This is a genomic window from Nostoc mirabile CHAB5784 (assembly GCF_020829645.1).
GTDB classification, from domain to species: Bacteria; Cyanobacteriota; Cyanobacteriia; order Cyanobacteriales; family Nostocaceae; genus Nostoc; species Nostoc mirabile.
In genome coordinates, this window is sequence record NZ_JAIVFS010000066.1 from 1 (window position 1) to 47,034 (window position 47,034).

57 protein-coding genes and 1 pseudogene are annotated in these 47,034 nt (G+C 41.3%); 34 read left to right on the forward strand and 24 right to left on the reverse strand.

The window, feature by feature from the left end; genetic code table 11:
• Positions 1-284 precede the first annotated feature (284 nt).
• From LC653_RS29745 to rbp, 3 genes are all read left to right on the forward strand, one after another.
• Positions 285-887, forward strand: a complete 603-nt coding sequence (locus tag LC653_RS29745) for a ParA family protein (RefSeq protein ID WP_229498241.1) — start codon at positions 285-287, stop codon at positions 885-887.
• Positions 884-1,528 carry a ribbon-helix-helix domain-containing protein gene (locus LC653_RS29750; protein WP_229498242.1) on the forward strand — a complete coding sequence of 215 codons (645 nt, stop codon included), beginning with the start codon at positions 884-886 and terminating at the stop codon, positions 1,526-1,528. The genes LC653_RS29745 and LC653_RS29750 overlap by 4 nt, the downstream gene beginning before the upstream one ends.
• A 210-nt stretch (positions 1,529-1,738) precedes the next feature.
• A complete protein-coding gene (gene rbp / locus LC653_RS29755; RefSeq protein WP_229498243.1) occupies positions 1,739-2,047 on the forward strand; it encodes an RNA-binding regulator in 309 nt (102 codons plus the stop codon).
• 103 nt (positions 2,048-2,150) lie between these two features.
• Here rbp and LC653_RS29760 read toward each other — a convergent pair whose 3' ends face one another.
• Positions 2,151-2,753 (reverse strand): GIY-YIG nuclease family protein, encoded by a 603-nt coding sequence (locus LC653_RS29760; RefSeq protein WP_229498244.1) that lies wholly within the window; start codon positions 2,751-2,753, stop codon positions 2,151-2,153.
• 332 nt (positions 2,754-3,085) lie between these two features.
• Here LC653_RS29760 and LC653_RS29765 point away from each other — a divergent pair, with 332 nt between their 5' ends.
• Positions 3,086-3,463, forward strand: coding sequence for a hypothetical protein (locus LC653_RS29765; protein ID WP_229498245.1), 378 nt, complete (start codon positions 3,086-3,088; stop codon positions 3,461-3,463).
• Between the two features lie 386 nt (positions 3,464-3,849).
• Here LC653_RS29765 and LC653_RS29770 read toward each other — a convergent pair whose 3' ends face one another.
• From LC653_RS29770 to LC653_RS29785, 4 genes are all read right to left on the reverse strand, one after another.
• Positions 3,850-4,539 carry a hypothetical protein gene (locus LC653_RS29770; RefSeq protein WP_229498246.1) on the reverse strand — a complete coding sequence of 230 codons (690 nt, stop codon included), beginning with the start codon at positions 4,537-4,539 and terminating at the stop codon, positions 3,850-3,852.
• An 83-nt stretch (positions 4,540-4,622) separates the two neighbouring features.
• Positions 4,623-5,276, reverse strand: a complete 654-nt coding sequence (gene patR / locus LC653_RS29775) for a heterocyst master regulator PatR (RefSeq protein WP_229498247.1) — start codon at positions 5,274-5,276, stop codon at positions 4,623-4,625.
• A gap of 195 nt (positions 5,277-5,471) precedes the next feature.
• Positions 5,472-5,795, reverse strand: coding sequence for a hypothetical protein (locus LC653_RS29780; RefSeq protein WP_229498248.1), 324 nt, complete (start codon positions 5,793-5,795; stop codon positions 5,472-5,474).
• A gap of 931 nt (positions 5,796-6,726) precedes the next feature.
• Positions 6,727-7,203 (reverse strand): hypothetical protein, encoded by a 477-nt coding sequence (locus tag LC653_RS29785; RefSeq protein ID WP_229498249.1) that lies wholly within the window; start codon positions 7,201-7,203, stop codon positions 6,727-6,729.
• Between the two features lie 94 nt (positions 7,204-7,297).
• On the opposite strand from LC653_RS29785, the gene LC653_RS29790 reads away from it, so the two are divergent.
• Positions 7,298-7,570 carry a hypothetical protein gene (locus LC653_RS29790; protein WP_229498250.1) on the forward strand — a complete coding sequence of 91 codons (273 nt, stop codon included), beginning with the start codon at positions 7,298-7,300 and terminating at the stop codon, positions 7,568-7,570.
• A 70-nt stretch (positions 7,571-7,640) separates the two neighbouring features.
• Complete coding sequence (mobV, locus tag LC653_RS29795; RefSeq protein WP_229498251.1) at positions 7,641-9,431, forward strand: MobV family relaxase; 1,791 nt, start codon at positions 7,641-7,643, stop codon at positions 9,429-9,431.
• Positions 9,432-9,949: 518 nt separating this feature from the next.
• Here the strand turns inward: mobV and LC653_RS29800 are convergent.
• From LC653_RS29800 to LC653_RS29810, 3 genes are read right to left on the reverse strand one after another with little or no spacing between them, the layout of a single operon-like run.
• Complete coding sequence (locus LC653_RS29800; protein WP_229498252.1) at positions 9,950-11,149, reverse strand: hypothetical protein; 1,200 nt, start codon at positions 11,147-11,149, stop codon at positions 9,950-9,952.
• Entirely contained in the window at positions 11,076-14,090 is a 3,015-nt protein-coding gene (locus tag LC653_RS29805; protein ID WP_229498253.1) for an NB-ARC domain-containing protein, read from the reverse strand. The genes LC653_RS29800 and LC653_RS29805 overlap by 74 nt, the downstream gene beginning before the upstream one ends.
• 17 nt (positions 14,091-14,107) lie before the next feature.
• Positions 14,108-14,536 carry a hypothetical protein gene (locus LC653_RS29810; protein WP_229498254.1) on the reverse strand — a complete coding sequence of 143 codons (429 nt, stop codon included), beginning with the start codon at positions 14,534-14,536 and terminating at the stop codon, positions 14,108-14,110.
• A 116-nt stretch (positions 14,537-14,652) separates the two neighbouring features.
• Between LC653_RS29810 and LC653_RS46435 the strand changes: the two genes are divergently transcribed.
• The 3 genes from LC653_RS46435 to LC653_RS29820 all read left to right on the forward strand — a co-directional run bounded on the left by LC653_RS46435 (position 14,653) and on the right by LC653_RS29820 (position 15,975).
• Positions 14,653-14,781: a hypothetical protein gene (locus LC653_RS46435; protein ID WP_267923234.1), complete on the forward strand. Its 129-nt coding sequence runs from the start codon at positions 14,653-14,655 to the stop codon at positions 14,779-14,781.
• Positions 14,782-15,601: 820 nt separating this feature from the next.
• Positions 15,602-15,778, forward strand: coding sequence for a hypothetical protein (locus LC653_RS29815; RefSeq protein WP_229498255.1), 177 nt, complete (start codon positions 15,602-15,604; stop codon positions 15,776-15,778).
• Complete coding sequence (locus tag LC653_RS29820) at positions 15,760-15,975, forward strand: hypothetical protein (RefSeq protein ID WP_229498256.1); 216 nt, start codon at positions 15,760-15,762, stop codon at positions 15,973-15,975. Before LC653_RS29815 ends, LC653_RS29820 begins: the two co-directional genes overlap by 19 nt.
• A gap of 100 nt (positions 15,976-16,075) precedes the next feature.
• Here LC653_RS29820 and LC653_RS29825 read toward each other — a convergent pair whose 3' ends face one another.
• The 4 genes from LC653_RS29825 to LC653_RS29840 form a co-directional block, all read right to left on the reverse strand.
• A complete protein-coding gene (locus LC653_RS29825; protein WP_229498257.1) occupies positions 16,076-19,237 on the reverse strand; it encodes a primase-like DNA-binding domain-containing protein in 3,162 nt (1,053 codons plus the stop codon).
• Positions 19,237-19,470 (reverse strand): hypothetical protein, encoded by a 234-nt coding sequence (locus LC653_RS29830; protein ID WP_229498258.1) that lies wholly within the window; start codon positions 19,468-19,470, stop codon positions 19,237-19,239. The genes LC653_RS29825 and LC653_RS29830 overlap by 1 nt, the downstream gene beginning before the upstream one ends.
• A 267-nt stretch (positions 19,471-19,737) precedes the next feature.
• Positions 19,738-20,460: a hypothetical protein gene (locus LC653_RS29835; RefSeq protein ID WP_229498295.1), complete on the reverse strand. Its 723-nt coding sequence runs from the start codon at positions 20,458-20,460 to the stop codon at positions 19,738-19,740.
• 134 nt (positions 20,461-20,594) lie between these two features.
• Complete coding sequence (locus LC653_RS29840; protein ID WP_138505373.1) at positions 20,595-20,804, reverse strand: ribbon-helix-helix domain-containing protein; 210 nt, start codon at positions 20,802-20,804, stop codon at positions 20,595-20,597.
• Between the two features lie 221 nt (positions 20,805-21,025).
• Between LC653_RS29840 and LC653_RS29845 the strand changes: the two genes are divergently transcribed.
• The 9 genes from LC653_RS29845 (at position 21,026) to LC653_RS29885 (ending at position 27,174) form a co-directional block, all read left to right on the forward strand.
• Positions 21,026-22,141 (forward strand): ParM/StbA family protein, encoded by a 1,116-nt coding sequence (locus tag LC653_RS29845; RefSeq protein WP_229498259.1) that lies wholly within the window; start codon positions 21,026-21,028, stop codon positions 22,139-22,141.
• A 3-nt stretch (positions 22,142-22,144) separates the two neighbouring features.
• Positions 22,145-22,378, forward strand: a complete 234-nt coding sequence (locus tag LC653_RS29850) for a hypothetical protein (protein ID WP_229498260.1) — start codon at positions 22,145-22,147, stop codon at positions 22,376-22,378.
• Positions 22,375-22,620: a hypothetical protein gene (locus LC653_RS29855; protein ID WP_229498261.1), complete on the forward strand. Its 246-nt coding sequence runs from the start codon at positions 22,375-22,377 to the stop codon at positions 22,618-22,620. The genes LC653_RS29850 and LC653_RS29855 overlap by 4 nt, the downstream gene beginning before the upstream one ends.
• Positions 22,617-22,892 (forward strand): hypothetical protein, encoded by a 276-nt coding sequence (locus LC653_RS29860; RefSeq protein ID WP_229498262.1) that lies wholly within the window; start codon positions 22,617-22,619, stop codon positions 22,890-22,892. Before LC653_RS29855 ends, LC653_RS29860 begins: the two co-directional genes overlap by 4 nt.
• Before the next feature lie 155 nt (positions 22,893-23,047).
• Positions 23,048-23,587: a hypothetical protein gene (locus LC653_RS29865; RefSeq protein WP_229498263.1), complete on the forward strand. Its 540-nt coding sequence runs from the start codon at positions 23,048-23,050 to the stop codon at positions 23,585-23,587.
• 11 nt (positions 23,588-23,598) lie between these two features.
• Entirely contained in the window at positions 23,599-24,315 is a 717-nt protein-coding gene (locus tag LC653_RS29870; RefSeq protein ID WP_229498264.1) for a hypothetical protein, read from the forward strand.
• Positions 24,316-24,337: 22 nt separating this feature from the next.
• Complete coding sequence (locus LC653_RS29875) at positions 24,338-24,883, forward strand: hypothetical protein (protein WP_229498265.1); 546 nt, start codon at positions 24,338-24,340, stop codon at positions 24,881-24,883.
• Positions 24,880-26,745 (forward strand): ATP-binding protein, encoded by a 1,866-nt coding sequence (locus tag LC653_RS29880; protein ID WP_229498266.1) that lies wholly within the window; start codon positions 24,880-24,882, stop codon positions 26,743-26,745. Before LC653_RS29875 ends, LC653_RS29880 begins: the two co-directional genes overlap by 4 nt.
• A 222-nt stretch (positions 26,746-26,967) precedes the next feature.
• Complete coding sequence (locus tag LC653_RS29885) at positions 26,968-27,174, forward strand: hypothetical protein (protein WP_229498267.1); 207 nt, start codon at positions 26,968-26,970, stop codon at positions 27,172-27,174.
• Positions 27,175-27,387: 213 nt separating this feature from the next.
• Here LC653_RS29885 and LC653_RS29890 read toward each other — a convergent pair whose 3' ends face one another.
• Together LC653_RS29890 and LC653_RS29895 are read right to left on the reverse strand one after the other, a co-directional pair.
• The gene (locus LC653_RS29890) at positions 27,388-27,666 is read right to left on the reverse strand and encodes a hypothetical protein (RefSeq protein WP_229498268.1); all 279 of its coding nucleotides are present in this window, start codon (positions 27,664-27,666) and stop codon (positions 27,388-27,390) included.
• Between the two features lie 181 nt (positions 27,667-27,847).
• Positions 27,848-28,051, reverse strand: a complete 204-nt coding sequence (locus LC653_RS29895) for a hypothetical protein (RefSeq protein WP_229498269.1) — start codon at positions 28,049-28,051, stop codon at positions 27,848-27,850.
• Positions 28,052-28,222: 171 nt separating this feature from the next.
• On the opposite strand from LC653_RS29895, the gene LC653_RS29900 reads away from it, so the two are divergent.
• Together LC653_RS29900 and LC653_RS29905 are read left to right on the forward strand one after the other, a co-directional pair.
• Positions 28,223-28,369, forward strand: coding sequence for a hypothetical protein (locus LC653_RS29900; protein ID WP_229498270.1), 147 nt, complete (start codon positions 28,223-28,225; stop codon positions 28,367-28,369).
• Positions 28,370-28,660: 291 nt separating this feature from the next.
• Positions 28,661-28,867 (forward strand): hypothetical protein, encoded by a 207-nt coding sequence (locus LC653_RS29905; protein WP_229498271.1) that lies wholly within the window; start codon positions 28,661-28,663, stop codon positions 28,865-28,867.
• Positions 28,868-28,880: 13 nt separating this feature from the next.
• On the opposite strand, the gene LC653_RS29910 is transcribed toward LC653_RS29905, so the two are convergent.
• Positions 28,881-29,567, reverse strand: coding sequence for a hypothetical protein (locus LC653_RS29910; RefSeq protein WP_229498272.1), 687 nt, complete (start codon positions 29,565-29,567; stop codon positions 28,881-28,883).
• Positions 29,568-29,705: 138 nt separating this feature from the next.
• Here LC653_RS29910 and LC653_RS29915 point away from each other — a divergent pair, with 138 nt between their 5' ends.
• A complete protein-coding gene (locus LC653_RS29915) occupies positions 29,706-29,930 on the forward strand; it encodes a hypothetical protein (protein ID WP_229498273.1) in 225 nt (74 codons plus the stop codon).
• 722 nt (positions 29,931-30,652) lie between these two features.
• Here LC653_RS29915 and LC653_RS29920 read toward each other — a convergent pair.
• Entirely contained in the window at positions 30,653-30,853 is a 201-nt protein-coding gene (locus LC653_RS29920) for a hypothetical protein (protein ID WP_229498274.1), read from the reverse strand.
• A gap of 313 nt (positions 30,854-31,166) precedes the next feature.
• Here LC653_RS29920 and LC653_RS29925 point away from each other — a divergent pair, with 313 nt between their 5' ends.
• The 3 genes from LC653_RS29925 to LC653_RS29935 are packed head-to-tail and all read left to right on the forward strand — an operon-like array spanning position 31,167 to position 32,585.
• A complete protein-coding gene (locus LC653_RS29925; protein ID WP_229498275.1) occupies positions 31,167-31,562 on the forward strand; it encodes a PadR family transcriptional regulator in 396 nt (131 codons plus the stop codon).
• A 1-nt stretch (position 31,563) separates the two neighbouring features.
• The gene (locus LC653_RS29930; protein WP_229498276.1) at positions 31,564-32,220 is read left to right on the forward strand and encodes a hypothetical protein; all 657 of its coding nucleotides are present in this window, start codon (positions 31,564-31,566) and stop codon (positions 32,218-32,220) included.
• A gap of 59 nt (positions 32,221-32,279) precedes the next feature.
• Positions 32,280-32,585 (forward strand): TRADD-N-associated membrane domain-containing protein, encoded by a 306-nt coding sequence (locus LC653_RS29935; RefSeq protein ID WP_229498277.1) that lies wholly within the window; start codon positions 32,280-32,282, stop codon positions 32,583-32,585.
• Between the two features lie 144 nt (positions 32,586-32,729).
• Here the strand turns inward: LC653_RS29935 and LC653_RS29940 are convergent, their stop codons facing one another.
• The 4 genes and pseudogenes from LC653_RS29940 to LC653_RS29955 all read right to left on the reverse strand — a co-directional run.
• A complete protein-coding gene (locus tag LC653_RS29940; RefSeq protein WP_229498278.1) occupies positions 32,730-33,182 on the reverse strand; it encodes a hypothetical protein in 453 nt (150 codons plus the stop codon).
• 66 nt (positions 33,183-33,248) lie between these two features.
• Positions 33,249-33,896, reverse strand: coding sequence for a hypothetical protein (locus LC653_RS29945; protein ID WP_229498279.1), 648 nt, complete (start codon positions 33,894-33,896; stop codon positions 33,249-33,251).
• A gap of 93 nt (positions 33,897-33,989) precedes the next feature.
• Positions 33,990-34,664: a hypothetical protein gene (locus LC653_RS29950; RefSeq protein WP_229498280.1), complete on the reverse strand. Its 675-nt coding sequence runs from the start codon at positions 34,662-34,664 to the stop codon at positions 33,990-33,992.
• Positions 34,665-34,874: 210 nt separating this feature from the next.
• Positions 34,875-35,096 (reverse strand): annotated as a pseudogene (locus tag LC653_RS29955) (tyrosine-type recombinase/integrase); the annotation flags it as partial.
• 216 nt (positions 35,097-35,312) lie between these two features.
• Between LC653_RS29955 and LC653_RS29960 the strand changes: the two are divergent.
• Together LC653_RS29960 and LC653_RS29965 are read left to right on the forward strand one after the other, a co-directional pair.
• Complete coding sequence (locus tag LC653_RS29960) at positions 35,313-38,081, forward strand: helicase-related protein (protein WP_229498282.1); 2,769 nt, start codon at positions 35,313-35,315, stop codon at positions 38,079-38,081.
• A 460-nt stretch (positions 38,082-38,541) separates the two neighbouring features.
• Complete coding sequence (locus tag LC653_RS29965; protein ID WP_229498283.1) at positions 38,542-39,534, forward strand: tyrosine-type recombinase/integrase; 993 nt, start codon at positions 38,542-38,544, stop codon at positions 39,532-39,534.
• A gap of 78 nt (positions 39,535-39,612) precedes the next feature.
• Here LC653_RS29965 and LC653_RS29970 read toward each other — a convergent pair whose 3' ends face one another.
• Positions 39,613-40,188 carry a hypothetical protein gene (locus LC653_RS29970; protein ID WP_229498284.1) on the reverse strand — a complete coding sequence of 192 codons (576 nt, stop codon included), beginning with the start codon at positions 40,186-40,188 and terminating at the stop codon, positions 39,613-39,615.
• 56 nt (positions 40,189-40,244) lie between these two features.
• Here LC653_RS29970 and LC653_RS29975 point away from each other — a divergent pair, with 56 nt between their 5' ends.
• The 4 genes from LC653_RS29975 (at position 40,245) to LC653_RS29990 (ending at position 43,603) form a co-directional block, all read left to right on the forward strand.
• Complete coding sequence (locus LC653_RS29975) at positions 40,245-40,412, forward strand: integrase (RefSeq protein ID WP_229498285.1); 168 nt, start codon at positions 40,245-40,247, stop codon at positions 40,410-40,412.
• Positions 40,413-40,553: 141 nt separating this feature from the next.
• Positions 40,554-40,892, forward strand: a complete 339-nt coding sequence (locus LC653_RS29980; RefSeq protein ID WP_229498286.1) for a hypothetical protein — start codon at positions 40,554-40,556, stop codon at positions 40,890-40,892.
• A gap of 326 nt (positions 40,893-41,218) precedes the next feature.
• The gene (locus LC653_RS29985; RefSeq protein WP_229498287.1) at positions 41,219-41,797 is read left to right on the forward strand and encodes a hypothetical protein; all 579 of its coding nucleotides are present in this window, start codon (positions 41,219-41,221) and stop codon (positions 41,795-41,797) included.
• A 3-nt stretch (positions 41,798-41,800) separates the two neighbouring features.
• The gene (locus LC653_RS29990) at positions 41,801-43,603 is read left to right on the forward strand and encodes a hypothetical protein (RefSeq protein ID WP_229498288.1); all 1,803 of its coding nucleotides are present in this window, start codon (positions 41,801-41,803) and stop codon (positions 43,601-43,603) included.
• Here LC653_RS29990 and LC653_RS47545 read toward each other — a convergent pair.
• Together LC653_RS47545 and LC653_RS29995 are read right to left on the reverse strand one after the other, a co-directional pair.
• Positions 43,600-43,728, reverse strand: coding sequence for a type I restriction enzyme endonuclease domain-containing protein (locus LC653_RS47545; protein ID WP_370684508.1), 129 nt, complete (start codon positions 43,726-43,728; stop codon positions 43,600-43,602). The genes LC653_RS29990 and LC653_RS47545 overlap by 4 nt on opposite strands.
• On the reverse strand, positions 43,729-44,709 hold the full coding sequence (locus LC653_RS29995) for a GIY-YIG nuclease family protein (protein ID WP_229498289.1): 981 nt from the start codon (positions 44,707-44,709) through the stop codon (positions 43,729-43,731).
• Positions 44,710-44,940: 231 nt separating this feature from the next.
• On the opposite strand from LC653_RS29995, the gene LC653_RS30000 reads away from it, so the two are divergent.
• From LC653_RS30000 to LC653_RS30015, 4 genes are all read left to right on the forward strand, one after another.
• Entirely contained in the window at positions 44,941-45,339 is a 399-nt protein-coding gene (locus tag LC653_RS30000; RefSeq protein ID WP_229498290.1) for a type II toxin-antitoxin system RelE/ParE family toxin, read from the forward strand.
• The gene (locus LC653_RS30005) at positions 45,326-45,637 is read left to right on the forward strand and encodes a helix-turn-helix domain-containing protein (protein ID WP_229498291.1); all 312 of its coding nucleotides are present in this window, start codon (positions 45,326-45,328) and stop codon (positions 45,635-45,637) included. Before LC653_RS30000 ends, LC653_RS30005 begins: the two co-directional genes overlap by 14 nt.
• A 230-nt stretch (positions 45,638-45,867) precedes the next feature.
• Positions 45,868-46,158, forward strand: coding sequence for a hypothetical protein (locus LC653_RS30010; protein ID WP_229498292.1), 291 nt, complete (start codon positions 45,868-45,870; stop codon positions 46,156-46,158).
• Positions 46,158-46,604 carry a type II toxin-antitoxin system VapC family toxin gene (locus LC653_RS30015; protein ID WP_229498293.1) on the forward strand — a complete coding sequence of 149 codons (447 nt, stop codon included), beginning with the start codon at positions 46,158-46,160 and terminating at the stop codon, positions 46,602-46,604. The genes LC653_RS30010 and LC653_RS30015 overlap by 1 nt, the downstream gene beginning before the upstream one ends.
• Before the next feature lie 46 nt (positions 46,605-46,650).
• Here the strand turns inward: LC653_RS30015 and LC653_RS30020 are convergent.
• A partial coding sequence (locus LC653_RS30020; protein WP_229498294.1) for an RNA-guided endonuclease InsQ/TnpB family protein occupies positions 46,651-47,034 on the reverse strand: 384 nt, incomplete at its 5' end.

The following is a 47,034-nucleotide window of genomic DNA, read 5'->3' on the forward strand; positions in this document are numbered from 1 at the left end:
TGTGACTTTAGACACTATTAAAATGTACATTCAAAATCAGAACGAAACTTGAAAGGCGAATAAATTCGCCTGCGGCTTACCCCCATAAATAAATTTAGGGGCTTGCACGCCCCGACTTATTTGGTCATTTCCGAAAAATAAGCTGAACAATGCATCAACACTCTACTTGAGTCGCAGATTCTCATTTGAGGCTGCATAAATACCTGGATACCCAAATATTCATACATCCACATTTTATGTGTGTAAGTGCGATATGATTTTTCCATCTTTTATAAGGGGAGATTATGCCAATCATCTCTCTTAGCTCATTTAAGGGCGGAGTGTCGAAAACAACTTCAGCTATCTGCCTCGCCTCACTGTTTTGTGATGATGGGGCAACCTTAGTTATTGATGCCGATCCGAACCGTTCAGCAACCACTTGGGCCAGACCTGGGGGACTACCATTTCAGGTCTGCGGAGAAAAGGAAGCAGCAAAGTTGATGCGTAAGCAGAAGTTTGAATTTATAATTTTTGACACTCCTGCCCGCCCTAATGATGTGGAAGTGGAGGATTTAGCAAGGGGCTGTGATCTACTTATCGTTCCAACTCCACCAGACCTGTTGAGCATGGATGCGATGGCACTCATGGCAAAATCCTTGCCCCAAGATACAAACTGGAAAGTCCTACTTACAATGATTCCGCCGCCGCCTCAAAGAGATGGACAGGAAGCAATGGAAGCACTCTTAACACAAGGTTATCCTGTTTTGAGTCGTGGGATTCGATTTTACAAAGCTTATAAGGATGCGGTGACTAGTGGAGTTCCTGTTTATAAGGTTCGAGGGGGCAAAGTAGCATGGCGGGATTGGACGGAAATAAAAAACGAAGTGATTCAAGCAATAAAAGGGTGAGCCGATTTAGTGAGGTCTTAGGGGCAGCCCAAGAAAATACCCAACTACCTGGATACCCAGAAAATCAGCCATCTGAACAGCTAGATACTCAACTAATCGAAGAATCATTAAGCCAGCCACTTAATGAGGTGAAAAATCAACCACCTGAAAATTTGACAACCCAACTACCTGGATACCCAGAAAATCAGCTATCTGAACAGCTAGATACTCAACCAACCGAAGAATCATTAAGCCAGTTACCTGAACAGGTGAAAAGTCAAATATCTGACAACCCAACTGCCCAAACACCTGGATACCCAGAAAATCAGCTATCTGAACAACTAAAAACCCAGTTACCTGAGAATTCAACCACCCAACAACCTCAACAGCCAGTAACCCGGTCATCTAAACACTTAAAGGATAAAGATAAATTAGCCAAGCGTGAGAATCCCGACTATACCCAAACCACTTTTCGCATTCCTAAAAAATTGAGCAGGCAGATCAATCGAGTGCTGATGGACTTGGCAGACGAGGGGGAATATGTGGATAGGAGCGACTTGTTAGAAGAATTAGCCAGTGCATTTATCCGACTAGCTGATGAAGTTGGTGTAGTAGAGGCGTTAGAAAAAGTCAAAAATCTGGGTACCCAGATGGATGAGTAGCTAAGTAAGGCAATCGCACCTAGTCTTACATCACTGGTTAATTAACCTTTTACTGGATGCAGAGAATTGGCTTCTATGTCATCCTAGAAAACGAGAGTTAATTTGGTGAGTATTTTTGTTGTTAGTATTGACAGGCTTTCCCCTTTTGGTATCTACAGACTTTTCTCCAAAATTTAAATCTCTACACACTAATATTTTTGGAGATAATCAATGTCAATTTATGTAGGCAACCTCTCTTACGAAGTTAAGGAAGATGATATTAAGGGTATTTTTGCAGAATATGGGACTGTAAAGCGTGTTCAACTACCTACTGACCGCGAAACAGGACAACTACGCGGTTTCGGATTTGTAGAAATGGGAACAGATGCAGAAGAAGCAGCTGCCATTGAGGGTCTTGATGGTGCTGAGTGGATGGGTCGTGACCTGAAAGTGAATAAGGCTAAACCCAGAGAAGACAGAGGTTCGTCTGGTGGGAACCGGGGAGGGTACGGTGGGGGCGGTGGACGTAACCGCTACTAAGAGTTGAAACGAAAAATTTAACTTAGGGATAAAACTGTATCAATTGAAGTTTCTGAAATTTAAGGGCTTCAAACCCTTGCTGTATCATCCCATTCACGCACTTTTAAATCAATCTACTCACAACATATAAAAATAAAATAATACAAATGACTATTGCTACTAAAAATAAAAAATTATTATTGAAAACTTTACCTAAAACAGTGGGTTCCCTTTTCTTAATTTTCTTCTTCTTGTTTTTCTCCCCGACTATGCCTTGTCTCAACCGATTGTGAGGTTCATATCGTCTGGATATTAAATATTTTGGGATTTCCTCTCTCTCTTGACTTGCACGTTCAATATCTCTAGGAATTATAGGCAAAGAAACATTTAGTTTTTTCTGATGTTGACCGTAATCCTGATAATTATTTGGTATTGGCGCTACATTACTACGCTCCATTAACTGAATAACTTGTTGCAAATATGCGTTCTTTGTAAATTCAAACCACTCCCTATAAACATTAAATGACTTACAAGCTTGATGAATCTCTTTCTCTACTTTGTAAACGTCAGTAACAAACACATAATGAATGAGTTTCAACGGGTAGGGACTTTGACGGCTATTCAGTTCTTTTAATCTTTCCTCTGGTGTCCGTGGTGCTACAGTTAGCCCTATTTTGTATCTATATGTGCCTACACTATGAATTAAATAAATGTACCCTGGTTTCATTATTGTATCTCTGTTCGTAGTTATTCTAAAGCTGCAATCGCGTCTGCAACTGTAAAATCTGGTGAATATTTTACCTTTTTGTAGTCGGGATGCTGTTTGATTTGCTTTAAAATTAATTATGATTGATTAAGTAAATCAGTTAGCTTAATGAAATCTCTAGCCATAATTAATTCTTAAAAATAATAGGTTTACCATTGAAGTCTTTGTAAATATCTCTGGTCTTAGCTAACTTGGTAAACTTACCTTGTATTCCTCTAGTTCGTTACCATCTGCATCTACTAGACTAAGGAATATGCTTATACTGAAAATTTATTTAATATGAATATAAATATATGGTTCAACGTCTTGAAGAAATTTTAGGGAACTCAATTACTGAATATACTCCCAACGCGGTCAAATTTCAGAGTTTATCTTTAGAATCATTAGAGCAAGTTATTCAATCAGGCTATACTACACTAGATACTCATTTTAATGCTGCTCCATCAGTCGGTTCATTTATTGAATTTGGACAACGTTGCAAAATATTAGAAGCGACAGCGATTTTTGATGGTGTAGTCATCAATGATACAGACGGCCCGAATTTGGTGATTGATGCAATTACAGTTAAAGGGGTGAAAGACTTAGACTTTGCAGGTGAATTTGTAAAATTTGTGTGGGGTTGCGATGAATTAGAGATTAATTCTCAACAGTTATATGCTTGGTGGGATTAACTGTTTCCTCTACTGAAATCAGGTTTGTAGTAAAGAGCTTAATGAATTGCGTTCTTCCAATGTAAAGAACCTGACCTTTGCTATCACATACAAAGTAAATAGCTGCCAAATTAGGTAACTGCTCTTTTTCTAATAAGTAAACTGATGGCAGGGTAGACAGGTCAATATCTTCAATTAACATCTCTCAATAATAATTGGTTTACTTATACTAATTAGTATAAGTAAAAAATAACCCCATTTAGTGGGGTAAATGATGTCCTTCATTTTCTCAAAAGGGCATAAGAGATTAATTGTAGTTCAGCATAAGGCTTTCTGTATATATGACCATCTTACAATCAGCAAGTCTTGATGTCTTGAGTGATCACTAAATCTTCAAGATTACTTCATTACAACTGCTCAATCAGAACGCTATTTACTCCCATTGGCAGCTTTTTCAAATCCTCAATCCGACAGCACCCCCGCTTCCATAGCTGTCTTTGGTTTTTATCTACAGGATGGTAATAAGCCCAAATACTTCTATCTGGTGCTGAATATAAGGATATAATAAAAACCGTTTGTGTACCAAAGTTACCTGTACTTACCTCAATTTTTTCTTTGACAGTAAACGTCTGTCCTGAACTATTAGTTGCTGTTGATAATTTTTTATAGGCTGGTTTTTTCACTAATTGCGGTTGCTCTGTTTCTATCTCTGATTGCTCATGTTCACCAGAGGTATTTTCAATATTTGCAGTTGATTCTGATGAATTAACTAGTGCTGTCTCTAAGATTTGGGGTACATCTGACTGTTCATTATCTACTTTTATTGTTTGAGATATAGCATCATCAGTCAGGACAGGACTACTGTTTAATTCTGAAACTTCAATGCTTTGACTCTGGTTATTATTTACTTCTAACTCAGCCTCAACTGGTTGATTTTCTGTTGGTACACTAGTTGATGCTGAGTCAGTTTGTGCAGAATTATTATCGTCTGTGGCAGTAGATTTTTGCTTGACGACACGTAAAATAGCTGGCTTGGTTGGCGTGGCTTCTTCTTTTGATAGTGAACTATTCGTCTTAGGAGATTTACGTTTAGGCATAATAATTTATTGGCAGCAATGCACTCTTAAACGTTGATTAAATCAGCAATTGAGCAGGAAATGACTGCACTTTTTCTGTAGGATTAGCCCTCAGTAGTATCTTCAGTTGTGCTGGTTGAGATATCTTCAGTTGAAGATTGCTCACGACCGGGAAATTTAATGCACTCCCCTGATTGAATTACTAAGCTAGCCCCGACACGTCGCACATTAAAATTCCAGAATTTCTTAATCGAATTTGATGGTAAAAATCCGATTAGTCTTAGTTGGAAATCTTTGGGTGGTTCAAAGTCTCTCTGAGGTTTTTGGTGAATTTTAACGAGTACTATCCCTTGTTCTAAGTCTTGATATACAACTAATCCTTGTACAGAAAAGTTATCAGCTACTAACTGCAATTCGCTTTTTACTGAGTCGGTATATTCTTTTTCGTTGCGAACATTTATCAAAGTCACCCGAAGTTTAGTCGGAGAATCTTTGAATGGTGTTCTGGGGTAAACAGTCCAGAGGTATTCAAGTGATAAATCAAGTTGAGATTGTTGAACTAATTTCGATGCTCTCTTAGCAAGGTTTGTCTCAAGCATTACACCGTCAGCAGTTATTAGTTGTCCTTGATAAATAAGCGACTCACTGGGTACATACTTTCCCCAAAGCCGACCAATTGCACGATATTCTAGTGGCTCTGTCGGTCTTAACTGGTGATTATTAACTAATAACTGCTGTGTATCGTTCGTAATTGTCATGCGGACAAAGTTAAAATCTGTAATTTTTTGAATTGCTTTTATGATTGTAAACTGCGGCTCCCACTAAGATATTCTTCTTTCAATCTACTCCAAAAGCCTTAAGTATCTTTAATGGGAGCTTATACCCAAAGATGAACAACTGCCTTAGCATCCACGCTCTCCATAAATTGAACATGAATGCTTGAGACACGTATATTAACTTGAGCCAGCATCAGCTACAGCAACCCCTACATCTGGTTTGACTTCCTTTGCTTTTTTCTCGAAAATTTGAATTCCTGCGTCAATGATCTCAAAACCGTTAGAAGTTCGTTGGCCAAGCTTGCCCGATACAGCCCCAGCCCAGTCTGCGAATTCCGAGGCGCTAGTTTCAGCCTTGCGCCAACTTTTGGCATTAACTTGAGCAGTAAAGACTATACCATTCTGATCAGTCAACTCGATTGCAACTTTTTTATTCTCGGCTGGTGTAGCTGTTGGCAGTGAGCCGCTAAATTTTATTGTCACTTCGCTTTTGGCTTCCATACCTTACCCCTAGCTCATCATCAATTTCATTTTTCCCGCTCCTGATTTTATCTTGGATTAGGTTGACCACAAGATGCGCGATCGCTTGGCTATCGTAGTTGATCACTTTCAAAGTAAACGTTGAGCATTCGGCTTGAAACAGAACCAAGACTCAACATTAAAAAAACAAAATCCACAAAAAAAATTTACCCCTGTTTTTGACCCTTTTTTTGTCTAGCTAATTGATAATTACTCTCAAGATGAACCGCCCAAACCGTGATTATTGACACATTTATCAAGAAATATTACAGTTTTGGCACTAGTTTATTGATTTGACTAAATTCGTGAATCTAAGATAAAACCTCCAAATTCCCAATTCTTACCAACTACATTCAACATCTCCCAATATCTATCCAACATCTCCCAAATCTCCAATTTTTTCTTACCTTTTTACACCTTTTACATCATCCAGTCACAAAATTCTCATTAGCTCAAAAATTCCCAATAAATCCGAACAGTTCCCAAGACTTGTTAGAAGTCTCCCATTATTTCCCAATAATTGGTCAATTATTGAGAAAATCGCTTAAAAGCTTTTAAGCTCTGTAATCCATCTTTTTCTGACGCACAGTACGCCATATTTGGCGGAAAGTTTTTGAGGGTCAAAATTGAAAAGCAGAAGCCGAAGCAACAGTCATCAACAAATACTACTGAAAAACTACACAATCACGACAAAAGCCACCGATGAATTCACCCCTCTTTTCACAAACGTATTACGGGGGGTAATACCAATTCACAATTCACAATTCGCTTTTTCGCCCATTCGCAATTAAAAAACTTAGATGCAGCAAAGCTTTCAGGGGTTACATCTGTATCAGATTTTTCGTGAAATGGTATAAGAGGGGTGTTTGAGGAAATGCCTTGGCAATTGAAGAAATGAGCTTTTTCTCAACTACTACTCGACACCAAACAGCTTGTTGATCTGTTTCATTTCCGGTGACAGTTCTAGTTCCATCAAATCGTCAGTGTCTTCATCTAAGGTTTGGTCATCGTCATCCGAGGTGGACACCCGGATTTGCTGTGAATTCAAGTTTTCATTATTTTTAGTGGGATTCACAGTTTCAGGAGAAGTACTAAAAAGTGTTGTGTCGGATGAAGGTAATTTTTCTATCGCTCCAATCCTTCTAATGGTGGCAAGTTTTCCCTCTAGTTTCTCAATCGCAGACCAACAAGCTTTGACTAACTCATCATTTGTGACTTTACCTTCTAACGCTTCAGGCAACCAAAAAGCAGTTAGAGCTTCCATTGAAAATTCAGTCGCGGCTTTATTAGAGGGATGGTTCAACAAATATTCAATGACCTTGCCCTCCCAAGAATTAGATTTGCGTTTTATTCTCGGCAACTCAACATCTTTGTAGCGTGGTGCGCTCATGTGTCTCCTAAGTAATAGACGGATTATCGTAGCACAAAACACCAGTATGTTTTTGAGGTTTATAGTGGTGTTAATGAGCATTATAGTGGTGTTAATGAGTTTAAAAGAGGTGCAAAAAATTGCTAAAAATTCCAGCCCGGAAAATAATAACGAGTATTATAGTGGTATAAATGAGTTTTTTAGTGGTATTAGGGGAGAAAACCGATTTATTGCGCCAAATCTGCCTGCAAAGCTTACACAGCAAGGTTTTCGTCGGTTGGAGGGGACTACCACCAAAAATTTTCGGCAGGGTGTACCAAGTTGTTACCATACTCACTATGGTTTCATGCCCTACGGGTGGCTGCGCCATCTCTCGCTGCGCTCATGACATGAAACCGCCGTTCGCTTGGAGGGTTTTTGAGTACTACAACGCACTGCATTTGTAGCATAAAACTTTTATGTCGCCACTAACAATTCTCAGAATTGAGAAACTAAAAACATTCGGCAACGTTGCGGGAAGTGATGACCATGTTACCAGAAACAGAGAAACACCCAACGCAGATCCAACTAGAGAGAATGTCCGGTTGATTGGGGGAGAAGACGAACGCGCACTCGAAGAGATAGTTAAAGAAAAAATCTCTACGCTCAAGCATCGCCCTCGGCATGATGCGGTGTTATGCACCGAGATGTTTCTCTCGACATCACCTGAATATTTCCGTCCTGGTGATCCATCTCTGTCGGGGCAGTGGTCTGATTCACTGATGCAGCAGTGGGCGATCGCATCTCGTGACTGGCTGGCTCAAAACTATGGGTCAAAGTGCGTCAGGGCAGAACTTCACCTAGATGAAAGTACCCCACACATTCACGCTTACATCGTGCCACTGAATGAAAAAACCAGGAGAGTCAGTCATGATGCGATGTTTGGCGGTAGAGGTGGGCAGGGAAGGATTAAGTTATCCAAACTCCAAGATAGTTATGCTGCTGCACTCGCTCCTTTGGGCATTGAACGGGGGGTCAAGGGCAGTAAGGCAACCCACACCAAAGTAAAGGAATATTACCAAGCGGTTAACAGTGAACCGTTGACAGCCATCTGGTCAAATAACCAATTAGCACCGACACCGTTTGAATCAGCTAGGAGTTATGTAGCCAGGATTCAGTCTGATGAACACTTTCAAGCGATTAACCACCAACTCGCTGACCGGGCTTTCATGCAAGAGCGACTATCCCGTGCAGAACAACGGGCAAGAGCCAGCGAGAAGGAACGACAACGGCTAGAAGAAATTGTGCGATCGCTGGAATTGAAAACCCAACAACTGCGCGACTTGGCCTTAGAGGATGTCGCCTGGGAGTTGGGGCTACACCACGAGGAAGGAAAATGGAAGGGTCACGGACACATCATTAATATAGATGGGCCCAAATTCTACGACTTTGCCCCCGATCAGCAAAAGGGATCAGGTGGTGCAATTGACTTGGTGATGCACGTTAACAATTGCAATCTACGGCAGGCGGTCGTCTGGTTACATGAGCGATTTGGGGAAGCAGGGGCAGAACGAGCAGCGATCGCAAAAACTAAAACAGTGGCTGCTGAGATTATCCAGTTAGAACCACGAACCCCGTTTCAGCTACCAGTTGAGGATAGAAACAATTGGTCTGCCGTTGAACATTACCTCAATCAATTTCGGGGCATCCGCTCTGACTGTATTCAAATGCTTCATAACCAGGGGCTAGTTTACGCTGATCAGCAACAAAATGCTGTTTTTGTCATGCGAAATCAACAAGGTCAACGTAACGGTGCATTCTTACGGGGAACTAGGGGCGAGAACAACAGCTTTTTGGGGTACTCTAAAGGAACCAAACGCCGTGATAGCTGGTTTTACTTCCACTTGGGGGGTAAGGCTAATGATAAAACCTCAACAGCGATTCTATGTAAGTCTCCCATTGATGCTATTTCAAGAGCCATGCTGGAATATCTTATCAGGGGCGATGTTCCACCCGAACGAACACTCTATATGGCTATTGATGACATCAAGAGCTTACCTCTTGAGCGATTGCGAGATATCAATAATGTAGTGGTGGCGTTTGGTAACGATAAAAGTACTGATGCGGTGGCACAGTGTGTATTAGAACTTCTGCCACAGTCCCAAATCAAAAAATCTCAGGCACATGATTGGAATCAGCAGCTACTCGATTATGGACGGCAGTTAAGGCAACAGCAACAGCAGCAAAGAGAAGATGATTTGAGTCTTTAAATATTTTTTATGATGTAGAAGTTTTAGTAATAATTGTAGCAGATAAAAGGTTTTTTACTTAATTTAGGCTGTGAGCATGAAAATATATTGAAGGAAGGTTTGAGATATTAAATTGCTGCACCAAATAGCCTATAAGCTATTTGGTACATTGAGAATTACAAAAAAATCGATTGACATAATGCTTATCCAGTAAGGGTTACAGCCTTAGAGTAACTATCTGTACGATTACTTATTTAGCCCCTAGACCATGTAATCTACAGCCTACAAAGTTTAGATACCTAATTAACCTCCTTTCATCGCTCTATGAAGTATTTTTGAACCTATATGGGAGGTTTAGAATTAAAGTTAATTCTTTGAAACTATGTTGTAGGAGGAAGATGAAGATTAATAATTAGTGCCTGATTATAATCTATAATTGCTCCTTCATTATTTCCTATTTCATAATCAAAAATACTCCGATTATAGTAAACCTTTTCAGACCATATTGCCGAAAATTACGCCTATCTCGGCTCTGATCTTTATCGCCACCATTTAACAACGTCACAAATAGCAAGAGCAACTTCATCTATTGTTGCTGAACCACCTAAAGCGAAGATAATTGGAATCAGTGCTGCCAGGTCTTGCAACAAGTCACGGCGCGTGCGGAAAGATAGCTTGTGAAGTATATTTGGCAATAAGGTAAAAAGTTTATTCACTGGCATCCTTGCTAAAACAAGAGCTAAACTACTCAATGCATCAGTACAATATTTTTCATTCGCAATTTCCCTAATAATGTTAAGGGCTTCTGGTAAAAGTTCTGGCAGCCTGTCGGCTAACACACTTAAGGCTTGGGCGCGAGATGGCTCATCTGCAATTGAGCGAGCTGCTGCTAGTGCTTCCGGTAAAAGTTCTGGCAGCCTGTCGGCTAATGCACTTAAGACTTTGGCGCGAGATAAATTATCCTGAAAATCCCTAGCAGTCGTGAGAGTATCTGATAACAACTGTGGTGGTAGTTTATCTACCAAGGCGCTCAGAGCTTCGGCGCGATACCTCTCAGTAGCAATAGAACAAGCAGCAGTAAAGGCTTCCGATAATACTTCTGGTAGTTTGTGAGCTAGGGCACTCAAGGCTTCGGCACGAGACTTTTCATCCTGAATTTTCCTGGCAGTAGCAAGTGCTTCTGTTAATAACTCTGGCAGTTTATCGGCTAAAAGAATTAAGGCTTGGACACGATCACTCTCAAGTTCAATTGCCTGGGCGGCAGCCAGTGCTTCTGTTAATAATTCTGGCAGTTTATCGGCTAAAGCATTAAGAACTTGAACGCGATACCTGTTATCCACAATGGAGCGAGCGGTAATCAAAGCTTCCGGTATTAATGCCTCTGGTAGTTTATTCGCTAAAGCACTCAGAACTTGGGCGCGGTACTTCTCTAATTCAATCAACTGAGCGGCAGTCAATGCTTCTGGCATTAACGTCTCTGGCAGTTTGTTTGCTAAAGCACTCAGAGCTTGGGCGCGATATTTCTCTAATTCAATCAACTGAGCGGCAATCAAAGCTCCCGGTATTAATTCCTCTGGTAGTTTGTCCCCTAGAGCATTTAGGGCTTTGAGGCAATACTCTTGATCTAGAATAGCCCGAGCAGTAGAGAGAGTTTTTAACAACAATTCAGCTGGCAGTTTGTGAGCTAAGGCACTCAGAGCTTGAGGCGCGATACTTCTCATCCCTAATAGAATGAGCAACAGTCAATGCTTCTGGCATTAACGCCTCTGGTAGTTTATTCGCTAAAGCACTCAGAGCTTGAGCGCGATACTTCTCATCCCTAATAGAATGAGCAACAGTCAATGCTTCTGGCATTAACGCCTCTGGTAGTTTATTCGCTAAAGCACTCAGAGCTTGAGCGCGATACTTCTCATCCCTAATAGAATGAGCGACAGTCAATGCTTCTGGCATTAACGCCTCTGGCAGTTTGTGAGCTAAGGCACTCAGAGCTTGAGCGCGATACTTCTCATCCCTAATAGAATGAGCAACAGTCAATGCTTCTGGCATTAACGCCTCTGGCAGTTTATTCGCTAAGGCACTCAGAGCTTGAGCGCGATATTCTTCATTTGCAATGGAGCGAGCAGTGGTCAGTGTTTCCCATATTAACGCCTTAGGCAATTTGCCGATTAGCTTACTCAAGGCTTTACCGCGCTGCTCTATATCCACAATGGAGCGAGTGACATCCAGTGCTTCCAGCAACGCCTTTGGCTGTTTGTAGGCTAAGGCACTCAGGGCATTGGCACGATACAACTTATTCTTAATGGAGCGAGCGGTAATCAAAGCTTTCGGTATTAATGCTTCTGGCAGTACGCGGGCTAAGGCACTCAGGGCATTGGCACGATATTCTTCATTTGTAATGGAGCAAGCGGTAATCAAAGCTTCCGGCATTAACGCCTCTGGCAGTACGCGGGCTAAGGCACTCAGAGCTTGGCTACGAGAAAACTCATCTGCAATGGAGCAAGCGGCAGCTAATGCTTCCGGCATTAACACCTCCGATAACTCACTTGCTAAGGCACTTAGAGTTTGAGCACGATACCTCTCATTTGTAATAGAACAAGCAGCAGCCAGCGCTTCTGGCAACACCTCTGGCATTTTGCCTGCTAAGATTCTTAGGGCATTGGCACGATATTCTTCATTGGCAATGGAGGAAATGGCAGCCAGCGCTTCTGGCAACACCTCTGGCATTTTGCCTGCTAAGATTCTTAGGGCATTGGCACGATATTCTTTATTGGCAATGGAGTGAATGGCAGCCAAAGCTGATTGCAATGCCTGCGCTCTTAGAAACGGTGGTAGATGTTCAGCTATATTTATAAGTGAGTATATTTGCCTCTGCTGGTCTGGAATCTGCCTTGCATAAACCAGTCCTTGTTCCGGCATCCACACTCCTTTTGTGACCAGTCCAATCAGCAAATATTCTGGTAGGTTGGCAGCTAGACTATTTAATGACGTTGTAATTAAAGCATAGCGGCACTGCAAGCCAATAACTTGGGACAGTGTTGCATCACTATCAGTCCAACTTACCTCTGCCAATTGCCAAGCACGCGCAACATCAGTAACAAAATTGGCAGTTTGTCCCAAGCGTTCGCAAGCTTCATACCAACCATTTCGTCCTGCCTCTGTTTCCTCTCGAAAAAGCTGATGCAATTCACTAAGTTGGTTCGCCTGCTGAAAATGCCAAGTCAGATGAGCATGAATATAGCCATCATCCGCCAAAGTATGCCAAAGTCCATTTAGCGTTTTGGCTTTATAACTTTCTAATAATAAGGCGTGAGCAGATGGTATAGTTAGTCCTACCCCTGGCAAATCCTGTGCCTGTGTGTCAGTGGTCAGCAACCACTTTGCCATATCGTGCATCAAATCATGTATGCGGTAAGTCTGCTGCTGATTGTGATGCTGCGATCCCAGCGATAATAGTGCCTTTGACCGAAAGATACGTAAAATTTCACCTGCTTCTCGTAGAGTAACTTCCCAAAGTGTTACCGCCATTGCCTGGGTAATAGAGACATCCTCGGGTAAGATTCCTAGCCATGCAAACTGGCAAAGCTGCTTAAAAGACAATCGTCGCAGACTGAGATTAAAAGAAGCACGAAGACTATAATGTTTTCGTTTCTCTTCACTACTCACACTTTCTGCTATAGGTAAATCAAGGGCTTCCAGCCGAGCTACCTCAGCCCTCAAATCTGCCAATAATTCTTCCCATAGTACCCCCTCAGCTACTTGAGCTGCTGCCAATTCCAAAGCCAAAGGCAAGTAACCAACTTCTTTAGCAAGATACTGTGCCTGCTGTTTCTCTTCTTCAGTGCGTAAGTTTTTAAACCTACTAAGTAGTTCCAAAGATTGCTCTGGTGTCATCACATCCAAATCGTAGCGCACTGCCTCTGGAATTCTGGCTTCGCGAGTTGTAACCAACACTTGGCAGCCTGTACCACCGACACGGAACAGTTCCACATGGTCACAATTCCAGGCATCGTCTACAACCAGCAATGTCTTTTTGTCATACAGTAGTGTTCCCAAATGTCTTGACGCTGCTTCTGTGGTTGTAGTTTTGTAGTCGTAATCTCCTAGTGCCTGAATCCAGTTACTCAGGCATGACAGCAAGTCAGGTTGTTGACCTAAATCTGCCCACAGTACGCCATCAGGAAAACGAGCTTTTACTTCTGGATCGTGAGCTATGGCAGTAGCTAGTATGGTTTTACCAATGCCACCTAAACCGTATACAGCACTGACGACCAGAGTAGCTAATATATTGGTCTCTTTAGTAAGCAAAAGGTCTTTGACTATTTCTAGTGCTTTAGGGCGTTTGACGTAGGAACTGGGTAAAGAACGTACTTGGAAGGGAACAACAGTTTTATGAGGCTTAGAACCTATATATACATTCCCTTCAACCCTACTGAATGCATGACCACCACTCATCCGCCCGATAGTTTGGTTTCCACCACCCCTAACAGTCTGCTGAATCTGAGTTTCTGTTTGGTGTTGCTGTAGTTGCAGCGTTGGATCAGCCGAACTACTAGGAACTGTTTCGACCAGCATTTGTTTGGAATAGCTTTGCTGATTTTGTGTTGTGAAAATAAAAATATTTAATTTATTGAGGAATCGCTTTAGCCAGAACTTAAATAGACGTAAGATGCGATTTGGCATACTAGGGGAGTTCCTGCTTACATGTTCGCATTTCCGTGCACCTGACCTATTGCCTTAGCATTACCCTGCATCTGTCCAATCGCTTGGTTATCACTACCTGTGACGGATTGGGTAATACTAACAGTACTAGGTTCTATTGCAGATTTTTCTAAAATCTTTGTAATTTCCACCACCAATGCCGAATCACTCTCCAGAATTTTTTTTAACTGCACTCGCAAGGCTGTTTGTAAATCTTCATTTTCAGGATTCTTCGCTACATCAGTCGCAGCTTCTTTTGCAGCTTCCTTCGCCTCTACTTTAAGATGTAGTTTTTCCCAGATAGCTTTCGCCTTGTTCCAAACATCCTCACCTACTTTCTGAGATGCTCCTTCCACTGCCTTATTTCCTACACTCATTAGAAATGGCAGGCATGGTGCTAAAACTTTAACCAGTAAAGCAATATCCATTAATTTATGAGATTTATTTAATAAATTTACCTTTTTACTAGGTATATTAACGTATTTTCCCCTTCAGATATGGGAGCAATGCGATTTTGTTAGATGAACCCAAAAGGAAATGATCGGTGATCGCTTCTTTTTGGCAAGAGGTAGACAAGCGATTGGGGAAATTCGCCACCTCTCTAGAGCAAGGTGAATCTAAGTCAGGCTATGAGACAATTCGCGATCGCACATTATTTGTAGCGACCCAGTAATTACCCCAACAGCTTGAAATATTGCTGCTATCGATTCAATATCTGTTTTTGAAGACAGACGTATCAACATTTACTTCCTCCTCATCCGATGGGGTTTCAAGTGTCGGTACTACTTGAGTTGACTCATTAAAGGTAAATTCGGCAGATGCCATGATTATTGTTTTTGTTTGAAATCGCTGTCTAATTCAATCTTAATTGTCTATCGAGTGTCTACATGACTGGCGGCATTCTTGTGAGTGATCCCTATGACTGAGGTCAAAGGGAGCATATCGGTTCGCAGTCGCTAGTCTTGCTCCACTAAAGCAACAGCGCAATTTTGATCTGGATTTGAGTATTTATTTGTCAGCATCCTAGTAGTGACTGTACACTCCCTTTTGTAGCACTAATGTAGTTGTTTAGTAGTTTTTTTTGATTCAAGTGATTTGAAATTTACTGAAATCATCACTTTTCGCTCAAAAAAACTTTCCGCCAAAGATGGCGTACTGTGCGTCAGAAATTAAAATTAAAGTTAGGTTATGATGCCGTGAAAGTGCCGCACGTATGCCATATATACTCCATGAGTTAACATACTTTTATCATAAAAATCGGTTCCAGGAACTTCCAGGAAGCGGTAAGAAGTGACTGGAAAATGACTACTAGTTGCCCCATATTGCCATGAGTTTTATGTTATTTTGACTGAGAATTGCCACAGAAATGACATACTCTCAATTTGGCTATGCTGATTTGTTTTGATACCAAGAAAATAGCGACGAAAATTTTCTAATATGGATGCTTTTGATCAGCTTGCTCCCAGTTAGGAATAGATCCATCTGGTTCATCAATGACTGGGATTTTAGACTTGGATTCCTTCAATCCAGAATTAATTTTGATGGAGCCGGAGGTAGCCACAGTCCCGCAAGAAAGTTTAGAAATTTATGAACAAATTTTGATAGGTGAGTCAAATCCTGAGAATAGTGCTTGGATTGAATATCTTGATAAATGTATTGCTGTAGGGTAGAAGCCAAAAAGCGCTTCAATGCTGACAAGGAACTGCAAAAGCGGAAATTTGAGTTAGAAACGTTGGCGATGGTGGGAGCGATCGCACCGTGTCATCTAGCAAAAAGGTTATCGGCATTAGCGCGGATGCTGGGACACCCCACGATCGCCCTTTCCTTCTTACAAACGATCGCGCTACAAGAACGGCAATCGCACTAGAGTACCGCGCCAAGCTTCATGTTCAACACGGTTGGCGGTTGCGGGCCCATGAACTGTTCCACCACGACCGAAACCTTCGCGCCGTCGCGCTGGATTGTTTTTACCTCAATTTGATCCAATCACTCCTGAAGATTTCTAATTGACATACTTTACCTTTAAAGCCTCGATAGTCAATTGTTGCGCTACAAAAATATGTATCCATTAGTTGAACGCTCTTAATGATTCCGACTTGCCACTTGCGAACACTGTCGTTGAAAAACTCAATTTTATCCCCAACTTTCAATTCCGGGCAAGATAATTCGCTTTCTCGTGTATTTATCAATTCACTATCTTGTCGAGGAGAAAACCCAGTTACAGCAGCCCTGGACTGGCTGTCCACCCCGTTTTCGGCAAGATTTACTTCTTGGACAGCCTCAAACCCAGTCACAGTAGGGCTGTCCAGGTTGGACACAAAGTCTAGGGGGACTGAAGGGTTATCAATTACATCAACGAATTGATTAACTCCACAATCAAAATTTTCTTCATCTTTTTTTTGCAATGCTAATTCTTGGGGGTGGACAATTGGACAGGGTGGACAGCCCTGCTGTGTAAGGCTTTCAGGCTGTCCAGGGTCAAATCGAGGAGTATTTAGTGGGTGGACAGGGTGGACAGGTAAGCTGTGTAAGGGTTCTGGGGTTTTGGTCGGGTGAAAAAACTCATAAAATTCTTCTATTCCCCCTTCAAGGCATTTATCTTTAAAGCAATACCAAAATTCCGCCCTGGATTGTGAAGAATCCGGTGGCCCCTCCGGTACTTTCATCTCAAAGACCCCAGCCAGTGGTTCAATGAATGCAAAGTGGGACTGAATTCTTTCACGCTTTCCGTTGACCGTGGGTGTCCAGCTACGTTCCTTGAAGTTTTGGGGCAAGACTGTTTTTAAATGGCTAATAAATTTGGACATCCCCAAAGGAGCATAACCATGTTCCCGGCAGTAAAGTACATACCAACTGTGTAAACGACTTTGTGGGATAAATGTTGGTGTCGATGAGGGGCGTAAGCACAAGTCTACAAAGGATTTGGTCGAGTCCCCGTACAAAGATGCCTCTAGCGCCAGATTCTTCGCTCGTTCCGAACTTGGAGGCGATAACAAAATGCGATCGCGTTCTGCTCGTGGCATTGCTAAAGCCCAAGAAATTATGTCCGACTTCACCTCTTGTAGCTTCAACCACAAGGTTGGGTCAGGAGTGACATCTCGGTTTTTTACTGGAATTGGGTAAGCTCGACGCATCCAGCCGTCGCCAGCATTTTCGATCTGTAGATGACTTACAGAGGCAACCCAAAACCGAATGTACCACTGGATTGAATAAGCTACTGGGTTGAATAAAGCGCGTCCGCTCATTGCCCCATTGTCAACTAATTCGTAAAAAGCTCGGACTCCTTCGGCATAACCTCCAACGTCAGGGAATCCAAATATCCGCTTTCCACTTAAATATTGATGCCGTCCTTCAGGTGTAGAAATATCCGCAAATTGTGAAGCGCTACTAGAGCCGGATTCGCCAAATAAACTACTCCAAAACCGTCCTAGCGTCCCCTTGCCCCCACCACTTAAGCCAATTAAGTGGGGAAATCGACCATAGGGGGCAGTTGGGTCTAAAAACATACTCGTGAATGCCCGAATCACTTCAACCAATTCTGATCCAAAGCTTTCATTTAGAAATTTGAGAAAAACTTCTGGGCATGGTTTGTTGGCCTCGTAATCGTGGGGAATGATATTAGTGAGGTAAAAATCTTTGCGATGAGGCATTTGTTCACCAGTTCGCAAATCAACAACACAATTGTTAAACCCTAATAAATGAGTATTGGTTGGCAGTGCTTCTGCTGGTTCTAAGCGACTGCGGCAATATTTAAAGGCAGATTCCTTGTGTGCGTTAGTTTCGTAAGGCTTGGTTATTCTCCAACCAAATGTTTTTGTGTAAGAGAGCTTGTAAGCAGATTCTCCAGCGTCAGCGAGGAGCTTGTAAGCTTTATTATCATCTTGGTGTTGCCATTGCTTATTCTCTTGTGACCACTTGTAAAAGGATGAATTCAGTACCATCCATTCAGTTTGAGGAAAGATTTTTCGGTAAGCCCAGCCATCAAAAGTACCCGCCGTCACGCAGTTAGAGTAGGGTAAATTCATGGCAGTGCATACAGGCAAGTAAAATGCCTCTGGGTCTGCTGGATCAATATCTATTTTGGAATTAGATAAATCCGTAACTTCTTTTTCAATACTTTCAGATTCTACCTGTTGCGATCGCTCTGCTACAGCTGCGTGAATCTCCTGCTCTAACCGACGGATAAATTCTGGTGTTTCCATCTGCCCCAAGATTTCTTTGATGTCACTTGATTTATATGGTAAATCGGGGCAGATGTCGTGAGGGTTAATTCCAATAAATCCAATCCCAACCTCGGCTGCACAGTCCTGGCAGGTCTGGAGTTTTTTCAAGCCAGTGTCATCGGGGTCATGCAGAAAAACGATTAATCCTATGCCTGCTTCAATTGCGCGTTGATATTCGGGCGTGATAGTCTTTTTATCCCATCCACTGCCCTGAAACGTAATTCCAGCAAGACCATGCTCCCGACCAACTTCTACGCATCCCTCGCCTTCATGCTGGAGTAGTGCCGGGGTTCCTGTCACAGATTTAGCAGCAGCTAGAGCTTCATCAATGCGATATGCTCCCCAAGGCTTATCGCCTTTTTTCATTTGGGGTGTGCCATCTGCAAGCCTATGCCATTGCCGAAAGGTCTTGCTGTAACCTTTCTCCTTATTGGCATCTGGCCACTGGTAGCGAACCACCCATTGCGACTCTGAGTAAGGATAAATTGTTTCGGTGGCACTGCCCTCAACATCTTTTGGTGGTCTACTCGTTAATTTTTTCGGTTGGGGAATATCTGTTGCAGTATCCGTCAACATCACCAAACCTAATTCACCATCTTGAATTGGCGCACTTTTGGGCAAGATGCTCTTGGGCTTGGGTATTCTCGCTTTTGGGGAAGCCGTGTAATTAGCCCCTGCCCTTTCTGCCACCACTTCAGCCCAGGGTTTAATCGCCTCTCTGACGTGTTTACACTCACAGCCGTTAAAGCATCTGTACTTCCCGGTTTCTGGGACAATAGATAAGTCATTCCCGCCACAAACTGGACAAATAAACTTATCTTTAGCTTTGGACGGTTCTAGCTGATGAAGAAAATTTCGGATGTCGAAGGAGGCGAACGCCTGTTGATTGGGGAATTGTGCAACCATTACGCGATACCTCGAAGAACATTATTTAATTTTTGACAATTGCTGAATACATAAGTTGGCGATTGTTTCGGTTGAGCCAGTGCATAGTTAGGCTGATGAAAGCGATCGCAGACTGTAAATTCTCCTATTGAGTAGCACCAGTCTGGTTTACCGCAGTGGGGGCAAGGGTTCGCAATAGTTGCGAATAGCAGCTTGTTGCTAGTATCGGTATGAAATAGCTGTTTTTGTGACACTTTACAAATCCTCCAGTATGTGTAGTGGAGGAATTGGAGCTATCCCGAAAGTAATCTTCTACAACTTCCAGAAATTTAATCTGGTAAAATTCCTGAGTTGCCGTTTTTTGTGTAGCCAGTGTTACAATTGCTTAACACTCCAAAAGGTTTGATAAGATTACTATTAGGGATATTAATTAGGCGTGACACCCAATCCCCCAATTCCAATGGAATCAATTTTGAAAACTCCTTCGTCCAGTGTGGACAACGGAGTTTTCAAGTTTTAGCCTATTTGTATTGGGCTAACCAAGCCCTAACAAACTCGATTACTTCCTCCTCTTGAATCACAAACATAGTGCCTTTTCTCCTGAGAGCCAGAATTCTCATGCTTCCCACGGAGGAATATAAATGTTCATTGAGATTTGAAGCCGCTCTAGTAGGAGGCCATAAGGCTAAAACTTTTGCTGTTGGGGTTTTTGTAGCTTCACGGGATGACATTGCGAACAAGTCTCTGTTTTTGTTAAGCCACTTTTCGTAATCAGCCAACTCAAGCAGTGGACAAGGTTTCCAGGTTGTCAAACCATTCTTATCCTTCTTTCTGAGTTGTAAAGCTTCCCTGGCTTCGTTGTAGACTACCTCCCTATCTCCTATCGAACGAATGGAGATAAACAGGTGAGTTGTTCGTGGAAATCTAATAAACAAGTCAATAGGGTTTTTCTCTCCTCCCGGAAATGGAAAGATTTCTATATCAACGCTTTTAAACTCTTGTAAAAGTAGATCGGTTAATTTTTCCAACCGCGCAAGTTTTTGAGTGATCACCAACGGTTTGTAAGCCAATGCAAAAGCAGCCCAGGCAGCCGGATTAATGAAGCTGCCAGATACCAGCGCAGCACCACCAACTGCTAGAGCAACAGTGGATAGGTAATCTTTCGTCTCCCTAATCCACTTTAATGCTGCTTCGTTATGCAGTGGGAGTTGAAAATCGGTAGGTGGGTCTTTCACGGCTAACATTGGCGAACTCAAAATTAATAATGTGAAATTAGCACGAACTTTACTGATACTAATACTTGACACTGTATTTTTGAATCAATAGCAATTTATTAGACTCTTTATCCAGTGTTAGTAGGACACGGAAGTTAAAAACCTCATGCCTCTGGTTTTTCCTGCTTCTGAGATTCTGATTTTTTAGCACGTCTAGCCGCGATCGCTTCACCAAGCAGAATAGCTGCCATCTGGCTTTTAGTCCTCATCTCTCCATTAGCAATTTGCTCTAGCGCCTCCCAAGTTTCATCTGGAATAATTGCATTTAACTTTTTGCTCATTAAGTCAGAACTCGTTTGCTCACCTGACATCATGATATGCTCTCTTGTCCGATCACATACGATCTTATCATCTAAAATCACATCATGATGTGATATGATGTGATTGTCAGCCAAAAACAGCCACCCAACAAAGGCAACAGAAGCCAGAAAGTGATGCTTTGGCTAACCCCTAACTGGATATCTGGATTTGTCTAGATTTGACTAAAAATCAACGCCTTGCCAGAAAAATCAAGACTTTAACAATTATCTGAACCATGACAGCTATATATTCCAATGCCAAAAATTGGCTCGTCCAAGCTGACTTGTTAGCCAAATCAGGGCTAACTGACCTTATCGCCGGAAAAGACTCAGGTGCAGGGTATGGGAAGGCAATCATCGGTGATTTTTCTATCATGATGCCTGCCGTATACTCACTTGTTCGCAACCGCAACATCATGCACCACGAAACCATCTCAAAAGATGGGGCATGGGTTCGATATGTAGAAGGAACGCGGCTTGACTTGAAAGACGTTCAATTCTTCTGGGGCAGTGCTGCTCTAGCTCAAAGTGACCATACCTTGCTGCACGACGACAAAGCCAAAAAAGCAGAACTGGCATTAGAAAGCATCCTTGCAGACTTAGCAGTTCTGAATATTCCCGATGGGGTCAAACTTTCGATTAGTTTGAGCAATCACAACCCAGAACGCTGGGCAGATGAAATTAAACGCCGAGTAGAAGGGACTCACACCTTTGAACATCTGCACCCTGTAACCCGTTCCATTGTCACCAAGACAGTTGAGATTGTTGTTACAGGCATTTACCCTGAAGGATTCGGCAGCATTGCCCACTGCTTATTCGGTGAAGCATCCCTGGTACTAGACCCGTCAGAATTAGCGATCGCACTCGATATCGGTTCATCAACTTGGTTGATTACCGTGTTTAACGGCAGTGGTGCAGTGATTGATCGACACCTGATAGAGGGTGGTTGCGGTGAACTGCACACCATGATTGCAGAAGCGCTCGACAAGCGAAACGACCGAGTAAGTCTGCTGTCCAAGGATGTGAAGCACTCACCCAGCTTGGTGAACCAGGGAATTATTGAAGGCACTTTCACTTATGGAGGCAACCACCTCACAGGCAAGAAGTTTGAAACAGAGTACAGCCAGTGCCTAGATGAGTGGTGGAGTACCAGGATTGAGAAATTCGCCAACTTTGTGACTGCTGGCAATTATCTAGACCGCGCTAAATACCTTGTCGCCTGGGGTGGGGGTGTTTCGCTGCCAGTGGTGGATCAAAACTTAGCCGGTTTAGGCTTTGTGGTCTTGAATAATCCCCAATTCATCAATGCTTTGGGGTTGAAGCTATTAACTCAAATTGCAAAGGGAGCTTAATTAATGAATTACGAATCTCGGCGTATAACCATTTCCTACCTAGCAGTAATTGAATTGTGCAAGATGTTTGATTTACCCCAAGATGCACCAACACAAGCATTATCAGCAGGTGTAGAAAAGCTGATTTTTCAACACGCTTTTGTGCAACCATCGCCCAAACCCGAAACAGTGCAATCTACGCAGCCCAATAAATCGGCACTTAGCGCAATGGTCACTAATTTCAAAGGGGCAGCATGACCAAATCCAGATTTAGAAACACGGTTTTAGGCATTGGAGCAACAGCAGCAGCGATCGCTTTTGGCTATTTCGGAGTGCAGCAGCTTGGCAGAAACAATATGTTTACCATCGCCGCAGCTGTCGGGGGTGCAGGGGTCATCAGCTATGTACTTCAGAAGCCGAGTCAGCCACAAGCGCCAAGTAATCAGCCAGAACCCCAACCCACACCGATGAAAACCCAAAGGAAAGGAAAGAAGTTATGAGCGACCAAGAAACCATGCAGACACAACCATCGCTAACAACAACCGAAATCATGACCATTATCCTCGGTTGCGAACAGATTCTTCGGTTCGTGCAAGCATCCCCAAATTACAAGCAGATTGAAGCGTCCGAACGGTTCAGTACATCAAACGACCTAAAAATGGGTGATGCAGTGCAAGCCTTGATGGAGATTCACGAAGCCATCCTAAATATCGAGTTTTATTCCCAAGTTGAGGGACAAACTTATGCTTTCAACGACAGCCTTAGTGCGTAACCACCTCTATGAATTCCGTGGTCAACAACTCCGCTACAGCCATCGGTCTAATTGTGGAGTCAATGCGCCTTTTATATTCAACGACTCGAAAGGCAGAAGAAAAGAATTAAGCCAAAACCAAGTGCAGAGAGAGGTTTTTGAACTTGTTGAGTTTTGTGAAAACTGATGATGAAGCGATTGCATCGACCGACCAAAGTAAGTGCAATCGCCCATCTGTGCATCGATTGTATACACTATTGGATTTTAGCAGCATGGCACTAGACTACAGAAATCCTAACGATTGGGGCAAATCACCTCTGACCGACTCCGCCCTAAGAAAGCAGCAATTCAAAGTAGAAAATCCTGAACAATGGTCAGCAATGATTGAGGCTGATATTGAGGCACTTTCCACACCAATATTCGAGAGTGAAGATTACCCACCCTTTACCGGGACGGAATTTCTAGCAACTCATGAAACCATCGATGACCATCCATACTCTGCTGCATTTGGTCAATTCTTGGGTAATGGGATTGACCCTGATATTGCAAATACTTTGGCATTTGGTGAGAACCGATTTGATTTAATTTCTGATGATTTTGACGACCCCATAAGGCAATTAGCAACGAGAATTTATAGCCGATTTGAAGACATGGGCTATTGGGATGAAGTGCCCCAAGGGTCGAGCGATATCGACTACGACAACATACCTTATTAGGAGGATCGGAGATGGACTTTGCAATACGTAATCCGGTACTTGGTCATGCAAGCCACATTGACGAGAAGGCACAATCTTGGGGAGGGTTTGAGTCTGATATTCTGGGCTATCTTTCGGATATAAACAAGCTTGAACAGTTTGCCGATTATGCGAATAATGCCCAAGAATTATCTGACCGATTAGAACCATTTCTGGACAACGCCAAGGTCGTCTTTGAGGCGATGGAGAAGCTGACCAAAGGACAAGTAACTTGGACAGAACTTCGTAAACAATACGGCTCTCATGTTGCGGGTGCAATTGGTAAAATCCGTAAACTTAACGCTGAATTTGACAGCGAGATGAGTAAAATAGATGCCCAAGATAGAGCCGACTTGCTGCGAATTGACCAAAAGCGTAAACACGCACTAACCGAAGTTGCAGCCCAATTACATCAAGATTTACAAGCTGAATTGTGGCGGCATGAGAACAAAGTTAGCGGTATCGAAAATAGGCAAGTTGTGCAAGCCGAAAGGCAAGCAATTACTACGGGATTGAGAGAGAAACGCCAACAACTTTTAGCCCGTGCGAGGTATGGCTCAAGGGCGCTGGAGCCGAATCAAACACCCCCAGAAGTGATACCAATTCAACACACTAGTTCTGCACCAGCATCAAGTGTTTCTGCAACAGGAACAGTTCGCGGTTGGGGTGCAATGTTGGGTAACTTGTGGAACAAATTGGGCGACCGATAAGTAATTAATAAGGACTTGGCTGATGCTAGTAAGGAAACGAAATGAAGATCCTCACAGCGTCAGCCCTTTTTCATTTGAAGGGCTGGCACAAACACCACAGCAACAGAAACAAGAGCAACCATCACAACCGCAACCATTACCAGAAAATAACAGAGGTAGAACATTTAGACGTGCTGGGAATGCTTGTGAGATTGTCGCTGGCAGTTGTTTAAACAGTGCAGTTATTTTCACTTTTCATTTATTACAAGTTCACCCAGTTGGAATGTTTCTTGCTGTTGGCACTGCACATCTGTATTTTACTGCCACTGCAACAGGTGAAGGATTTAATAATTTCGTTACTAATTTAATGACTGGTTGCAGTGCATCACTGGCGTTATTGTGTGCGCTATCTGAACCGATTAGTGAGTGGAATGAAGCGAGAACTTCTACTGATACAGCTAATAATTCAATTCAGTCAATGTATCAGCCCAAAACTGCGGATTATTCAAGTTGGGGCAGTGGTGCAGGTGTGGCGATAGTTATAGCGATATTAATGGTTTTTCTATTTGGTGGTAGTCAGAGGAAATGAATTATTTAACCGACAAACATAAACAGTTATCCGAGTCGCAACAATCGGGTTTAATGTTGTGGTTTGGTCGCTTATCAATGGACAAGAAAGCTGTTGCAATTGGGCTGAGTTTGACTGTGGGCATTAGCTCGGCGGCGATGGCGTGGCAAGGAACTAGCAGCGATCGGATCTACTTCTGCATCAAAACCCCTTTGAAAACATTGACCTGCTCTGATTTGAATGGCAGACCTTTCAGGATGACCCCATTTTATTGGCAACAGTGGCAGTTAGATGGAATGCCACGCCAAGTTGTCAGAGATGCAGCAACCGGAGTTAACGGCTTAGTCAAAGCAACCAACCCATACAAACCGTTTTGGGCTTTTGGTGGATTCCTGGGGTTTGCTCTTGCTGGGTGGATGCTTCGCCATTGCCAGGATGAGGAGAAGCAGAGGGCAGTTTTTGAAGACATAGCCCAAAAACGGGATGCTGCAAAAGCAGAGATGGCCGCACGTTCCGAGCTACTAGAGAGTTACCGAGACGTTGCGATCGCAGAAGTTCAACTGCAAGCTGACCTGGATCTAGTCGCCAACGATCGCACCGTTGATATCCAAAAAGCAGAGATTTACGCCCACACGGAAATTGAAGTTACCCAGATGGAAGCATCTGACGCAATCTTTGAAGCGCAAACGGCGGGGATGAGTGAAGAACAGAAGGCGGAGTATATTAAGCAGTTGCGCGAGATGAAAACCCCTTATCTACAAGGGAGTCAGACTTTACAAGGGACGATTGACCCCAACGATAAGGTTACTGGGGGAGAACAGCCGGCGATTGCAGACAGTGACAAATATCGCTGGATCAAAAACACCATCGGCTACCCCACTTTGATATTTGGTGGTATGGGTGCTGGTAAATCCTGGACTACTAGAGAGATTATTTGGAAGAAAGTACAAGCTGGCTGGAACATCGTAGCGCTTGACCCGCACGGCACACAGGTCGAGTGGCGAGGTGTGCGGCTGATTACCGGCTACAAAGAAATAGCTCTCTTCATGCAATGGTACATGAATGAAATGCGCCAGCGCTATGAAGATTACCGCAAGAGCGGCATGACTGAAGAACAGTGGACGGAGAACCTAAGAGCGTCAGGCAAGATGCTATCAGTTATCTGTGAAGAATTTACGACCTGGACAGATAACATAGTTGAGCCAATGCCTCTGGATTGTGACCTCGATAAGTGGAAGCCAGATCCAGATTTTATTGGTAAATGGTTTCGCTGTGCTATGACTGAATCTCGCAAACAATTAATGATTCCTTTGTTCGTGGCTCACGACCGCACAATGGAAATCCTAGCCAAAGCCAAAGGACTATCAAAACTTCGGGATGCTGCACTGTTAGAAGTAGAACTAATCGCAACTATTGACCCAATCACCACAGAGGCGAAAGCTAGCGGTCAGGGCAAGATTAAATTACCTGGGCATGGGCAATGGATTGATATTGAATTGCCTAAACTCAAAGCCAAGCGAATTGACTTTAGGCTTGATGAATCTGGTTCAAGCGATGCTCAAAGCAACACCCAAAAGTCAGATCAAAAACTTTCAACAGACTCAGAAATAGCCGAGCGGATCTGGCAACTGGAATTTAATTTAGAGAAGCCCCACACAGAGTCTAGCCCTACCCCATCACTAACACCCAATGCCCAATCACTGCTGCAATTCCTCCACCGTACAAAAAGAACATCGGCAACAATACAGGAGGTACAGCCCAATTTCAAAGTAAAGGGTGAAAGATTCAATTCAGAGGAATTAAAGCGACTATTTAATGAGTTAGTTGAAAATAGTCTGTCCGTCTGGCTGGATGCAAATACCATCGAAATCAGCCAAAATTAGCCTTACAGACAGAGCAGACAGGATTAGACAGAATCCTTGTACAGTCAGGGACAGAGCAGACAGAGCGCTAGACAGACAAAGGACAGACCTCTTTCAGCAGACAGATAGTTTTGCACGCGGCTAGCACTGAAAAACCTTAATTATATTATCACCACCAGGATTAAAGCATTAATTCAAATTTAACCTTTTGAGTCGTAAATATTCTTTACTGGAGAGTGAATAATGGATGCTGAAGCTTTACTCGCAACATTCGCCGACGCGCTCGATATTCTTGAAATCATCAAAGACCATCCACAGCTTAAAGTTTTGCAAGAGTCTCAATTTTACCACTCTCCGAACGGGTTAGTTTTCAACGATGTTTTGTTAGCAGGCAACGATGTTTTAGAAGCTTTAGAGAAGGCAAAAAAAGGTGAGGACTTACGCCAATAAAAATAGTCTCACTGCTGTAATTTAGAATCGCTTGAGGATGTAATCGAAATGCTACAATAGTCCAAAAAGATTTTCCCAAATTGGGAATACTCCACCAGCCATCTTGGGCAATCCTGGGTGCTTTTCTGTTTTACTGAAAGATAAGCTTATGGGTGTTCACCATGATTGATTTACTGTCCAAGGATTTAAAGCACTCCGAGAAATATTTTGGCTTCAGCCAAGCTTATCAAACCAGTTCAAGTTAGGAACTTCCCCATTTTTTCGTCGGTCAGCCTCAGCACAAGCCTTTTCATAAACCTCATTCCAGCCACGAAGAAAGTCCTTTTCATAAGATGCTAAATCTTTATATAGGATAGCGCTTTCAAGCGAGACAGCCTGCACTATCTCTTCAAAGCTTTGAAAATATCCAGGCTCAATTGCGATTGCTAACAAAAACTTCGCGGAATTGTTTCTAAACTCTTGACTTAATAGCTCTAATGCATCTGATTTCATCCTACTAACCTTAAGAATTTATTTGGACTGAGTTTCGTTTCTTAGTCCCCAAAGCTGGAAAATCAATATATATTATAAAACAGATTAATAACCAAAAAATAAAATAAAGTTATTAACGTGCCATAATTCGATACATAGGTAATGTCATTTTAAAGTTAATATTAATAATTAACAATAATTTCTATTTTGCCTTTTGCAGATTGATGGCTGCATCAGCAGCTTGTTGGGGTGTTAACCTCTCAAACAGATGGCAGTTGTCTAAATTTACCAATAAAGGATTTTCATCGCGCTTAATCAACTCTTTCTGAATTTCTACTAGCCAGCTAGCTCGGATCATGCGTTCAAGCCGCTCCATAGAAGATTTAGGTTTGCTTAATTCAGACATAGTTTCCTCTTCGTCACGTCTCTACTAAAATTAATCTATCAGACTCAACCAAAACTTTTAGAATACATGAAATTCTCAGATTTACAGCGCGGCGATTTGTTTTGTTTCCCGAACGGCGAAGACACGTACAAAAAAATAGGGGATAGACTTGCGATGCCGATGTGCAGTCGAATGAATCACCTTGCAGATGTGCGTGTAGAAACTGAAGTTATCGGCATAAAACCAAGCGCTTACTCGCGCCATAGGGAGGAAAATATGCCTGACTTTGAAGGGCTAACCTGGGAGCTTCAATGCCAACTGGCAGAAATGGGCGAGTAAATTACCTGTAGTGATCTGTTTGATAAGCGAGTTAGTGCAAGCGAACTGTGGTCAAAATTATGCAAGCGGTATTACCTGAAACGGAACTGATTTTAATTCAAATTGCAGAAAAACACTATCCGCACACACACTTTAGGATAATCCCCGAATTTAATTTTAAAGTAGATAATTGGATAGAAATTGATTTTTTGGCATACCAAGCGTGAATCTACTTCTGGGGATAGGCCACACAGTAATCCATTTCACAAATATTATCGAAGAGATAGATTTGATTTTAATCTAGCTTTTGCATTGAAAGATACTCGTTTATTTTTATCCGGTGATTGGCACGAAGTCACTCTTACGCTGCATTATAGTTTGGCTGGCGGCAGTTCGTGGTGGGATGAAGGGATTCGGATCGCTCGTCCTCATCCTCATGGTGATAAGTTAGAAGCGATCGCGCAAGAGATGTATCCTTTATTGAGACAAGGTGATAAATTTGCGCGTTTGCAAGAGTAGGAGGTAAATAACCTTAATCAGGTTTGGGCGCATTTACATCAGGGTAAAAGGTAAGATATTGTGACCACTGCTGGCGGTAAAACTCTATCCCAGCCTGAGTAATAACTAACTTGGTTGAGTGCTTACCGTCTTTGTTCCAGTAGCCAACTTCTTTCACTAAGCCGTTGTCTGTTCCGTAATAATCTCGCAGTCTTAACCAAGTCCACTGCCAACTAAACCCAGCGTAATCCCCAAAGGTTAAGCCACTATCTATCCCTGGTTCACTTGCTTGATAGGCTGTAGCTAGTGCCTCCCACTGCCTTGGTTTTAACTGTCCCTTGGGTGGCTTTTTAGGTGCTGATTCACCCCTGCCTGCACGAGCTACAGCACGTCCAGTTGTGGTGAGCTTGATGGAAATTAGTTCGCTATTAAAATAATTACATTCAATTAACTTGTGTCGTTCCAAAAGAGAAAGAGTTGAACCTAATCCCTGGTCAACTACACCAGCTTCAAATAGCAACTTGTGCAATAAAGTTTCATAGCTTGTTGGCTCAAAATAATATTGCAGATTACGCCATACAGATGCTTTCTCTCTGATTGAACTATCGCGCCAACCTGACTTTTGTGCTGCCTCCACCGACTGGTCAGCGCGGTAAATGGCGGTGAGGGTTAGTTGTTGTCGTTGGTTAAGTTTTTCCCACAGATAAAGGTGTTTGCTCATTACTCATATCCTTGAGCATTCTTAAAGATCCATCGCCTTACCCCCTGCCGACCCATTTTCAGTCCAATATCAAGTTACCCTTTTAATGTCCGTGTGCAAAAATTTCTACGCCTTATGTGCCATTCGGGAGAAATGCCCATGCTCCACAAAGTTTTCATGCCTAATGGAAAACAGTTAGCCAGTCACGACGCTTGGATGATGATGCATCCGGCAATGGATGCTGATTGTCAATTTTCAGTGGGTGATTTGGTTGAATTAGAAGAAGGGATTTTTGTTCTTAATGAAGATATTAACCCAATGGAATTAGCAACCGACCAGCAGATTCAACAGGCTCTATTACAACCAAGTAGTTCAGATTTGTAATCTGATACGTTGATGGGAGCTAAAAAGAGATACGCTCATCTCAGCAATGGCTAGGGCTACACCAGCTATCAAGTTATGTTTTCACCTAAATTGACCGTTGAGTTTGTTCTAACAGATCAGGTATTCTATGAAGTTTTTTGTTGCAAGTAAGTAAGTAACTAGCTGCTGATATCACTCACTGATAGCAACGATTTATCAAGCAGGGGTATAGAAGCGAGTATAGACAAGTCAGGCAAGCCGCAACATGAGCAGATCCTATTGGTGCGTATTATACCTGCAAGTGGTCAGAGCGCTCTTCGCATAAGCAGGTTTTATCAGCCAACGAGATAATGCGGGTTGTAGCGTTCGTGCTGTCGTGCTGATTCATAAGTCTGGGTTAACCCCCTGGATTCGTTCACGAAACATTAGGCTTTTCGCTCCCTTACATTGCTTAATTGCGAGAATACAGCCTCAGAAGGTATTTGAACTCTAAAAGTGGATGCAACGCACCGGATTTCGGATAGGGATTTGACTGGAAAAAGCGGGGCTTTCTGTTCTTCTGTCCACTGGATTTTAGGGAATATTCTTCCCCGGCGCACTGTACGAGTAGACTTGTTGGCTTCAGTCATGGTTGGTTGTGCCTTAGTGCAATATCTATATTTTCCTGCATTTTCCACCACTCCGAAGTGACTGGCCAGATGCCACAATCGGGCCGGGGGTTTTGGCTTGTCGTGACTAAATGTTTAGTGTGCCTTCCACGCAATTTCTAAAAGCTTCAAAGCCACTTCTACGCGCTCAAACTCGCCCTTGCCAATACCAAGGTTTGCATCTGCATCTTTGTTGATTATTGCAGCTTTTACAACATTAGCAGCTTCAATGGCTGCTAAGTACAGCGCCGCCCGTGCTTCATCCTGAATTGCTTTGTGTGATTTATCTTGTGTCATAAATGTCACTACTCTACATTCAGGTCATTTTACTGCCCCTTTTTAATAGATTGTCGGTTTGCAGACTAATTGTTCAGGTTGAAGTTGCTGTAGACACAGGTATAAATCCGGGTGCAGACCTAGCTTATAGTTAACCCAATTTTTTCTAAAAATTTTACTCAGTAAAGTTTTTGAGAGTTGCTTGGCAGCGAGTGCATAACAGCCTCGCCAGTTTTCCCTAAGTAACTCTCTACAAAAATACACTTGTCAATCTCTATATCAAATTAATATAATACATTTATAAAGTCAACATCATCCAATTTGCAAAGCATCCATGAATAAGAAAAACGATGATGAATTAATCACCCTCTCAGCGCTTGAAGAAGACCTGCTGACAGCGTTGTGTGGCAAAGAGCTATACGGACTGCAAATTATGAACGCTATTAACGAAGCTAGCCTTGGCAAGCGCCAGATAGGATTTGGTAGCCTCTACCCCACTCTCCATCGAATGGAAAAAAAAGGTTTGGTTAAACCCCGTTGGGGCGAGGAAACAGATCCTGAATCTGGTGGTGCGCGGCGTAAGTATTACGTAATCACTGGGTTGGGGGAGCAGGTGCTTAGAGAAACTCAGGAATACCGCGCCCATCTTGCTGGATGGAAACCAATGTTTATCGAACAATTAAGTTTCGTGCAACCAGTACTTGGTCAATTGGGAGTAGAGGGGGTGTAGAATGAAATCTTTTGATAAGTTTTTAAAACTCGTACCTAAACTACCAATAATATTGCAGATTGCGCTATTGCCAGTGTTAGCACTGCTATGGCTATTGCCAACATTAGTAGTAGTAATATCGTTTCTAGTTTTGTTTTGTGGCAGACACAGAATTAAAACATTTATGGAACAGTTTTTAGAGCAGAAAGACCAGGAGATAAGCAGAGTTATTAGCAAAATTGAAATGATGGACTCATCCATCAAATTTACCCTGAAATCTGAGAATCAGTGCAACGATGGCGACAGAGATAATCTCTTGCAAGCTCAACGTGAGATAGAAGATACAATTAAAATATTGCAGACTTCGAGGAAAAATTTTCAGAACGCCAACGTAGAATTTAATGAAGCAATCAAGGATTTTTTTAGTGACTCTCAAAAATCTAAACGCCGACCAAAATTCCCAGCATGGCTTGTAAAAAAACTTCCCGTAGACTGGCGTAGTGACCTAGAAGAGTTACAACGTGATTGGATTGATTCTGGATGTTCGAGACTAGTTTTCAAACTACGAACTACTCAATGCTTGCTGTCAATGGGTTGGGCTAAATTAATGATTCGGTGGTCAGATTACCGGGATAGTAATACCACAAAGCAAGTTGGTGATAAACGTACAACCAATTAGGTTTGTGAATTCATACAACCAGTTGATTCCTCAGAATTTCAAAAGTTATTGATAATCAAATGAAAAACTCCTCTTCATCTTCAAATCCTGAGCCTGCCCATAATCCTTATTCAGAAATCAAACTGAGCATCGCTAAAGAACGCTTGCGCCAAGCTCATCAAAGTTTCAACTTGGCTTGGTTTACAACTTTATTGTGTAGCATGATTACTGTAGGAGGAGCAGTACTTTTACTAATTGGTACTGTTAAAGAAGGCTCTATCACTGCTGCTGCGGGGGCCATTTCGAGCGTGTGTTGCCTGAAATTTGCCAAAGATGCCAATGACAGGTTAGATAAGATTCCAAAGGAGTGGAAAGAAGAAAGTTAAGCCATACCGTTCACAAAACGGTTACGTATTCCTTTTTCGGTTTGTTGAATGTGCGATTGCGCTTTCTTCGGACTGCAATCATGCAATCGCGCCGAGCCTCATAGTCTGGCTTTAATTCCTGCCCAAGAGATTCACCTTGCTCTCTCAGGCTACACAGTCAGGCAAGCCAATATTTTGGTTGACATTAGCCGTGTTACCTTGCCCCCCTTGTTGAACTATCCCGACAGGAGCATTAAAGTGATTGATACTAAGAGGAGAGTTGTGGGTATATGTTCTGTCAATAGGCAGTTCATCCCTTAATACTAAATGCCCTTCAGGAGTAATTTCAGTCACGACATGAACCCTACCAGCATCAAAAGTATAGGATATTATCTGTTTAATAAAACCTGAAGTATCTAATTCATTTAGACAAGCTCTAACTCGATGTATATCAAGTGCTAATTTTTCAGCAATTGTACAATCTTGAACAGCAAGCTCGGCTGCAAAACAGTCAGTAATGTTTGTCAATATTCGCCTTTTATCTGCGTTCATTTTTTCGCGCATATTTACCTTTTTGGCTTTTTGAATCGTTTTTTTAAATTTACTTAGTTTAAACATTGTTCCGATATTTTTACTGATCACAGTGGTTGAGTTGAGGTCTGGGTATAGACAGTGGTGTAGACATTACTCTGCTTCCTGCCAACCTTCCAACACTGCTAGTAGGACGTTTATAAGAGGATTATCAACTAGTTCTTTTATGGCTTCAATACCACCTGCTTTCATCGCTCCCATAACCCGCGCTTTCAGTGTTGGATTCTTTTCAAGCTCCTCAACAGCCTTAGAGACAACCGCCATCTTTTCAGCACTAGTTTTAGTAGGATAATTCTGTTCTAATTGATTGAGAAGTTGTTGAATTTCTGCTGCGGCTTCTGCAAGATTTTGCTTTTGCTCAAATGTATTAAAGTTTTGAGTTACTGTAGAGATATTACCTTGTCCACCTTGCTGAACTGTACCTATGGGAGAGAGAAATGTGTTGTTAAAAATTTGAGGACTAACTTGGTTATTTGGTTGATTAGATTGTTGTTGGCTATTCTCTATCTCATCTATTCCTTGAGCAGTAATTATATAATAAGGTTTCAGACCATCATCATAAGCAAACTCTATAAATTGCTTTGAACAAAGATAATTTAGTATACTTATCAAGTTTTCCCATTCTATACCTGTTTGTTGCAAAATTTCATTTCTACTTATGCCATTACTTATGTCTCTTTGCTGAGTTTTTTGATAAACTAAAGTTAGCACTTTAAATCTTTTTTGGTATTCATTTTCCATAAAAATCATATTTACATGAATTTTGAAATCATCATAATCAAATAGTTAGTATTTTCATCATACCTTTATGAGGTGTTTAGATTACATCAATACTTAGACTCCATGATGGATTTTAAAATATGTAGAAAGTGCCAATAAAATTGGTTTGGCTTTATCATATAATTCTTGGGCTGGCTTGAAAGTATTATTAATTAGTTCAAGCCTTTGTTTCACTCGCTCAATTAGTCCTGGTGACTCTTGCTTTTTCGCTAATTCAGATAGTCTATTGGCAGCTTCAATCGTATCTTCTTTATCAAGGTCAGATAAAGACGAAGACTGAATTAATTCTAATAATTTGACAACTAATTCATCACAGTTAGGCAAGCCAATATTTTGGTTAACATTAGCCGTATTACCCTGCCCTCCTTGTTGAATTACCCCCACAGGAGCATTAAAAGTATTTTGAAAAACTTGGGCAGGGAAATGTGCCGTAGATTCTTGTGGTTTTTTGATGGCAGCTTCCACTTCACGCATACCTTGATGCGTAATTGAGACAAAAGCTGAACCACCATACATTGCTACTAGCGAACCCATTGGCTTGATTAAACCTTCACTTTCTAAATATTCTAAAATATGCAATAATTCTTCACCGCATATACTTGTTTTTTCGCAAATATCATGAGTACTGGACACCTGATCTTTATCTCCGTCACTATCTCTATAGATAGTATTTAAAACTAAAAATCTATTTTTATCTTTTTCCAGAACATAGTGATAATCAGCTTCCATCTCGCTCTCTCTATTATTCACCTGAGCCAGCCTTCAATATAATTGCTATCTTGAGAAAACTCAAATACCTTTAAAAGTACGGTTAACCGTCAATCCAAGTAGGGATTGTATGGTAGTTGTAGCGGTTTTTTTGAAAATCATGACTATATTCTCTATCTTTTTTATACTGTGAGTCTGTCTAGATTCGTCAAGTTGGTATTTGAATTACTGTTATTCATCCGCATTCTTCAACATACCCGTCAACAACTCCGACATTTCCCACAAATCTTTATTCCGGTTATCGTCATAAATCATCAGCGTTCTGGGGTCAGCATGGCGGCTCAACTTCTGCACCTTTCTAATATTCCCATCAGTCGCATCGAGGGCCGCCGTAATTGCCGAATGTCTGACCCTGTGAGGTGACATCGGTTTCTTCACCCCCGCCTTTTTAAAAGCCGTGGCACACTTGACCGCATAATCGCTTCAAAGTACTATTGTACTACTGAGACATACCTCCTTAGCTGACCATTATCCCCACCAATTCTGTGGGGTTATTTTTGATTTTAAATTCCATGTTTTCTAGTAATACTACGGGAATTATTAAAGTTGAAAATTTATAAAATGGTACGTTGACCTCGAAACTGAATCTACCACAAGCAATCCCAACTCATGAATGAAGAAATAGAAAATGACGAAAATGGTGAAATAAATACTTCACGAGAAAGCTGGTTTGAGAGAAGAAAGGCTTTGGAGTATATAAGCCATTACTTCCAGACAGCTAAAAAAGAGATTAGGATTGCTTCTGGATTCTTCACCATCAGAGGTTGGGGGCTAGTTCGACGATACACAAAAGGCAAGCGCGTTTATATTTTAGTTGGTCTTGATGACCCCGGAGAGGAACGAGCGCGGCAAGCTCTAATTGATGAAATATTACGCGACCTGCGAACAGGTCTGGACAGGGAGCGGCGACAGACAGTACTGGATTTAATAGAAAAAATGCAACAAGGTAGATTACACCTTGTAGATGCTAGAGCTACAGACCATCATGCCAAGCTATATATTGTTGATCGCAAAGTCGCAATTATGGCTTCGTCAAATCTTACCCAACGTGGTTTGAGGGAGCAAGTTGAGGCAGGGAATATAATAACTAAACACCGCGAGGTTGTGGCACTGGTAAACGAGTTTGATACATATTTTGCTGAAGCGAAAGACATTACCCAAGAATTATTAGAAGTCTTGCAGCGCTGGCTTAACTTTGTGCCACCGTGGGATGTATACCTAAAGACTATGTTAGCGCTGGAAGACATACAACCAATCAAAAGTAATTATAATAAACAACCTGTTTCATACCAAGTGGATATGATTGCTCAAACACTGCGGCAGATAAAAGAGTTTGGCGGTTCAATGCTAGTAGCTTCTACTGGACTTGGCAAAACAGTCGTAGCAGTTCACGTAGCTTTACACCTTCGCAATGATGACCTAATTGATAATATTATGGTTATTGGGCCAAAGGCAGTCCGCAGTAGTTGGACAGACGAAATGCGTGATGCTGGTCTACCTTGCGAGTATTTTGTTTATCAGGCTTTAGATAAGAGTGGTTCGGAGCAGGATGGGAGCTTAGAATTGTTTGAAAAAATTCAAAAAAATCTTCATGAGCAACGATGGTTAATTATTTTTGATGAAAGTCATTATTTGAGAAACCGTTTCAAACAAGATTTATTTAATATGAAGAAAAACCCAGCAGAGCGTCGGGCTTTTCTCCGTTTAAAACAATTCTTGAAAAAGAGCAGCAATACGAAGGTCTTATTGTTGACTGGTTCCCCTTATGCTAGAGATGAAAGCAATTTAAATAATCAGTTATATTTATTACCACATACTGCCGAACTTCATACTTTGCTGGATGAAGATTACGACGATAACGCCCGTGCATGGCATATTGAGCAAACCGAAGATTTTGTTAATCTATCCGTAGCTTCTCAACTAACTACACCTCACGTAGCTAAATATTACAGTCAATCAGAAAATCAAGAGAATTATATTCTTTTTGGAACAGAGAAGAGATATATTCCCAAAATTGTACTATACAGTGTCAATTTTCCTCTCTTACTAGATAAGGAACTGATAGATGCAATTAAAAAAAGATATTTTGATTTAGATTCACGTAATCCCATGTTTAGAGAATGTATCAGGAGATTGGTAAAAATTGCTTGGGCAAGTTCTCCATTGGCTCTTCGTGGAGTTCTTGAAAGCGTTGTTGATACTCCTGGAGGAAAGAACGAGTACAAACTTGGGAAATTAAAGTTTGTGTCGGAGCAACAAGAAAGACAATCTCTTTTAAATCCTCTAATTGAAACGTTGACTAATTTGGATTTTGAAAGTGACTTGAAGCTCAAAGCACTTTACATAATTATTCAAGAACTTAAGCAGAATTCCGAAAAAGCAATTATATTTTGCGAACGTCGCGCTACTGTTGTTTACTTGGCACAGGCATTCAAACAAATGTTCCCTGCATTAAAAGTAGTTGCAACTATCGAAGCGAGTGAGAATGAAGATAAATATCAGATGAAAGAAACCAATGAAATAGAAAAACTTATCAAAAAGTTTGCACCGATTTCTAATAATGCTGAAACCATTTCTGAAGAAAGCTATGATGTATTTATTTCCACAGATGCTCATGGAGTTGGGGTTAATATGCAAGATGCATCTGCTGTTATAAATTATGATATTGATTGGACTCCTATTGGCCCTGTTCAACGGGCTGGACGCATATTGCGTTTTTGGCATTCTCCACGAACAGTCAAAGTATATACATTTGTTCCTAACCTGACACAAGAGACAGACCTGAAATATGATTTAATCAGAATTAGACAACGTTGGGAAAATCTCATGTTGCGTCATGGAGAATCTAGAAAGCTGACGGACTTGCCCGTTTTAACAATTGCCAATTCCCAAGAAATTAATCTGCCTGAGCTTGCGTCTCAAGTAATAATAAAATCAGGTCAATTAAACTTAGACGCTTTAGCAGATTTGGATATTTCTCCCTTCTATCAACATACAGCAAAATTACAAATGCATCGTGATTATGCTAAGACTATTCTTAGTGATATTGTCAGTGCAAAGATAACTCAGGACTCGGAACCATCAATTTATGTTTTACTAAATCACAATAAAAAGTATCATGCTCTTGTATACACTCCCAAAAATCAACAAGTACGTGAGCCGGATATTATCAAACTTCTCAATTTAATTGCGTGTAATGAAGATACTGAAATTGCTGTAGTTGATTATGGCTTGGTTGAAGAATTGAGCGATGCTTGCATCAAAGCTTGGTGCAACAAGCAGAGTATATCACCAGAAGAAGTGGAAAGAATTTGTACTTTGTATCTCAAGCCAGAAAGTGAACCTGATGAACTTGAAAGTTTGTTGAATGCACAATAAATAAAAACATCAGTGGCATCGAGCGCCGCCTTCGGGAGCCGAATGCCTGACCCTGTGCGGTGACATTTGACTGCATAGGGAAGGATTGATATCAATACTGATATCAATGCCCCACAAAGAGCGATGGCGCAACCGCCCGCCAAGAGAGATCGCTTCACCACAGCGATCGGGACTCTCCTGAGTGAGCTTAGGGCAAAACCACAATATCCAGACTCATACAGCATTATTACTTAGTCAAATCGTCAGCGCTTACACTTTCATCTAATTTAATTTCTCTTCATCGCCCTCCTTAATTGTCAATTAGCTGACAAGAACTCGCCCATTCCCCACTCCCAGCTGCTTTGACAGATAGTGCGACAATAGACTTTTTCGCACCACTTAGAGTAATAAACACGCTCTTAACAACTAAGATGTTGAAATAGCGTTAAACTGACGCTGCCCCTGTGCTGCTGACTAACCAATGACACAGATCCACCCGGAAAATCTTAGCGTTCTAGAAAACTCCTTGGCGTTAGCGATCGGTGAGGATTTTTCTTTAGAGAATGACCCCGATGTTATCCAGCAGCTGATTGGTGATAAGCGATCGCCCAACACCAAGCGCGAATACCAAAAAGATTTGAAAGATTTCTTTCTGTTTGTCGTTAAGAAAGAACCCAGTCGGGATTTGGTTCTAGAGTTTCTTCACCTGGAACAGCGTCACGCCGTTGCTGTGGTTCTCAAGTACAAAGCGCACCTGATTAAGAAAAAATTGGCTGAAGCTACGGTGAATCGTCGCCTTAGTGCTATCAAGTCAATGGTTGAGATGGGGCGACGGTTAGGGGTCTGCAATTTCTCCCTAGATGATGTCAAAGGTGAAAAGGTCGAAACCTACCGTGACACAATGGGCATTCCAGCCGAGGACTATGCTTTAGTTATAGCGTTGGTTGACCGCAGTACCCTTAAGGGCAAGCGCGATTATGCCATTATGCGGTTACTCTGGGATAATGCCTTGCGTCGGAATGAGATAGTTAATTTGAATGTGCGTGACTTTAACGCCAAAGATAAAACGCTTGAAATCCTGGGTAAAGGCAAAGGTAGCCAGAAGGAAGTTATTGACCTATCGGACAAAACCGCCGATGCAATCGCAGGTTGGATAAAAGCAAGTAAGAAGAAACGTAGTAATGAACCGCTTTTCACCGTCCTGGCTTACCACAAGAATGGAGCGAGATTAACCGGGGAGGCAATCAGGCGACTGGTGGATGGGCTATGCAAGCAAGCCGGAATTACTAAGAAGATGTCACCGCATCGTGTTCGCCATAGTGCGATTACTACAGTATTGGATCTGAACAATGGCAACTACCGTGCTACCCAGCGCTTTAGCAGACACGCCCAAGTGCAGACGGTGTTGAAATATGATGACAACCGCCAGCGCTTGCAAAAGCAGATGAGTGACTCAATATCAGAATTGATTTAAAAAAGACCTAAAGATGAGGTTGAAAGTATGGTGTTAACTTCAGATTAATTACCTTTTCTTGCCCTTAGATTTCTTGCCTTAGTCCTGTGAATCAAATCCTTTTGTGTTGGTTTTTGGTTTTTCTCTTAGGATTTGCTGGTTATAAGCTTTTTGAAAGGCTGCTATCCCTTCAGAGCAAGTCATGTCAAACCCGGCTTGCATCCCACTCATAACAAAACTTTTTGCCATACCCCCTTTCGCCGGATCAAACATCCAGTCTGTGAACTTGCCTTCGATTCTGGCAAGATAGGTTGCGATCGCCCCGGCACTACGAAAGTTATACTCCCGCTTCAAGAAGTTCCAAAAGGCGACTAGTTCTGAGATGGCATCCTCTGCTTCTGATCTGTGCATCAGCGTGAGCTTGCGCGGAAGAATATGTTCCATAACGATTTGTGCATCTCCCTTAGTCATCTTGGGCAGGGTGAATCCTTCGTAGATGTAGGACATTTCTGTGAAAGTGGCAATCCATCCACCGAAGTCAGGGTGTTCTTGGGCATAAGCTTCTCCTTCAGGAGACTTGGCAAACTGCTCGACTACACCATCTATGTAGTCGGGTAAAAGGGGTTCAGCTTCGTCGTAGTCGAGATTATTGAGTTGATTGATGTCAAATGGCATGGTTTTGCTCCTTGAGGTTGAGCAGACATACGCTCAATTTAGCAAGAAAGGCACTTATGCTGAGACATACTGTTCCCGTTTATTTATCCCTTCCTCGGAATGCCGGGATACCGTTGTGCCACATTCAGGAGATATCGGGGCATCGGACTTTGGCAGCTAGGGAGCGGTATCTGGGTGTCACCGAAAAGCAGAAGCAAAACGCTATCTCTGCTTTAGATTTTTGAACTATGTAGGGAAAAAGAGTTTCGACCGAGGGTAAGCAGCACCATGTATATCTCTACTTTGTAAGTTCGAGATGTTTTAATACACTTAGTACCTGTTGCAATGGGAGCATCTCGTTCAATGTTCTTTAAACTAAGTCAAATATGAATCATGAAGAAGACAATTCCCCTTGGGGGCAAAAGGGAGCTACTCTGAGCGATAAAACAGCCCAAAAAGAATTTAACCTTGATCTAGCAGAAATTCTTGAGGCTATCAAATCAGGAAAATTGCAATATCGGCACAATACTTTATATGGAAATCCCTGCTTCAAACTCTTAAGGAATGAGGTAGAAGATTTTGTCATTGAAAAATATGGGTCGGATTATTTAAAAACTCAAAAGTGCAAAGCTGAATTATCAAAAATCAATACAGAAATCCGAAGTTTGAACCGAAAAATCTCGGAATTAGAAAAAAGAAAAGAAGAACTTTTAGCAACCGACTAAAAGTGATGAAAGCTTGGTTTTCTCCTGCAAAATTCTGATTCGTCTAATATCATTTTTGGGCAAGTTAGTAAATCAATCAAGCGTAGTCTGCAATATTCATTTACACGCATCTCAATTTACACATATCCCGGCGGACACCCTGTTACGGGTGATCGCCTCGCCTATGAGTCGTGTTATGGTTATTATTCGTGATTGTACTGACGACAGTGCTAAAAATTATATATATTATACGGAAAGTTATTAAATAGCTCTGTTTTAAAAAAACAATTTTCAAAGCAGAATTAATTATCTTTTCTCATAATTAAATTGAGAAGGTCAAAGTATTTATGAGTCAGCTTTCAACAGTACAACTACTTTATTTGTTTTACGCTCACGCTTATTCAAATGGGGATACAGTAACTAAAAGTGTTGTTAAGTCTTATCTTTCTAAAGAACTACAACAAGAAGCAGAACAGAGCTATGAAGCTCTAATTGAGCAGAAATTAATTGAATCGCCTAAAAAAAATCGGCTTTCACTTACTACTTTAGGTAAGAAAATATTAGCTTTAAACCTTCAAAATACTAAGTATCGATTTGACTCTGTAAAAGGCCCTAAAGTTATAAATATTCTTCTAGAGTATCTTCAACAAGTATCTTATGATTCTCATAATTCCTCCTCCCAGAGCGAAGATATGGACTTTGATACTTATGTAGAAAAATTTAAGGCACTCTATTTTGAAGAAAGAAAACGTCAAGAATTGCTTGGTGTTGTAGCTATTTATAGTCGAGTCATTCGTCAGAAATTTTCTGAAAATAACCCAATCTCTCAATCCTTGTTAGATAAGTATTTTGAGAAACTAAAATCAAACGGTAAAGTTTTCACTGTTACCGAAAAGGATGAAGAATTAATCCAATGGGCTGAATAATCAATGCCAGAAGATGCAGGAAAAAAAAGATATATAAAAAGCTTTCTTCAACAAGTTAAGTCAGGAACTGGATTCATTGACGATATTAGAATTGAACGTGTTATTAGACAACCAGGAAGTGACGGAGAAGGTTCAACAGCTCGAAGTTTATCTGGACGGCAAATAGCTAACATAACTCAGCTACTTGAAGACGATCTCAGACATACATTCGATGATGGTTTTTTTACTTTTAGATTTGTTGCTGCCTTAGTTGGTAGTGGTAAAACTTCACTTTTAACTTATCTAAATGAATTAACTAAAACTAAACCAACTTTTTTAAATCATTCAATAGTTGTTCAGTTTCAGCTTTCTGACATACCACTTGGCCCTAATTTTGGTGTCAAATTTTATTGTCATATTCTGGCTGATACCTTTTGGGAGTTGTTACACAATCAAAATTTATCTAATTCAGTTAGAGTTATAGCTGAAAATATTCTCGGTGATTACTTGGAAAGTAATCAAGTTTCTCAATTAAAAACTACCAAGGCATTAATGCCATTTCGTAGCAAATTTAAAAAGTATATTACTGAAAGTGTAGACGGATTTGAACAATTCTTTTTTTATGTAATCTCCGAAGTCTCCCAAGTAGACCCTAGATTCAGTTTTGTCTACCTTGCAGATGAGTTAGATGCTTTAGCAGAATTCCCAAAGGAAATTCAAGAGACTAGATTAGTGTTAAAGCAATTAATCAGAGGAGCTTTTCAAGTATTTAGTTCAAAAATTCGTCTATTGATGTATTTAGTAGGCACTTCTGATAACGTAGGAAGTTTTATAGCAGAAGATTCTGTCATTCAAAGTCTTATTGGTGATTCAGCTATAAATTTAAACAAGGGGTATAGCAATGAATTTGAAGTAATTAGAGAAAAGATTGAGAATCGTATTCAAGGAGCTTATAGCGGTTATAAAAACTTTAATCAAGCGTGGCAAGAAATAAAAAATATATCGATAAGTTCTACCAATACATTAAGGGAATTCTGCCGAAACTATGGTAATGCCATACTAGAAATCCATGAAAAATACTTTCAAGAAGCACCTGAGCAGGTTTTTGAAGGAGATGCGCGTAATTTAGTTGAGGCAGAATGCAGACAACAGTGGGCTAATTTTTTAAGTAAAACAGCTTACACTTTGTCAAATGTTTCAACTACTACTGTAATAGCGGGTCATGCCTTTGATTGCTATGTAGAATTACTACATAATGGCAATACTGTTGCTAGAGCCTTTGGCGAAGCTAAAAATTATGAGATGTTGAGCAGTCACTTTAATACATTTACTCAATGGTTAAATGATGTCAAATTTAATCCATCTAATTCTGATGGAACACCAACTGATTTAGCTTTTATGATTGCTCCTATTTGTCCACCTCTCTTGCAAAGAAAGTTAGACCTTAGAAATATTCATTTTCTCAAATCAGATAAAATTGTATCGACAGTTATTAGCGCTACTAATAATGATACTGTAATTGGCTCAAACCCTATAATAGAACAAGTTTTAAATAACACTCAAACACCCAACTGGATTTTTAGTAATTCTAGTATAAATGGAAATAATCCAAAAAAATCTACCAATATTAACACTGCAACTAAACATGAATTGACGGCTGCTTTTAAAGGTACTGGTATTAAACAGGCTACTATTGATAGACTCATCAAGCTTCGAGGTATCAAACCATATAAAACTTTAGATACTATGGCATTTGATTTAAAATTTACACCTAACGTAATAACAAAATTACAGGAGAAACTAGATAAACAAGAGATTTGCTTTTAGAAAGCAACTAATTCACTGTAGTAATGCACCCTTAAATATTTCCGCAGCAGACGCTTGACTAACCTTCGCAGATTAACCTTGACACTCTCTTGCACAGTCCAGTCATTGGTGACGTTGCTGGCGATTTATGAGCCATTGGATTCACCTTTAGAAATTCGTTTGGCAATTCTACTACCAACTCCTCTAAGACCTTGCTTATACTCTTCTTTTATTCTGTATATTTGTTTTCCTAGAGTTTCTCTATCTATATAATCATTAAAAACTAAATTTATGGGGTCTTGCAAGTAAGGTTGTATTTTATTGACAAAATCTTTTGGAACGGGAATTTTTAGGTCTGCTTTGATTTGATCTAAAATATCTGCTTCTACAATTTTTATTTGTTCACCAGCTAAAGTCCCCATTCTAGTTTTAGTTAAAATCTGACTAACTTTATCTAAAACACTGACTTCAACAACATACCCATTTACCAAAATCCGGCACTGGACTACACCGTATCTTCTTACATATTCCTTGTGTGGTGCTTCCCAAAGGTTAGAATAAGCTTTTCTAGTCCCAAATACATAACCTAATATACCACTAGATATTTCTATATCTTGTTCGGCGAACTCTCTTAGCTTTTCCCAATCAAGCACAAGATGAATAATTTGTAGTCCTGCTAATTTCTTTTTTAACCACCAGTCAGGTGTGATGGTATTTTTATTTATCTGTCTGGGTGGCTCTATACCTAAAATTACTAAAAAATCTGGTAATTTGAGTATTGTTTCTCTTAATAGATTTTCAGCAGGTAAAACCTTTTTTTTCTTTACTGGACTGCTATTAAGATGCGGTCTGTACTGTGCTATTAATTTTTTCTCTTCTTCATCTAGGTTGATTTCGCTTAACTTATTGTAATATATATAAAACTTTTTTCTACTTTGTGATGATAATTGGTAAAGCCTATGGTGCGCTTTCCCATTCCATCTCTTTTTAATATTTTTTGCTTTTCCTATGTACCATACTATATTGTTTTCATCTATTACATAATAAATGCCAGAATCTTCTGGTAAAAAATGTTTATTTTTTAAATCAACCTTCTCTAAATTTAAAATTGACTCATCAGCATTCATATATAGTGCCAATTATTATTTAATATTTACTTCTGATTTTTTTAAACTTGTAGATATTAGATTTTACTTAGTGTAAACTGCAACTAAAAGTTCGTCATCTGTAACTTTAATAATTGGCATTTTTGTAACAAAGTTAGATTTTTCAATTGAGGAGAAACGTCATACAGCCCGCGCGTCTCGTTTCCTCCGTTGCCCTAATATAACAATATTGATATATTTAGAGGGTATGCTGTGCCTGAAACCCGTATTGTTTTCTACCAGGAAGAAGAAGGGGAAGTTCCTGTCCTTGAATGGCTGACGAGACTTTTGAAAGAAGACCGCAAAGGTTATGCAAACTGTGTTGCTCGAATCAAACAACTTGGGGCATCAGGATACGAACTCCGTCGCCCGGCGGCTGATTACTTGCGCGACGGGATATATGAGCTTAGAGCAAAGCATATTCATGTGCAATACCGCATCTTGTACTTCTTTCATGGGCAAAATGTGGCAATTCTCGCACACGCCATTACAAAGGAAGAAGCAGCTGTACCTCCAATTGATATTGAACGAGCGATCGCACGAAAGCTTTTATTTGAAGAAAACCCAGAAGTTCACACCTACGTAGAGGAACAAGAGGATGGCGAAGACTAGCGATGCAATAAAAATCATTAACAAGATAACCAGCAGCGACCCTGAGCTTGAGGCAATGGTGGAGTCAGCCTCTATAAATGCAGAAGTGGCACAGGTTATTTACTCTGCCAGAACAAAAGCGGGGTTAACACAGAAACAGCTTGCTGAACTTGTTGGTACAAAACAGCCTGTGATTGCACGGCTGGAAGATGCTGATTACGAGGGACACTCTCTTTCAATGCTGCAAAAAATCGCTCACGCTCTCAATCAACGGGTAGTGATTCAGCTTGCTCCAATAGAACACGAGCAAAGTGCATAGAGCATTCTAGTAGCAATGAATACGTTGTTTAGAAACATGGTCAGTATACACCTGATTGAAACATTTGAATACTCAGGTATTTAAATATCTGGATACCCAGATATTTGTACATTCAATTAGCCGTGTACCCAGCCCAGGTTGCGATATTATGCTTTTATTTCTAGTGAGGAAAGTAACAGCATAATTAAGGTACTTCCCAAATTTTTAAGTATGAGTTCTGGAATGCCGACATGGAAACGATGAAGTTGCGATCGCATATTGGGACAGATGGTATATTGCAAATCCAGACACCCACTGATTTAAAAGATACAAATGTTGAGATAGTGGTGGTTATACAGCCGTTAGCTGATGCAGAAGTTGCAACATCTTCAGAAGCCCAAGCACAATATAACGCTTGGGGAAAGCCCACAACGAAAAAATCGATAAGTAATGCAATTGCCAGAATGGAACAACTGCGACGAGAAGTAGCGTTAGATAAAACGTCAATCCGCTCCATGATTGAAGAGGGGCGAAGATTTTAATGCAGTTTGTTTTGGATTGTTCTGTAGCAATTAGCTGGTGTTTGGTGGATGAAAATAACCCCACTGCAAATGCGATACTAGCAATAATGCCGGATGCTGAAGCATTTGTACCGGGGATTTGGTCACTGGAGATTGCTAATGTCCTACTAGTGGCTGAACGGCGTAACCGCATGACTACTGATCAATCATCAGAAGCTATTACCTTGTTACAGTCTCTGTTGATCCAGGTTGATACCGCTACAGATGCAAACGCATTGGGTGCAACCCTGACGCTGGGGAGACAGGAAGGTTTAGCAGCTTATGACGCAGCTTACTTAGAATTGGCGTTGCGGTTGGGATTGCCGTTGGCAACGATTGATCAAAGGTTAGCTCTGGCGGCTACAAGGTGTGGCGTGGATTTGGTCGTTGCCGATGAAGAAACGCCTTCAATTGGGGAGACACCGTAAGTCAGGTTTTGACACTCCCCACCGATAAATCGGGGGGATTCTAGCATCACTGACGTTCTTTGCTTTTACAGGTCTTACGACCAATAGAAGTAGGGAGAACATCTCCACTAGCGTTAGTTTGGGGTTGCCCACCCCTACCGCTTGCACGACTTAAAATTACCTTGGCAGCATTCACATCGCGTTGTTCTGTATGTCCGCACTTGTTGCAAGAATGAGTTCGAGTGCTGAGAGATTTTTGGACTCTAGCACCGCAATTACTACATTCCTGACTCGTGAAGTGGGGAGGAATTGCTATAATTTCTCGACCAAATTTCACACCAAAGTATTCAAGCCACTGGCGGAAGTTATACCAAGAAGCATCTGTTATGCTTTTGGCTAGTTTGTGGTTTCTCACCATGCCGGAAATATTTAAGTCTTCCAAGACTACCTT

What these genes read in the sequence shown, in the direction of transcription:
- LC653_RS29745 (WP_229498241.1), top strand. Translation starts at nt 285, where the DNA reads ATGCCAATCATCTCTCTTAGCTCATTTAAGGGCGGAGTGTCGAAAACA.
- rbp (WP_229498243.1), top strand. Translation starts at nt 1,739, where the DNA reads ATGTCAATTTATGTAGGCAACCTCTCTTACGAAGTTAAGGAAGATGAT.
- LC653_RS29760 (WP_229498244.1), bottom strand. Translation starts at nt 2,753, where the DNA reads ATGAAACCAGGGTACATTTATTTAATTCATAGTGTAGGCACATATAGA.
- LC653_RS29765 (WP_229498245.1), top strand. Translation starts at nt 3,086, where the DNA reads ATGGTTCAACGTCTTGAAGAAATTTTAGGGAACTCAATTACTGAATAT.
- LC653_RS29770 (WP_229498246.1), bottom strand. Translation starts at nt 4,539, where the DNA reads ATGCCTAAACGTAAATCTCCTAAGACGAATAGTTCACTATCAAAAGAA.
- patR (WP_229498247.1), bottom strand. Translation starts at nt 5,276, where the DNA reads ATGACAATTACGAACGATACACAGCAGTTATTAGTTAATAATCACCAG.
- LC653_RS29780 (WP_229498248.1), bottom strand. Translation starts at nt 5,795, where the DNA reads ATGGAAGCCAAAAGCGAAGTGACAATAAAATTTAGCGGCTCACTGCCA.
- LC653_RS29785 (WP_229498249.1), bottom strand. Translation starts at nt 7,203, where the DNA reads ATGAGCGCACCACGCTACAAAGATGTTGAGTTGCCGAGAATAAAACGC.
- LC653_RS29790 (WP_229498250.1), top strand. Translation starts at nt 7,298, where the DNA reads ATGAGTTTAAAAGAGGTGCAAAAAATTGCTAAAAATTCCAGCCCGGAA.
- mobV (WP_229498251.1), top strand. Translation starts at nt 7,641, where the DNA reads ATGTCGCCACTAACAATTCTCAGAATTGAGAAACTAAAAACATTCGGC.
- LC653_RS29805 (WP_229498253.1), bottom strand. Translation starts at nt 14,090, where the DNA reads ATGCCAAATCGCATCTTACGTCTATTTAAGTTCTGGCTAAAGCGATTC.
- LC653_RS29810 (WP_229498254.1), bottom strand. Translation starts at nt 14,536, where the DNA reads ATGGATATTGCTTTACTGGTTAAAGTTTTAGCACCATGCCTGCCATTT.
- LC653_RS29815 (WP_229498255.1), top strand. Translation starts at nt 15,602, where the DNA reads ATGACTGGGATTTTAGACTTGGATTCCTTCAATCCAGAATTAATTTTG.
- LC653_RS29820 (WP_229498256.1), top strand. Translation starts at nt 15,760, where the DNA reads ATGTATTGCTGTAGGGTAGAAGCCAAAAAGCGCTTCAATGCTGACAAG.
- LC653_RS29825 (WP_229498257.1), bottom strand. Translation starts at nt 19,237, where the DNA reads ATGGTTGCACAATTCCCCAATCAACAGGCGTTCGCCTCCTTCGACATC.
- LC653_RS29835 (WP_229498295.1), bottom strand. Translation starts at nt 20,460, where the DNA reads ATGTTAGCCGTGAAAGACCCACCTACCGATTTTCAACTCCCACTGCAT.
- LC653_RS29840 (WP_138505373.1), bottom strand. Translation starts at nt 20,804, where the DNA reads ATGATGTCAGGTGAGCAAACGAGTTCTGACTTAATGAGCAAAAAGTTA.
- LC653_RS29845 (WP_229498259.1), top strand. Translation starts at nt 21,026, where the DNA reads ATGACAGCTATATATTCCAATGCCAAAAATTGGCTCGTCCAAGCTGAC.
- LC653_RS29850 (WP_229498260.1), top strand. Translation starts at nt 22,145, where the DNA reads ATGAATTACGAATCTCGGCGTATAACCATTTCCTACCTAGCAGTAATT.
- LC653_RS29855 (WP_229498261.1), top strand. Translation starts at nt 22,375, where the DNA reads ATGACCAAATCCAGATTTAGAAACACGGTTTTAGGCATTGGAGCAACA.
- LC653_RS29860 (WP_229498262.1), top strand. Translation starts at nt 22,617, where the DNA reads ATGAGCGACCAAGAAACCATGCAGACACAACCATCGCTAACAACAACC.
- LC653_RS29870 (WP_229498264.1), top strand. Translation starts at nt 23,599, where the DNA reads ATGGACTTTGCAATACGTAATCCGGTACTTGGTCATGCAAGCCACATT.
- LC653_RS29875 (WP_229498265.1), top strand. Translation starts at nt 24,338, where the DNA reads ATGCTAGTAAGGAAACGAAATGAAGATCCTCACAGCGTCAGCCCTTTT.
- LC653_RS29880 (WP_229498266.1), top strand. Translation starts at nt 24,880, where the DNA reads ATGAATTATTTAACCGACAAACATAAACAGTTATCCGAGTCGCAACAA.
- LC653_RS29885 (WP_229498267.1), top strand. Translation starts at nt 26,968, where the DNA reads ATGGATGCTGAAGCTTTACTCGCAACATTCGCCGACGCGCTCGATATT.
- LC653_RS29890 (WP_229498268.1), bottom strand. Translation starts at nt 27,666, where the DNA reads ATGAAATCAGATGCATTAGAGCTATTAAGTCAAGAGTTTAGAAACAAT.
- LC653_RS29895 (WP_229498269.1), bottom strand. Translation starts at nt 28,051, where the DNA reads ATGTCTGAATTAAGCAAACCTAAATCTTCTATGGAGCGGCTTGAACGC.
- LC653_RS29900 (WP_229498270.1), top strand. Translation starts at nt 28,223, where the DNA reads ATGAATCACCTTGCAGATGTGCGTGTAGAAACTGAAGTTATCGGCATA.
- LC653_RS29910 (WP_229498272.1), bottom strand. Translation starts at nt 29,567, where the DNA reads ATGAGCAAACACCTTTATCTGTGGGAAAAACTTAACCAACGACAACAA.
- LC653_RS29915 (WP_229498273.1), top strand. Translation starts at nt 29,706, where the DNA reads ATGCTCCACAAAGTTTTCATGCCTAATGGAAAACAGTTAGCCAGTCAC.
- LC653_RS29920 (WP_229498274.1), bottom strand. Translation starts at nt 30,853, where the DNA reads ATGACACAAGATAAATCACACAAAGCAATTCAGGATGAAGCACGGGCG.
- LC653_RS29925 (WP_229498275.1), top strand. Translation starts at nt 31,167, where the DNA reads ATGAATAAGAAAAACGATGATGAATTAATCACCCTCTCAGCGCTTGAA.
- LC653_RS29930 (WP_229498276.1), top strand. Translation starts at nt 31,564, where the DNA reads ATGAAATCTTTTGATAAGTTTTTAAAACTCGTACCTAAACTACCAATA.
- LC653_RS29935 (WP_229498277.1), top strand. Translation starts at nt 32,280, where the DNA reads ATGAAAAACTCCTCTTCATCTTCAAATCCTGAGCCTGCCCATAATCCT.
- LC653_RS29940 (WP_229498278.1), bottom strand. Translation starts at nt 33,182, where the DNA reads ATGTTTAAACTAAGTAAATTTAAAAAAACGATTCAAAAAGCCAAAAAG.
- LC653_RS29945 (WP_229498279.1), bottom strand. Translation starts at nt 33,896, where the DNA reads ATGGAAAATGAATACCAAAAAAGATTTAAAGTGCTAACTTTAGTTTAT.
- LC653_RS29950 (WP_229498280.1), bottom strand. Translation starts at nt 34,664, where the DNA reads ATGGAAGCTGATTATCACTATGTTCTGGAAAAAGATAAAAATAGATTT.
- LC653_RS29960 (WP_229498282.1), top strand. Translation starts at nt 35,313, where the DNA reads ATGAATGAAGAAATAGAAAATGACGAAAATGGTGAAATAAATACTTCA.
- LC653_RS29965 (WP_229498283.1), top strand. Translation starts at nt 38,542, where the DNA reads ATGACACAGATCCACCCGGAAAATCTTAGCGTTCTAGAAAACTCCTTG.
- LC653_RS29970 (WP_229498284.1), bottom strand. Translation starts at nt 40,188, where the DNA reads ATGCCATTTGACATCAATCAACTCAATAATCTCGACTACGACGAAGCT.
- LC653_RS29975 (WP_229498285.1), top strand. Translation starts at nt 40,245, where the DNA reads ATGCTGAGACATACTGTTCCCGTTTATTTATCCCTTCCTCGGAATGCC.
- LC653_RS29980 (WP_229498286.1), top strand. Translation starts at nt 40,554, where the DNA reads ATGAATCATGAAGAAGACAATTCCCCTTGGGGGCAAAAGGGAGCTACT.
- LC653_RS29985 (WP_229498287.1), top strand. Translation starts at nt 41,219, where the DNA reads ATGAGTCAGCTTTCAACAGTACAACTACTTTATTTGTTTTACGCTCAC.
- LC653_RS29990 (WP_229498288.1), top strand. Translation starts at nt 41,801, where the DNA reads ATGCCAGAAGATGCAGGAAAAAAAAGATATATAAAAAGCTTTCTTCAA.
- LC653_RS29995 (WP_229498289.1), bottom strand. Translation starts at nt 44,709, where the DNA reads ATGAATGCTGATGAGTCAATTTTAAATTTAGAGAAGGTTGATTTAAAA.
- LC653_RS30005 (WP_229498291.1), top strand. Translation starts at nt 45,326, where the DNA reads ATGGCGAAGACTAGCGATGCAATAAAAATCATTAACAAGATAACCAGC.
- LC653_RS30010 (WP_229498292.1), top strand. Translation starts at nt 45,868, where the DNA reads ATGGAAACGATGAAGTTGCGATCGCATATTGGGACAGATGGTATATTG.
- LC653_RS30015 (WP_229498293.1), top strand. Translation starts at nt 46,158, where the DNA reads ATGCAGTTTGTTTTGGATTGTTCTGTAGCAATTAGCTGGTGTTTGGTG.